General features: G+C 48.5%; 59 protein-coding genes (1 of these 59 cut by a window edge). 51 read left to right on the forward strand and 8 right to left on the reverse strand.

Going from position 1 to position 57,187, the window contains the following annotated elements; all coding sequences use genetic code 11:
- Window positions 1-395: 395 nt before the first annotated feature.
- From ABEW34_RS21900 to ABEW34_RS21955, 12 genes are all read left to right on the forward strand, one after another.
- Window positions 396-1,787 (forward strand): MATE family efflux transporter, encoded by a 1,392-nt coding sequence (locus ABEW34_RS21900; protein ID WP_430161419.1) that lies wholly within the window; start codon window positions 396-398, stop codon window positions 1,785-1,787.
- 50 nt (window positions 1,788-1,837) lie between these two features.
- Window positions 1,838-2,623, forward strand: a complete 786-nt coding sequence (locus ABEW34_RS21905; protein ID WP_430161420.1) for a DeoR/GlpR family DNA-binding transcription regulator — start codon at window positions 1,838-1,840, stop codon at window positions 2,621-2,623.
- A gap of 317 nt (window positions 2,624-2,940) precedes the next feature.
- On the forward strand, window positions 2,941-3,915 hold the full coding sequence (locus tag ABEW34_RS21910) for a CehA/McbA family metallohydrolase (protein ID WP_430161421.1): 975 nt from the start codon (window positions 2,941-2,943) through the stop codon (window positions 3,913-3,915).
- Between the two features lie 2 nt (window positions 3,916-3,917).
- Window positions 3,918-4,880: a CehA/McbA family metallohydrolase gene (locus tag ABEW34_RS21915; protein ID WP_430161422.1), complete on the forward strand. Its 963-nt coding sequence runs from the start codon at window positions 3,918-3,920 to the stop codon at window positions 4,878-4,880.
- Between the two features lie 8 nt (window positions 4,881-4,888).
- Window positions 4,889-5,998 (forward strand): 2-aminoethylphosphonate--pyruvate transaminase, encoded by a 1,110-nt coding sequence (phnW, locus tag ABEW34_RS21920; RefSeq protein WP_430161423.1) that lies wholly within the window; start codon window positions 4,889-4,891, stop codon window positions 5,996-5,998.
- Complete coding sequence (gene phnX, locus ABEW34_RS21925) at window positions 5,988-6,812, forward strand: phosphonoacetaldehyde hydrolase (protein WP_430161424.1); 825 nt, start codon at window positions 5,988-5,990, stop codon at window positions 6,810-6,812. Before phnW ends, phnX begins: the two co-directional genes overlap by 11 nt.
- Window positions 6,790-8,151, forward strand: a complete 1,362-nt coding sequence (locus tag ABEW34_RS21930) for an aspartate aminotransferase family protein (protein ID WP_430161425.1) — start codon at window positions 6,790-6,792, stop codon at window positions 8,149-8,151. Before phnX ends, ABEW34_RS21930 begins: the two co-directional genes overlap by 23 nt.
- A 148-nt stretch (window positions 8,152-8,299) precedes the next feature.
- Window positions 8,300-9,679 (forward strand): extracellular solute-binding protein, encoded by a 1,380-nt coding sequence (locus ABEW34_RS21935; protein WP_430161426.1) that lies wholly within the window; start codon window positions 8,300-8,302, stop codon window positions 9,677-9,679.
- 82 nt (window positions 9,680-9,761) lie between these two features.
- Window positions 9,762-10,700, forward strand: coding sequence for a carbohydrate ABC transporter permease (locus ABEW34_RS21940; protein WP_430161427.1), 939 nt, complete (start codon window positions 9,762-9,764; stop codon window positions 10,698-10,700).
- Between the two features lie 9 nt (window positions 10,701-10,709).
- Window positions 10,710-11,540, forward strand: coding sequence for a carbohydrate ABC transporter permease (locus tag ABEW34_RS21945; RefSeq protein ID WP_430161428.1), 831 nt, complete (start codon window positions 10,710-10,712; stop codon window positions 11,538-11,540).
- Window positions 11,537-12,652 (forward strand): ABC transporter ATP-binding protein, encoded by a 1,116-nt coding sequence (locus tag ABEW34_RS21950; RefSeq protein ID WP_430161429.1) that lies wholly within the window; start codon window positions 11,537-11,539, stop codon window positions 12,650-12,652. The genes ABEW34_RS21945 and ABEW34_RS21950 overlap by 4 nt, the downstream gene beginning before the upstream one ends.
- A gap of 30 nt (window positions 12,653-12,682) precedes the next feature.
- Entirely contained in the window at window positions 12,683-13,486 is an 804-nt protein-coding gene (locus ABEW34_RS21955) for a histidinol-phosphatase HisJ family protein (RefSeq protein ID WP_430161430.1), read from the forward strand.
- Between the two features lie 102 nt (window positions 13,487-13,588).
- Here the strand turns inward: ABEW34_RS21955 and ABEW34_RS21960 are convergent, their stop codons facing one another.
- Window positions 13,589-14,641, reverse strand: coding sequence for a Gfo/Idh/MocA family protein (locus ABEW34_RS21960; RefSeq protein ID WP_430161431.1), 1,053 nt, complete (start codon window positions 14,639-14,641; stop codon window positions 13,589-13,591).
- Between the two features lie 168 nt (window positions 14,642-14,809).
- Between ABEW34_RS21960 and ABEW34_RS21965 the strand changes: the two genes are divergently transcribed.
- Entirely contained in the window at window positions 14,810-15,007 is a 198-nt protein-coding gene (locus ABEW34_RS21965; protein WP_099521617.1) for a hypothetical protein, read from the forward strand.
- An 89-nt stretch (window positions 15,008-15,096) separates the two neighbouring features.
- On the opposite strand, the gene ABEW34_RS21970 is transcribed toward ABEW34_RS21965, so the two are convergent.
- Together ABEW34_RS21970 and ABEW34_RS21975 are read right to left on the reverse strand one after the other, a co-directional pair.
- Complete coding sequence (locus tag ABEW34_RS21970) at window positions 15,097-15,414, reverse strand: hypothetical protein (protein WP_430161432.1); 318 nt, start codon at window positions 15,412-15,414, stop codon at window positions 15,097-15,099.
- Between the two features lie 309 nt (window positions 15,415-15,723).
- Window positions 15,724-16,962 carry an MFS transporter gene (locus ABEW34_RS21975; protein WP_430161433.1) on the reverse strand — a complete coding sequence of 413 codons (1,239 nt, stop codon included), beginning with the start codon at window positions 16,960-16,962 and terminating at the stop codon, window positions 15,724-15,726.
- Window positions 16,963-17,220: 258 nt separating this feature from the next.
- On the opposite strand from ABEW34_RS21975, the gene ABEW34_RS21980 reads away from it, so the two are divergent.
- The 4 genes from ABEW34_RS21980 (at window position 17,221) to ABEW34_RS21995 (ending at window position 21,910) form a co-directional block, all read left to right on the forward strand.
- Window positions 17,221-18,648, forward strand: a complete 1,428-nt coding sequence (locus ABEW34_RS21980; protein ID WP_430161434.1) for an aldehyde dehydrogenase family protein — start codon at window positions 17,221-17,223, stop codon at window positions 18,646-18,648.
- Between the two features lie 138 nt (window positions 18,649-18,786).
- Complete coding sequence (locus tag ABEW34_RS21985) at window positions 18,787-19,917, forward strand: stalk domain-containing protein (protein WP_430161435.1); 1,131 nt, start codon at window positions 18,787-18,789, stop codon at window positions 19,915-19,917.
- A 214-nt stretch (window positions 19,918-20,131) separates the two neighbouring features.
- On the forward strand, window positions 20,132-21,427 hold the full coding sequence (locus ABEW34_RS21990; protein WP_430161436.1) for a homocysteine synthase: 1,296 nt from the start codon (window positions 20,132-20,134) through the stop codon (window positions 21,425-21,427).
- 3 nt (window positions 21,428-21,430) lie between these two features.
- A complete protein-coding gene (locus ABEW34_RS21995) occupies window positions 21,431-21,910 on the forward strand; it encodes a GAF domain-containing protein (RefSeq protein WP_430161437.1) in 480 nt (159 codons plus the stop codon).
- An 85-nt stretch (window positions 21,911-21,995) separates the two neighbouring features.
- Here the strand turns inward: ABEW34_RS21995 and ABEW34_RS22000 are convergent, their stop codons facing one another.
- Together ABEW34_RS22000 and ABEW34_RS22005 are read right to left on the reverse strand one after the other, a co-directional pair.
- A complete protein-coding gene (locus tag ABEW34_RS22000; RefSeq protein ID WP_056043730.1) occupies window positions 21,996-22,406 on the reverse strand; it encodes an ImmA/IrrE family metallo-endopeptidase in 411 nt (136 codons plus the stop codon).
- Window positions 22,407-22,414: 8 nt separating this feature from the next.
- Window positions 22,415-22,843, reverse strand: coding sequence for a helix-turn-helix domain-containing protein (locus ABEW34_RS22005; RefSeq protein WP_430161438.1), 429 nt, complete (start codon window positions 22,841-22,843; stop codon window positions 22,415-22,417).
- 303 nt (window positions 22,844-23,146) lie between these two features.
- Here ABEW34_RS22005 and ABEW34_RS22010 point away from each other — a divergent pair, with 303 nt between their 5' ends.
- From ABEW34_RS22010 to ABEW34_RS22095, 18 genes are all read left to right on the forward strand, one after another.
- Window positions 23,147-23,761, forward strand: coding sequence for an RNA polymerase subunit sigma-24 (locus ABEW34_RS22010; RefSeq protein ID WP_430161439.1), 615 nt, complete (start codon window positions 23,147-23,149; stop codon window positions 23,759-23,761).
- A 270-nt stretch (window positions 23,762-24,031) separates the two neighbouring features.
- Entirely contained in the window at window positions 24,032-24,220 is a 189-nt protein-coding gene (locus ABEW34_RS22015) for a hypothetical protein (RefSeq protein ID WP_430161440.1), read from the forward strand.
- 3 nt (window positions 24,221-24,223) lie between these two features.
- Window positions 24,224-25,540: a phage tail sheath family protein gene (locus tag ABEW34_RS22020; RefSeq protein ID WP_430161441.1), complete on the forward strand. Its 1,317-nt coding sequence runs from the start codon at window positions 24,224-24,226 to the stop codon at window positions 25,538-25,540.
- Window position 25,541: 1 nt separating this feature from the next.
- Complete coding sequence (locus ABEW34_RS22025) at window positions 25,542-26,006, forward strand: phage tail tube protein (protein WP_046229141.1); 465 nt, start codon at window positions 25,542-25,544, stop codon at window positions 26,004-26,006.
- A gap of 42 nt (window positions 26,007-26,048) precedes the next feature.
- Window positions 26,049-26,471 carry a phage tail assembly chaperone gene (locus ABEW34_RS22030; RefSeq protein WP_430161442.1) on the forward strand — a complete coding sequence of 141 codons (423 nt, stop codon included), beginning with the start codon at window positions 26,049-26,051 and terminating at the stop codon, window positions 26,469-26,471.
- A 236-nt stretch (window positions 26,472-26,707) separates the two neighbouring features.
- Window positions 26,708-29,293, forward strand: a complete 2,586-nt coding sequence (locus ABEW34_RS22035; RefSeq protein WP_430161443.1) for a hypothetical protein — start codon at window positions 26,708-26,710, stop codon at window positions 29,291-29,293.
- Window positions 29,293-29,976 carry a LysM peptidoglycan-binding domain-containing protein gene (locus ABEW34_RS22040; protein ID WP_430161444.1) on the forward strand — a complete coding sequence of 228 codons (684 nt, stop codon included), beginning with the start codon at window positions 29,293-29,295 and terminating at the stop codon, window positions 29,974-29,976. Before ABEW34_RS22035 ends, ABEW34_RS22040 begins: the two co-directional genes overlap by 1 nt.
- 4 nt (window positions 29,977-29,980) lie before the next feature.
- The gene (locus tag ABEW34_RS22045) at window positions 29,981-30,949 is read left to right on the forward strand and encodes an XkdQ/YqbQ family protein (protein ID WP_430161445.1); all 969 of its coding nucleotides are present in this window, start codon (window positions 29,981-29,983) and stop codon (window positions 30,947-30,949) included.
- The gene (locus ABEW34_RS22050; RefSeq protein WP_430161446.1) at window positions 30,949-31,221 is read left to right on the forward strand and encodes a DUF2577 domain-containing protein; all 273 of its coding nucleotides are present in this window, start codon (window positions 30,949-30,951) and stop codon (window positions 31,219-31,221) included. The genes ABEW34_RS22045 and ABEW34_RS22050 overlap by 1 nt, the downstream gene beginning before the upstream one ends.
- Window positions 31,218-31,619: a DUF2634 domain-containing protein gene (locus tag ABEW34_RS22055; RefSeq protein ID WP_430161447.1), complete on the forward strand. Its 402-nt coding sequence runs from the start codon at window positions 31,218-31,220 to the stop codon at window positions 31,617-31,619. Before ABEW34_RS22050 ends, ABEW34_RS22055 begins: the two co-directional genes overlap by 4 nt.
- A complete protein-coding gene (locus ABEW34_RS22060) occupies window positions 31,612-32,691 on the forward strand; it encodes a baseplate J/gp47 family protein (protein WP_430161448.1) in 1,080 nt (359 codons plus the stop codon). Before ABEW34_RS22055 ends, ABEW34_RS22060 begins: the two co-directional genes overlap by 8 nt.
- Entirely contained in the window at window positions 32,684-33,268 is a 585-nt protein-coding gene (locus ABEW34_RS22065; protein ID WP_430161449.1) for a putative phage tail protein, read from the forward strand. Before ABEW34_RS22060 ends, ABEW34_RS22065 begins: the two co-directional genes overlap by 8 nt.
- Window positions 33,265-33,546 carry a ketopantoate hydroxymethyltransferase gene (locus ABEW34_RS22070; protein WP_430161450.1) on the forward strand — a complete coding sequence of 94 codons (282 nt, stop codon included), beginning with the start codon at window positions 33,265-33,267 and terminating at the stop codon, window positions 33,544-33,546. Before ABEW34_RS22065 ends, ABEW34_RS22070 begins: the two co-directional genes overlap by 4 nt.
- A gap of 7 nt (window positions 33,547-33,553) precedes the next feature.
- Window positions 33,554-35,068 (forward strand): hypothetical protein, encoded by a 1,515-nt coding sequence (locus ABEW34_RS22075; protein ID WP_430161451.1) that lies wholly within the window; start codon window positions 33,554-33,556, stop codon window positions 35,066-35,068.
- Window position 35,069: 1 nt separating this feature from the next.
- Entirely contained in the window at window positions 35,070-35,468 is a 399-nt protein-coding gene (locus ABEW34_RS22080; protein ID WP_430161452.1) for a hypothetical protein, read from the forward strand.
- A gap of 53 nt (window positions 35,469-35,521) precedes the next feature.
- Window positions 35,522-35,659, forward strand: a complete 138-nt coding sequence (locus tag ABEW34_RS22085; RefSeq protein ID WP_430161453.1) for a CD1375 family protein — start codon at window positions 35,522-35,524, stop codon at window positions 35,657-35,659.
- A gap of 48 nt (window positions 35,660-35,707) precedes the next feature.
- Complete coding sequence (locus ABEW34_RS22090) at window positions 35,708-36,145, forward strand: phage holin family protein (protein WP_430161566.1); 438 nt, start codon at window positions 35,708-35,710, stop codon at window positions 36,143-36,145.
- On the forward strand, window positions 36,117-36,788 hold the full coding sequence (locus ABEW34_RS22095) for a M15 family metallopeptidase (RefSeq protein ID WP_430161454.1): 672 nt from the start codon (window positions 36,117-36,119) through the stop codon (window positions 36,786-36,788). Before ABEW34_RS22090 ends, ABEW34_RS22095 begins: the two co-directional genes overlap by 29 nt.
- 92 nt (window positions 36,789-36,880) lie before the next feature.
- Here the strand turns inward: ABEW34_RS22095 and ABEW34_RS22100 are convergent, their stop codons facing one another.
- Window positions 36,881-37,477, reverse strand: coding sequence for a hypothetical protein (locus tag ABEW34_RS22100; protein WP_430161455.1), 597 nt, complete (start codon window positions 37,475-37,477; stop codon window positions 36,881-36,883).
- A 300-nt stretch (window positions 37,478-37,777) separates the two neighbouring features.
- Between ABEW34_RS22100 and ABEW34_RS22105 the strand changes: the two genes are divergently transcribed.
- The 10 genes from ABEW34_RS22105 (at window position 37,778) to ABEW34_RS22150 (ending at window position 49,532) form a co-directional block, all read left to right on the forward strand.
- The gene (locus ABEW34_RS22105) at window positions 37,778-38,680 is read left to right on the forward strand and encodes a helix-turn-helix domain-containing protein (protein ID WP_430161456.1); all 903 of its coding nucleotides are present in this window, start codon (window positions 37,778-37,780) and stop codon (window positions 38,678-38,680) included.
- A 32-nt stretch (window positions 38,681-38,712) separates the two neighbouring features.
- A complete protein-coding gene (locus ABEW34_RS22110) occupies window positions 38,713-39,732 on the forward strand; it encodes a zinc-dependent alcohol dehydrogenase (RefSeq protein WP_430161457.1) in 1,020 nt (339 codons plus the stop codon).
- A gap of 4 nt (window positions 39,733-39,736) precedes the next feature.
- Window positions 39,737-40,558, forward strand: coding sequence for a sugar phosphate isomerase/epimerase family protein (locus ABEW34_RS22115; RefSeq protein WP_430161458.1), 822 nt, complete (start codon window positions 39,737-39,739; stop codon window positions 40,556-40,558).
- Window positions 40,559-40,681: 123 nt separating this feature from the next.
- Entirely contained in the window at window positions 40,682-40,813 is a 132-nt protein-coding gene (locus ABEW34_RS22120; RefSeq protein ID WP_235533354.1) for a YjcZ family sporulation protein, read from the forward strand.
- Between the two features lie 83 nt (window positions 40,814-40,896).
- Window positions 40,897-41,007 (forward strand): YjcZ family sporulation protein, encoded by a 111-nt coding sequence (locus ABEW34_RS22125; protein WP_430161459.1) that lies wholly within the window; start codon window positions 40,897-40,899, stop codon window positions 41,005-41,007.
- 252 nt (window positions 41,008-41,259) lie between these two features.
- Window positions 41,260-42,333 (forward strand): CobW family GTP-binding protein, encoded by a 1,074-nt coding sequence (locus ABEW34_RS22130; protein ID WP_430161460.1) that lies wholly within the window; start codon window positions 41,260-41,262, stop codon window positions 42,331-42,333.
- A 274-nt stretch (window positions 42,334-42,607) separates the two neighbouring features.
- A complete protein-coding gene (locus ABEW34_RS22135; RefSeq protein WP_430161461.1) occupies window positions 42,608-43,087 on the forward strand; it encodes a hypothetical protein in 480 nt (159 codons plus the stop codon).
- Between the two features lie 546 nt (window positions 43,088-43,633).
- The gene (locus tag ABEW34_RS22140) at window positions 43,634-46,105 is read left to right on the forward strand and encodes an EAL domain-containing protein (RefSeq protein WP_430161568.1); all 2,472 of its coding nucleotides are present in this window, start codon (window positions 43,634-43,636) and stop codon (window positions 46,103-46,105) included.
- A 218-nt stretch (window positions 46,106-46,323) separates the two neighbouring features.
- On the forward strand, window positions 46,324-47,337 hold the full coding sequence (locus ABEW34_RS22145; protein ID WP_430161462.1) for a LacI family DNA-binding transcriptional regulator: 1,014 nt from the start codon (window positions 46,324-46,326) through the stop codon (window positions 47,335-47,337).
- Complete coding sequence (locus ABEW34_RS22150; protein ID WP_430161463.1) at window positions 47,337-49,532, forward strand: alpha-galactosidase; 2,196 nt, start codon at window positions 47,337-47,339, stop codon at window positions 49,530-49,532. Before ABEW34_RS22145 ends, ABEW34_RS22150 begins: the two co-directional genes overlap by 1 nt.
- A gap of 184 nt (window positions 49,533-49,716) precedes the next feature.
- Here ABEW34_RS22150 and ABEW34_RS22155 read toward each other — a convergent pair whose 3' ends face one another.
- Both ABEW34_RS22155 and ABEW34_RS22160 read right to left on the reverse strand, forming a co-directional pair.
- Entirely contained in the window at window positions 49,717-50,691 is a 975-nt protein-coding gene (locus ABEW34_RS22155; protein WP_430161464.1) for an aldo/keto reductase, read from the reverse strand.
- A 582-nt stretch (window positions 50,692-51,273) separates the two neighbouring features.
- Window positions 51,274-52,059 carry a helix-turn-helix domain-containing protein gene (locus ABEW34_RS22160; protein WP_430161465.1) on the reverse strand — a complete coding sequence of 262 codons (786 nt, stop codon included), beginning with the start codon at window positions 52,057-52,059 and terminating at the stop codon, window positions 51,274-51,276.
- Window positions 52,060-52,181: 122 nt separating this feature from the next.
- Between ABEW34_RS22160 and pyk the strand changes: the two genes are divergently transcribed.
- The 6 genes from pyk to ABEW34_RS22190 form a co-directional block, all read left to right on the forward strand.
- Window positions 52,182-53,603 carry a pyruvate kinase gene (pyk, locus tag ABEW34_RS22165; protein WP_430161466.1) on the forward strand — a complete coding sequence of 474 codons (1,422 nt, stop codon included), beginning with the start codon at window positions 52,182-52,184 and terminating at the stop codon, window positions 53,601-53,603.
- Between the two features lie 248 nt (window positions 53,604-53,851).
- Window positions 53,852-55,183 (forward strand): SPFH domain-containing protein, encoded by a 1,332-nt coding sequence (locus tag ABEW34_RS22170; protein WP_430161467.1) that lies wholly within the window; start codon window positions 53,852-53,854, stop codon window positions 55,181-55,183.
- Window positions 55,184-55,305: 122 nt separating this feature from the next.
- Window positions 55,306-55,755 (forward strand): hypothetical protein, encoded by a 450-nt coding sequence (locus tag ABEW34_RS22175; RefSeq protein ID WP_430161468.1) that lies wholly within the window; start codon window positions 55,306-55,308, stop codon window positions 55,753-55,755.
- A gap of 48 nt (window positions 55,756-55,803) precedes the next feature.
- Entirely contained in the window at window positions 55,804-56,361 is a 558-nt protein-coding gene (locus ABEW34_RS22180) for a hypothetical protein (RefSeq protein WP_430161469.1), read from the forward strand.
- A gap of 143 nt (window positions 56,362-56,504) precedes the next feature.
- Entirely contained in the window at window positions 56,505-56,804 is a 300-nt protein-coding gene (locus tag ABEW34_RS22185) for a hypothetical protein (protein WP_430161470.1), read from the forward strand.
- Window positions 56,805-57,072: 268 nt separating this feature from the next.
- Window positions 57,073-57,187, forward strand: the start of a protein-coding gene (locus ABEW34_RS22190) for a hypothetical protein (protein WP_430161471.1). The gene runs 128 nt beyond the window's last position; 115 of the gene's 243 nt are visible here — the first part of the coding sequence; the start codon lies at window positions 57,073-57,075; its stop codon lies beyond the right edge, outside the window.

Raw genomic sequence — 57,187 nt, forward strand, 5'->3', positions numbered from 1 at the left:
ATAAGCATGAGTGCTTCAAATACTGTCACAAGGCATCACCTCCCTTCTGGGAGACTAGCCGACCGCCCATAAAGCCATTTCTATTGCCTACTGATTATAGCACAGAAATATCCATTTGAAGTGAAATCATCTTCTTATATGCTCTTGTTATGATAATAGTTTTAAGGAGGTGGGCTTTTTTATTTAATTGCTCAGCTTTTAACGATAAAAACTAAAGTATTTGTAAATCCTTATTTCTCTCGCGATCTTGCATTGATTAATCAACAAACAATAGGTATGATAAATGAGGCAACAAAAAAGCAATTAAAACAACATGAAAGCTACGACGTTTTAATCGAAACGAAGTGAAAAACATGCAAGATATCGTACAATTTGAATGTGGATGAGGGATAGGCTTGAGGAAGCGTACGATCGGAAAGTCTGAATTTACTCGCGAGATGAAAGGATTAGTCGTTCCATCTGTGCTGCAAATGCTAGTAGCTAATTCATTCTCGCTAGTTAATATGCTGATGGTGACCAGCTTGGGGGATGGAGCCGTCGCGATTACGGCCGCAGCGGGCAGGATCAGCTTCATTTTATCAATGATTCTTACCGCCGTTTATGGAATGACCGCTTATATGACCCAGTACTATGGAAAACAGCAGTATACGCTTTTGCGTGCGACATTCGGCTTTATGCTGCTGACGGGTATCGGCATCAGTCTTCTGGCATTTGTTGCTGTGTCGATTTGGAAGGAGCCGATGCTCTCTCTATTTATTAAGGATGCTGAACTCATGCCCCTTGGTATTCAATACGTGACGATTATGGCGTTTGTTTTTCTAATCAGTGCAATTAGGGATGCTTATGCCCAGGCGCTTGGATCTATAGGGAAGGTTAAGATCACTTTGTATGTCGGTCTATGTGCGATGGCCGTCAATATTACACTGGACTATGGCCTAATCTACGGAAGGCTGGGCTTGCCCAAGCTTGGGGTTGCAGGAGCCGCATGGGGAACGTTAATCGCTTCTGGTGCGAGTCTGTTGGTTTTGTTCGTTTTCATTTATAGTAAATCCTATTATGTAAACATTCGCGTCCGCGAGTTATTTAGCTTGCCTCTGCAGCTGCGCAAACAGGTATTGAAAACGATCACGCCGCTCATGTTCCACGAAGGAATGTGGTCGATTGGCAATATGCTGTATGCGGTAGCTTTTGGAGCATTGGGCATCGCAGCATTGACTACATTTCAGCTGGGGAATACGCTGCAGGGATATTTTATGATGGGGATTCACGGATTTGCTTATGCAGCAAAGGTCATGATTGGACAAAAGCTGGGCCAGGATGAGCCGGAGCAGGCGATGGATTATGCGCGCAGATTTACTCGCATTTCGGTCATTGCTGGTATAATCATAAGTGTTGTCATTATTATAGTTTCGCCGTTTGCAGCCTTGATTTTTCCTCACCTAAGCGCGGAGGTTCATGCATCATTAGGGAATGTGCTTCTGCTGCAAGCACTGGCTATGACAGCATTTTTCTTGAATAATGTTTGGATTGTCGGTATGTTTAGAGCAGGCGGAGATAATTTGTTTACGATGAACATGATTTTAATTACAACATGGGCCATTGCCTTGCCGGCAGTATTTGTTGGCGTGTACGTGCTCCATCTGCCGCTTGAATGGGTGTATGCTTTATTTTTATGTGAAGAGATTTGCAAGGCTTTGATCGGGTATAAACGTTATCGTTCCCAGAAATGGATGCGGAATTTAGCTGGGCCTAGTCCGGAAGCGCCATCAGCGGCAGCATCTATGTAGGGCACTCTGGGTGCGTGAGTATAGTAAAGAAGTAGAATGGAGGGTTTGTGATGTCTCTCGCAGGCGAAGAAAGAAAGCTAAGCATTATGAACTTGCTGAATGAGCATGGGAAGGTCATTGCAGGCGACCTGGCGCGCATGTTCGAGGTTACAACGGAAACGATTCGCAGAGATCTCGATGAGCTGGAGAAGGAAAATAAGCTTAAGAAGGTGTATGGAGGCGCAATCAAGCTGAAGGTAGAAATAGAGCCTACATTGTTTGAAAGAGCCTGCATTAATCAAGAGGCGAAGGAGAAAATTGGCTATCTTGCTTTTTCACTAATCGACGATTATGACGTGATCTTTATAGATGAAGGCACGACACCGCTGCAGATTATCCCGTTTCTATCCCAAAAGCAGCAGGTTACCGTACTAACGAGCTCGATATCTGCCATGATGGCCTTGATTGAGCTCAAAAAAAGAGAGCAATTCGATGGCCGGATTATTATGCTTGGCGGCGAGGTGAATGTGAAGCATTCCCGTGTCACGGGCGCTATTGCGGAAGCTAATATGTCGGATATTTTTGTAAATAAAGCCTTTGTAACCGTAGATGCCTTATCGATCGAGCACGGATTTACGAGCTATGATTATGAGAAAGCAACGTTGACCCGCAAATGGATTCAGCAGTCGGAAACGTCGATCATTTTGGCGGATTCATCGAAATGGAACAAGCGATCCATGGTGAAAATATGCGATTTTGAAAATGTCGATATCGTGATTTCGGAACTGGAGCCTCCGGCCGAGTGGAAGACGCAGCTGGAAGAGACGAATACGAGATGGATGATGCCAACTGAATAGCAATGCATGAGTAAAGCATGAGAAAAGTATAAGGTTTGAATCAAACGATCGAATGAAATGATCGAATCATATGGTCCAATCAGATGGTTCAATCCGTTGTAAAAGCCAGTAGAGAAGCACTTCTTCTCTGCTGGCTTTTTTAGATGTTGTTTGTTGTTGTGTCAAAATTGTAATCGCTATGTTAAATCTTTCGAATCGCATTGTATTGGTCATTTTTTCGCAGTAGAATGTTTGAAACAACATAAATAAAAATAAAAGCAATAAAAAGCAATTATTTGCTAAGCGAATGGATAACTAGGAAAACAGGAGTGATGACGATGAAGGACGCCGTGTATTTAGACAAAAGCAAGAGGAAGTACAAAGGGAATTTGCATACGCATACGACATGGTCAGATGGATCACAGGAGGCGCTGGATGTTGTGGCTGCTTTCAAGGCTAAAGGCTATGACTTCATCAGCATAACCGATCATGATATTTTCGCTCGAACGGCTGATTATGACACCGAATCCTTCATTGTGCTGCCAGGCATGGAAAGAGGCGGCTTGAATTTAGTACTGGATGAAGACCCAGGCTACCACTTTGGCGTGCTGGATGATCCGACAATGCAATCGGAGAAAGAGAGATTTCATCATTTGCAAGCATTCGAGGTTCCCATTCCTTGGGAGGGGCCGCAATCCCCACAGAAGCTGATTGATGAAATGAAGGCGCATGGCAATCTCGTTATTTTCAATCACCCCGAATGGCATTTGACACGCTTTGAGGATATGGTGCAGTACGATGGATTTTTTGCAGTCGAAATCTATAATCATGCAACGGAATGGACACCCAGCTCTTCTTATGGGGCGGCCTACTGGGATCATGCGCTTCAAAATGGCAAGCGCATGTTTGGTATCGCTGCTGATGACTCGCATGAGCATGACCAGGGCAGCAAAATTGCTGAGTATGGTGGAGGCTGGGTATGTGTCGAGGCGGAGGAGCTTACGCAGCAAGGGATTATCACGGCACTGAAGAACGGACAATTTTATTCCAGCTCGGGTCCCGAAATTTTTGATTATCGTGTGGAAAATGGGGTTGTCCATGTGGAGTGCTCGCCCTGCCAGTATATGATGTTTAAAGCATTTCCGCTGCGCGGACCCTTTCTCGTGGAACGTGTGACGGGCGAGCTGATGTCCTCTGGAAGTATGAAGATTAAGCAGGGCATGCAATATATTCGGGTTGAATGTGTGGACGAGAAAGGCAGAATAGCGTGGTCTAATCCGATCTTTGTGGCAGATTTGGCGGAGGGGGAATAGCGATGAGAGATGCTGTTATTTTAAATGCTGAGCGGCAAAAGTATAAAGGAAACATTCATGCGCACTCCATTCGCAGTGACGGTGAATATACGATAGAGCAAATGAGAGAGGCTTATCGCTCCAAAGGCTATCATTTTATGTGTTTAAGCGACCATGAAATTTATTTTCACAGCGATGCGTATGACACCGGGGATTTTATTATGCTGGACGGCTATGAAATGGCATGCGAGATGGATCGTGAAACGACTGGCCAGCAGTATCATTTGCATGGACTATTGGACCGTTCGCTGCTGGCGGAGAAGCCCTTTCAGCATGATGAGGTGCATGCGAAGCCTGATTACGAGAACCTGGATACGATTCAGCAATTGATTGACGAAATGAGGAGCAAAGGCAATCTCGTCATTATGAACCATCCAGAATGGTCGAAAAATCGGGAAGAGGATTTGCTTCAGCTGGAGGGCTATGCAGCGATTGAAATCTATAATCATCAGTCGGAAATTCAAGAGGCGGTAGGCTACGGCATATCCTACTGGGACTATGTCTTAAAACGAGGCAAGCAGGTAAATGCCATTGCGGCAGACGATGCCCACGGCGGTCCGACGGATATGGCCGTTTCCGAATTTTATGGCGGCTGGATTGTCGTAGAGACCGAGCGATTAGAGCAGCAGGCGATTATTGAGGCGATGAAAGCAGGTCGTTATTACAGCTCCAATGGTCCGACCATTTATGATCTTCGCATGGAGAACGATAGGCTTAAGGTCAAATGCTCTCCTGTGCAGAGTATTCGCTTTATTACCTTTCCCCACAATGGCTTGGCTGAAATGGACCCCACTGGCGAATCCATCACCGAAGCGGAATATTTCATTCAAAATGATGAGCAATATGTGCGAGTGGAATGTGTAGATGCATGGGGAAAAGTCGCGTGGAGCAATCCGATCTATCCCAAATCCGAGTGGCAGGTATAGGAGGAGCTATGAGCAATCCATATGTGTTATTGACGCCGGGTCCCTTATCCACAACATTAACGGTCAAAGAGGCGATGTTAAAGGATTGGTGCACGTGGGATCATGACTATAAAGCCATTGTCCAGCAGATTCGTCGGCAGCTGCTAGAGATTGGCCGCGCATCTCAGGAGCACTATACAGCTCTGTTCATGCAGGGCAGCGGCACCTTTGGGGTTGAAGCGACGCTTGGCTCGGTCATTCCGAATGATGGCAAGCTGCTTATTTTGCAAAATGGCGCCTACGGGAAGCGCATGGAGGATATAGCAAAGGTGCTCCATATTCCACATGCATCCCTTGAGTTTAAAGCGAATGAGCAGATAGATCCTCAAGTCGTTGAGAGGAAGCTTATTGAGGATTCATCAATTACGCATGTCGCTATGGTCCATTGCGAGACGACGACCGGCATTTTGAATCCGCTGGAGGCGGTCATGGAGGTCATTAAGCGAAATCATCGAATCGCAATCATCGATGCCATGAGCAGCTTTGGCGGCATTCCGATTGGGGTAGAGGAGCTGCAAATCGACTTTATCATTAGCAGCGCAAATAAATGCATTCAAGGTGTTCCAGGCTTCAGCTTTATGCTTTGCAAAAGGGAGGAGCTTATGAAATGCAAAGGGAGAGCGCGCTCGTTATCGCTCGATCTGTATGACCAGTGGGAGACGATGGAGAACGGATCTGGCAAATGGCGCTTTACTTCGCCAACGCATGTCGTGCACGCATTTGCTCAGGCGCTGAAGGAGCTGGCTGAAGAGGGCGGCGTGGAAGCGCGTCATGCGCGATACCGTACCAATCAGCAAATCGTCGTGGAAGGGCTGAGGCAAGCTGGCTTTACGGCTTACTTACCGAGAGAGCTGCAATCTCCGATTATTACAACCTTCTTGTATCCGACCCATATCCCTTTTGAGTTTGAGCATTTTTATACCTTTTTGAAGCTCGCTGGCTTTGTTATTTACCCTGGCAAGCTGACAGACGCTCGTGTATTTCGAATCGGAAACATTGGGGACGTGCATGCAAGGGATATGGAGAGGTTAAGTGAGCAACTATTACGTTATGTTGGAGAGGTCAACTATGAAAATTGAAGGCGTTATTTTAGATTGGGCAGGGACGACCATTGATTATGGCTGCTTTGCGCCAGTACAGGTATTTATGGATGTTTTCGAGGAAACAGGCATTCCGGTAACGGTGGAAGAGGTTCGCGCTCCTATGGGGCAGCTCAAGCGGGATCATATTCAAGCGCTGCTGCAAATGCCAAGAATAGAAGCTGCTTTTCAGGCCGCATTTGGCCGCAGCTATACGGAGATGGATATCGATGAGCTGCATGAGAAGTTTGAGCCCAGACTGCTGGGCATCCTCCCGCAATACGGTAAGCCAAATCCTTATGTTATAGACACTATACAGCAGCTAAGACAGCAAGGACTGAAAATTGGAGCGACAACAGGCTATACGTCCACCATGCTGTCTATCGTAGCGAAAGCAGCTAAGGAATATGGCTACGAGCCTGATCATTGGGTAACACCTGATCTTGTTATGGATAGGGGCAGGCCTTATCCTTATATGATTTATGAGAATATGAAGCAGCTTGGCCTTCGCCATCATGCACAAGTTATAAAGGTTGGCGATACGATTTCTGACATACAAGAAGCGAATAATGCTGGCGTATGGGCGATTGGCATAGTTAAAGGCAGCTCCATGCTTGGCCTTACGGAGGCAGAGGCACAGCAGCTGACACCAGAGGAGGAACGACATATCATTGCTGCTGTGAGCAAGAGCTATATGGAAGCAGGAGCCGATGCCGTTATTGAGGACATGTCCGAGCTGCCAGCAATGATTGAGCAAATCAATGAACGTCTGAGGAAGGAGGAGCTGCCTTATGGCAAACCGCAGCATCAATAGCCGCATAGAAGGAGATATCAATGGAACGGATGCCCGTCAAGCATGGCAGGACGAGCATTTAAGCGAAGAAACGCTTGCTGTACTCGAACAGGACGGCAAGCTTTTTCTTCATCAGTCTATGTCTACGCCATGCTTGAATGTCATTGTAAATGCAGAGGGCATATACATTGAGGATCAGGATGGACGCAAGGTGATCGATTTTCATGGAAACAGCGTTCATCAGGTTGGCTACAAAAATGAGTATGTGATGAATGCCATCATGAAACAGATGCAGCAGCTGCCGTTTCTGCCGCGCCGATATACGAGTCAGGTCGCTATTCAGCTGGCTCAGAAGCTGGCCCTGCTCGCGCCGGGGGATTTGAACAAGGTGCTGTTTACGCCAGGCGGCACTAGCGCAATTGGAATTGCGCTGAAGCTGGCGCGCAGGGCAACCGGCAAGCACAAAACGATTTCCACCTGGGATTCCTTTCATGGCGCAAGCCTGGATGCGATATCCATTGGCGGCGAAGCTGTATTCAGAAGTGGGATTGGGCCGCTAATGCCGGGAACGGAGCATATGATGCCCTATAACAGCTATCGTTCAATCTTTGGGGAAGGAGAAGCTGCAGCTGCCAAAAATCTCGATTACTTATGTTATATGCTGGAGCGGGAGGATGACGTGTGCGCGGTCATTTTAGAGCCGATTCGCAGCACGGATGTACAGATTCCTACGGTTGCTTATATGCAGCGGCTGCGTCAAATTTGCGATGATTATGGCGTGCTGCTCATCCTGGACGAAATACCGACGGCATTAGGCCGTACGGGCAAAATGTTCGTTCACGAGCATTATGATATTGTCCCGGATATCGTCGTTATTGGGAAAGGCTTAGGCGGCGGTATTTTTCCAATGGCAGGCATTATTGCGAGAGCGCATCTGGATATTGCCGGCGATATTTCACTCGGACATTATACGCATGAGAAAAGCGCGGTAGGCTGTGCGGCAGCTTTGGCTACCATTGAATACATCGAACAGGAAAACCTGCTTGAGCACGCGCAAAAGATAGAGCAGTGGCTGACGCTGCAGCTTCAGGAGCTGCAGAGAAAGTATACCGTAATCGGAGATGTGCGGGTGAAGGGCATGCTGGCGGCAATTGAGCTTGTATCTGATCGCGAGACGAAAGAGAAGGAGGTTGCAGGTGCTGAAAAGGTTCTCTATGAATGCTTGTCCCGCGGACTAAGCTTCAAGGTGTCCGGCGGAAATGTCATTACGCTTGTTCCTCCATTAATTACAACCCTTCCACAAATGGAAGAAGCAATCGCGATTTTGGATCAGGCACTTGAGCAAGTATTCACAAAATAAAACAGATCATTTTTTATGAAAACAACATCATAGCAAATGAAAGAATAAAAAAACAATTTATTAATGTGTAATTGACACAGTTTTTACAATTCTCCGTTATAGTTGAGTTAAGCCAGTGATAACTGGACAACGAGGAGGGTTTAAAAGCATGAAGAGGTTTGCTTTTGGATTAGTTAGTGGAGTTACGAGTCTAGCCTTGTTAGCAGGATGTGGTACAGGCTCAAATTCTGGCGCTTCTACGAATGGTGGTGCACAGTCTTCTAGCAACGGGGAGAAAATGAAAGAAGTTGTGATTTCCGTTCGCGAGAACACATGGGGAGCGCGGAAGGACAACTTCATAGAAGCAGAAAAGCGTTTGAACGAACAATTAAAGCCGGAAAACGTCCAGGTAAAAATAGATTGGTGGCCTGGCATTGGCGATGATGAGCTGATTTTGCAGGCACAGGCGAATAAGGTAGCGGATGTATTTATTAACTCCAGTGTGGATATTGGCTGGCAGCTGAATGCCGGACTCATCCGTGATGTGGACTGGGTTGGAAATTCAGACGTGTTCAAAAATATGCCGGAGTCCTACAACAATATTATGAAATACGAAAACCACTACTATGGTGTCATTCAAGATATGGATGCTTCTCCCGTGTTCATTAGCCGCAAAGCGCTGAAAGGCTTGGGCTGGACAGCGACGCAAATGGATGAGCTGAAGGCTCGCGTCGATGCCGGAACCTTCACATTCAGTGAGCTTGTAGATCTTGCAGATGCGGCTGTGAAGCAAAAGCTGGTTAAGGTAGGGTTTGGAGTTGAGGATACAAGGTTTGAAGGCTGGAATTATACATTCGGCAACTTCAATTATAATGCGGAGCAGAACAAGATGGTACTGTCGAAAAATACACAGAAGGTTTATGAGTTTTGGCAGGACGCGAAGCAGCGCGGCGTAGTGACAGAGGGTATTGCTGAGATTGATACGGACAAGGCGGCAGAGCTGTTCATTAAAGGTGAATTATTTGCTGAATTTGCCCGCACTGAATTTTATCAAGTGATGCGTACACAACTTGGCATGGAAGAGGACTTGGCTGGCTATGAAGCATGGTTTAAGGAAAATGCGATCTGGATCCCCGTTCCATCGGTTGAGCAGGGAGGAAAGCCTGTATCCTACAGCAACCCTGCGATGATCTATGTGGGACCTACTGTAGATGATGAGAAGATGCCTTATGTTCAAAAATTGATCGAGCATGTGCTGGATGCAGACCTGCAGGTTAATCATACGCTTAAGAGCGGCAAGCTGCCTGTAACAGCGGCAGCACAGGAGGATGCCCGCTTCCAAGAAATGAGCTTTTACAAAGATCATGCTTATTTAATTGAATTTACGAAAACGCGCCCAGCCCAAATGGATTATGCGGTCTATATGAAATCCTTTACGCTTGGCATTGATGCGATTCTGACGAAAGGCCAAACAGCAGCAGAGGCCTTCGAGCTTTTCCAAAAGGATGTAAAGCAAAACGTGCCAGCGGACAGTCTCATTGTAGAATAACGATGATACAAGGAAGGGTGCTCTGATGACAAGAGCACCTTTCCATCTATTTTGCTTATAGGAAGCAGGTGCAGATCTCATTATGGAGATCCCGGTAACTTCAGTCAAGACAGCTTACAAGAAACCTTTTGCCAAGAAAATGTACCCCTATTTATTCATTATGCCCTTTGCTCTTCTGGTGCTAGTCTTTTTTATTCTTCCGGCTATTGCGACCATTATAATGTCATTTACCGATTTAAATGCATCCATGAAAATCAACTTTGTTGGTTTTGATAACTTCAAGCGAATATTTTCCGATTACAGCATGCCGCAAATTTTATGGAACACCGTTATATTTGCCGTAATTACGCTTGTATTCTCTTTGTTTTTTGGTTTGTTTATATCGATCGCAACCCAATATTTCTTAAAGGGCAAATTGACGGCAGTCATTTATCGTGTCCTATGGTTAATTCCGAGCATCATTCCGGCAGTTGTATATGTGACGTTTTGGAAATATTTATTTGATCCCACGGAGGGTGGGCTGATCAATAAATTTCTGCTCTTATTCCAGCCAGACAGCGATCCTGTCTCATGGTTTACGAAAATCGCTATGGCTATTGTAATCATTGCTACGATTGTATCTACCACTTCAGGAGGCATGATTTTGTTATCTGCTGCAATCAGCTCGATACCTGAAGATTTGTATAAGGCTGCAAAAGTAGATGGAGCAAGTGAAAAATCGGTCATCACTAAAATCATCCTTCCATCCTTAAAATGGCCGTTAATGTATATTACGATATCCGATCTTATTGGCTTTGTGTCCTCCTATTTCTTCATCCTGCTGCTGACGAATGGCGGACCTATGCGAGACACGACGACGTTATCTTTATATGCGTATCAGCAGGCCTTTCATCTAAAATATTATGGTTATGGCGCCGCTCTTTCGCTTATGGTTGTGCTGATCTCGCTTGTTTTGACCTTATGGCTGCTGCGGCTGTTTGATTTCGATGAAATGATAAAGCCATCACGGATTGAAGATTAGGAGGCAAATATGTCGACAACGATAGTAAAAAAGCTGCTCGTACACACGTATATGCTGCTCTTCACCATGCCTATTATTGGCATGATTTTATGGTATTTTCTTACAGCTACCTTTAATGGCGCGACGGGTCAATTTTCGCTTGAAAACTTCCATTTCGTTAAGGAGCCTGTTGAGTATGCGGGCGTTCGTCTGCCAGCGATTTGGCCCATTGTTCTAAATACATTAGTGTATTCTTTTCTTATTGTATTAATTGAAATTGGCATTGCTGTGCCGGCTGCGTATGCGTTCTCTCGGCTCGATTTCAAAGGAAAGCTGGCCGCGATGAAGTTTCTGTTCCTTATGCGCTCCTTTCCAGGCATTACGCTTATTATTGCTACGTTCTTCATTTTAGTGCAAATGGACCTAGTGAATACCTACTTAGGCGTTATCCTCGTTGCTATAACAGGCTCCTTGCCGGGCCGAGTATATATTATGAAAGGGTTCTTCGACGAGGTGCCGTGGGATTTGGAATGGGCAGCGATGGTAGATGGATGCTCGAGATTTCGCGCACTCATGAAGGTGCTCGTTCCCTATGTGCTGCCGGGCATCGGGGCCATTGCCGTGTTCTCCTTCTTAGGCGCCTACGGCGAATGGTTTCTGTTCAAGCTGTTTATATTCGATGACAATATGCTGACGCTCGCCGGCTATCTGTCGCGGCTTGTAACGAAGGAAAATGTCATTATGAACTATGGATTAATTACAGCGATAGGTTTGTTTTATACGATTCCGCTCATCGTGTTTTATATTTTTACCCAAAAAATATTCCTGAAGGTTAATTTGGGAGGAGCAAAACAGGTATGATTTCTCTTGTGAATATTGTGAAAGATTATGATGGCAAGCAAAATGGAGGCCGTGCGGTTGACGGATTGAATCTCGAAATCGCAAAGGGTGAATTTGTCGCACTGCTAGGCCCTTCGGGCTGTGGAAAGACGACTACGCTAATGATGCTGGCGGGGCTTCTGAAGCCAACCTCCGGCGAAATTTATTTTAAGGATAAGCTGGTTAATCATGTGGAGCCGAAGGATCGGAATATCGGGATGGTGTTCCAGTCCTATGCGCTGTATCCTCATTTGACAGTTCGTGACAATATTGCTTTTCCGCTTCGCGAGCGAAAGATGGCCAAGAAGGACGCCTACGAGCGTGCTTTGCAAACGAGTAAAATATTGCAAATCGATCATTTGCTCGATCGCAAGCCGTCGCAGCTGTCAGGCGGTCAGCAGCAGCGTGTCGCCATGGCGCGCGCGTTGTCCAAGGACCCGGAAATACTGCTGCTGGATGAGCCAATGTCCAATTTGGATGCCCGATTAAAGCTGGATGTACGGGATGAAATTCGAAAAATCCAACGCAAATTAGGTGTAACGACTATCATTGTTACACATGACCAAGAGGAAGCCCTGGCCATCTCTGATCGAGTAGCGATTCTTAACGGCGGGAAAATTCAGCAATATGCCCCTCCCAGTGAGCTATTCAATCATCCATATAACCTGTTCGTCGCAAGCTTTTTAGGCAATCCGCCGATGAATTTGATTGATGGCATAGTGGAGCAAAGAGAGGATCGGCAGTGGGTTAAGACGAAGCTGTTCGAGCTGGAAATCCCTCAGTCGCGCAGACTGGAGGCGCAGCATATAGGCAAGGCGGTCAAGCTGGGCATACGTCCGCATGATCTGTTCATTTCAGAGCAGCCAAGTGAATCATCGATTAGGCTGGAGATCGATCTGATTGAACATCTAGGCAGTGGGCAGCTCGTTAAGATGACGGATCGGGCTGGACAGTCCGATATGATGATTCGTCTGCTGACCGATAACGAGAAGCGGTTAAAGGAGCGCGAGACGGTCTCGATTGATATAAGGCCGGATAAAATCCATTTGTTCGATATGACAGATGAAGGGCGCAATTTATTGCAGTTTCAGTAGAATGAGAATGAGAATGAGAAGGAGAAAAGGATGACAACACCTAATTTTTTAATCGATCAGCATGTGCATTCCTCCTATTCGCCTGACTCCAGCTCAACGCTGGAGGAGCTAGTCCAACATGCGCTTGCGCTGGGGAAGCCGGCTGTCGTTACGACAGACCATTTAGAGTATGATTGCAAATATTTTAAACAGAATGTTCTCATTGATTGGAAGAGCTACAAGCAAGAAGCGGAGGAGCTGGCGCGGCGTTATAACATAGAGATTCGTAAAGGCATTGAGGTCGGCTATCGGAGCGATTATAAAGCTGTCATAAACGAATATTTGGCTCAGCAACCGTTTGACGTTATTTTGCTGTCGGCGCACAATGACGGCAATCTTGATTTTTCTGAAAAAGCCTATCATGATCTGCCGATTCAGCATAGGCTTAAGCATTATTTTAGGCATGTAAGAGAGGCTGTCGACCAGATGGACAATTTTGATATCGTGGCCCATTTGGATTATGTAACGCGATATACGACCTATCCGGTTGAGGATGAGGATATAGCGGCTTGCAAGCCTATTTTGTACGATATCTTAACTCTAATCATCGAAAAACAAAAGGTGCTGGAGCTGAACACAACCGGACTTTACCGACAAGGCTGGATTCATCCGCATCCGTATATTCTGGGTATGTATGTGGATTTGGGAGGCAGAGCAGTGTCCATTGGCTCGGATGCCCATCAGGTGGGACATTTAGAGCAAGGCTTTGCAGAAGCGATAGAGCTGCTGTACAGCAAGGGTATTCGGGAGGTTGTGCAATTTAAGGGCAGAGTGCCATATTCGGTGTCTATTTAGTCATTAGTAATTAGTAATGACAACCACTGTCCATGTTGATGGCAGTGGTTGTTGGATGTACTGAAGAAAATGGAGTATTGCCATGCCTTCTCCTCAAGCTGACTACAGCACTTTCACCTCATTGCCGGTAGCAATCGATTCATCTATAGCCAGGGATAGACGAACATCGATTAAAGCCTCCGCTAGCGAATAAAAGCTTTCCCCACCTGCTGCATAAGCCGTCATGCGAGTCAAAACCTCGGCCATCGCGATTTCCTCATCGGATAACTGTGCAGGATGGTAAGGATTGCGATAGAGGCATTCTGATCCTGCCCGCAATTCTCGGAGAGAAAGGGGCGCAAGGCTTCCCTCCAAGCCGTCTTGCATTCTTCTAATTGATAGATCCTCATAGTTATTGGCATCTAAATAGCGTGTCACCTCATTATCCCGGATTTCTCCCTTAGAGCCGCGTATTAGAATGCGATTATGTCGTATTGGTGAAAAATATTGAGAACGTGCGAAGTCAAGGACGGCACTTTTCCCATCTCCGAAAGTTATAATAGAAATATCTTGTATTTCGGTTTCCAATCGGTCTTGCGCAGCCCGTCCTCGATGGGGCACTTCCTGAATCGGGAGTTCCAAATGTCGCGACACAATGTGGCAATTGGAATCGGTGACCGAAAGCCACTGTCTAATTAAACTGATTCCGTGATAGCCATGTGCCGCCGATACCTGAACGTGTCGAACTTCTCCTAGGCTTCCCGATTGAATGATGGTGGTTCTAGCTTGATGATGAGGCTGCAAAAGGTATTGCTCGGCGATTTGGATACGAGCGTCTGCTTGGATAAGCGAGGAGACGAGCTGATAGCCTTCGTCGTTAAAAGCTGGAGGCGTTTCGGCCAGCAGCGGAATGTCCAATAATGCTGCTTCCTTCAGGACGTGGGGCATGGAGGCTTTCGAGACGGCTGCAACAAGAAATTCACAATGCTGTGCCAGCTCCTGCGGCGTTGAATAAAGGGGCACGCCCCATTGATCAGCAGCATGCTGGTATTTAGCCGTATCTCTAACCACGATACCGACTATTTTAAATAAATGCGGCAATTGCTTGGAAATTCGCAAATATGCTTCCGCTCTCCAGCCAAATCCGATGATGCCGAAAGGTATAGGTTTTAGCATAATTTCTCTCCTTTAAAACAATACCTATAAGTCTAATGAGAATAGTAATTAATAAATATAACACAGTATGCAACTAGAAATCAACTAAAAAAGCTTGTTTTTTTATCTTTTATAGATTATAGTAAGGGAGAAAAATAGATGGTGAATTTGAAAGTGGAGGTGAAAACAATGACAACAAACATGATGATGATGATGTGTATGGAAGAAATGATGTGCAAAATGAAATGCATGAAGATGATGATGGATTCCATGGACAGCAAAGAAATGATGGACAGCGATATGATGATGTCCAAGATGCAAGAGTGCGACGAAATGATGACGGGTATGATGGCTATGATGCGCGACAAAAAGGAAATGATGGCCTAAGCCTCACTGGTCAATCCTTATAAAAGTTAGCGGCATAGCAGACAACTGCTTGCCTTTTTTATTTTCAGCTCAAATAATTGTTGTAATCGCTAGACTTGCTTGATTTGTTTTGCTAGATTAACTCTTCTAAGCTTTAGGCTCCACAGCTGTTTCTCTATATTTAAATCCCCTTTAAATGCGCTATTTCGCAGCTGCTCGTAGATAGCCAGCATTTGCCTGAGCACCTCATCATACTGATGCCATAATTGCTCCTTAATGACTTCTTCCGAAGGATAGCTCGGTACATTCATTTCCTGCAAAGCAGCCACAAGCTCAGCCTGCCATTCCTGATCTCCGATTTGTACAGCATAATTGATTAAATCCAAATGATCATTGATCCAAATTTGAGTGTGCGCTTCTACTGTCATGTCCGTTATCTCCCCGCTCAGATTATATACCAAGTATTATACTCGGTTTTGTTGGTTAATCAATCTTTTTTTTGAGAAACACGAAAAATAGGCTTCTGCTCAGCAAATTGTAAGGGGAGAAACAACTGGTCCTTGGTGCTGGATGAGCAGTACAAGCCAAAGTCTGCCCTTTGGAAAATAGCAGATTGGTAAAAGGAAAGCGGCCTGACTGATTCACGGAGCTTAAACTTGCGCCACGTAAATCGGTCAGGCCGTTTGATTAGGATAGATTGGATTGACTGAAACAGCTTTACGCAGGCGGACAAGCTGCTAGATCAGCTCTTTGCGCGCCGCTAAATAACGGTAGAGGATGATGCCGGTTATCGCGCATAAGAGCAGGCAGAGGCCGATGAAGCCATAGCCGGCTTGAAGTCCGCGCAGCAAGCCGGTTTGCGTCTCGGCACCGTACGTATTTTTCACCAGCTGGGTAACTGCGCCAATCAAATAGTTGAAAATAACGCTGCCGATGCCCATGATTGTGACCGTAAAAGTAATGGCGGATTCGCTGCCGCGCGGATAGCGCCTCGCGATGAACGCCATAACGGTCGGATAAATCGGGGCGATGCCAATGCCGGCAGCGGCGAATAGAAACGCCAGCGATTCGCCGCCCCACACCGCGATAAACGTACAGATCGACGATACACCGGCGAAGAGCAGCAGCGACAGATTGAAGCCGATTTTGTCCGTAAGCGGACCAAGCAGCAGCCGCGCGCCGGAGAAGCAGAGGAAGAAGGCGGAGAGCATGCCGGCAGCGGACACATTTTGCCAAGCGTAAGCCTTCTCCAAAAAGTTGACGAGCCAGCCTCCCACCGCCAGCTCTGCCACGACGCCGAAGGTGAGAATGAGCGCGATCAGCCATAAGGCCGGATCACGCATCAGCTCCCGAAAGCCGGAGCGCGGCCCATCTGCTGGATCATCGCCGGGAAATTTGCTCAGCAGCGTCGGTATCATCGGAATGAGACAGAGCGACAGCATAATAAGATACATGCCGCGCCAATCCAGCATATGGCCGTAGACGCTCACGGTAATGAGTCCTGAGGCAATCATCGGGGCCACGGTTGAGCTGAGCCCATAGAAAAAATGGGATAAATTCATCATCGTTCCGACATTTCGCACAAAGATGCGCGCCCCGATGACCGCAAGCGCAATTTCCAGCATGCCGTTGCCAATATACATGAGGAAATAGGATGCCCCGAAGAAGGAATAGCTTTTGGAAAAGAAAATAAGTACGCCTGAGAGAACCATCGAGCCGAATGCAACCAGCGTGACCAGCTTGACGCCGAACCTGCGTGTCAGAAAAGCAGTGAATGAACAGGCGAGCATATAGCCGAGCGCGTTTAGCGACAGCAAGGAGCCAAGCTGCTGCTCATCGAGGGCGAAATCGTATTGGATCCGGGGAATCGCGGGTCCTTTTACATTTTCAGAAATACCGAACACAATAAAGCCGATGAAAATAGCTGCGAGCTGCAGCGCATAATTTTTGTTAACGGTACGAAGTCGGTTGAACATTTGCAATAGCCACCTTTAAGAAAGTGAAAGAAGTAATTTGGTACCTGATAATTGTAAAGACTCGCCCGCTTGAATTCAATATAAGCTTTTTCAACGGCCATTGCGAAAGTATAAGGATATGAATGTAAATGAAGCTTGAACCAAGCGTGCTAGAAGGGATTTCGCTTCAATTGCCCGAATTATGGTTATAAATAGTTACATAGGGCTAGTGAATGGGGAATGGTTTGAACGGGTTTGATAGAGAAAGGACGGGCTCCAATGAAACAAAATTTATATGTGAATGGTCAAGAAGCTAGTGCACAGCAGTACGATTCATTACGCTCGCCATATTCGGGAGAGGTGATTGCAGAGGTTGCGAGTGCAACAATCGAGCAGGTTGATCAAGCGATTGAGGCGGCGCTGGAAGCTGGAGCCGTTATGCGCAAGCTGCCCGCCTATCGCCGGGCGGAGATTTTGGCCAAGGTGGCCTCGCTCTTGCGGGAACGCAAGGAAGAAGCGGCGCGGATCGTAGCTATGGAGGCGGCAAAGCCGATTAAGACGGCACGCGCCGAGGTGGACCGCACCGTGCAAACGTACCAATTTGCCGCGGAAGAAGCGAAGCGGATTCATGGCGAGATGGTGCCGCTTGACGCAGCGCCCGGCGGTGAAGGGCGTCTTGCCTATACGCTGCGCGAGCCGCTCGGCGTCATTGGCGCGATTACGCCGTTTAATTTTCCGCTGAACTTAGTTGCCCATAAAGTGGGACCCGCGCTTGCGGCAGGCAACACCGTCGTGCTGAAGCCCGCTCCGCAGACGCCGTTATCCGCTTATTTTATTGCCAAGCTGTTCGAGGAGGCCGGCCTGCCGCCGGGAGCGCTCAATGTCATTAGTGGAGACGGCAAGCTGCTTGGCGAGAGGCTGGTGCAGGATTCCCGTGTGAAGATGATTACGTTCACCGGCAGCCCGGAGGTTGGAATAGGCATTCGCAAGCAGGCGGGGCTGAAGCGGGTGACACTGGAGCTGGGCTCCAATTCCGCAGTCATTATTGATCATGATAGTGATGTCGATGCTGTTGCTGCACGTTGTGTAACCGGAGCCTATTCGTATCAGGGACAAATTTGCATTTCGCTGCAGCGGATTTTTGTCGTGGAGAACCTGTATGAGGCTTTCGTGGATAGATTTGTGGCTTTGGCAGCAGCGCTGCGGACAGGCGATCCGCTGAGTGAGCATACGGATGTATCCTCGCTCATCTCGGAGACAGCGACGAAGCGGGCGATGGATTGGGTGGAGGAAGCAGTCCAGCTTGGTGCCGGGCTGGCTATTGGGGGCCGAGTCGACGAGCAAGGGGTTATGCAGCCGACCGTGCTGCTTCAGGTGCCAGCAGGGGCGAAGGTTTCCTGCAAGGAGGTGTTTGCACCGATCGTGCTGATCAATAAAATTAGCAGCATCGAGGAAGGCATTCAGCAGGTGAACGCCTCCGATTACGGCCTGCAAGCAGGCATTTTTACGCAAAATATGGGCAAAGCGCTTGATGCGGCGGATGCGCTGCATGTGGGCGGCGTACTGATCAACGATATTCCTACGTTCCGCGTTGATCAAATGCCCTATGGCGGCGTGAAGCTCAGCGGCACAGGACGCGAGGGCATTAAATATGCGGTGGAAGAAATGCTGGAGATGAAGCTCGTTATTGTGAATCGGAATAAGTAGCTTGGAACAAGTGGATCGGAACAAGTAGCGGAGCGTTTCGTCGCTCCGGGCCTAAGCCCTATTTTTAAAAGCCAGTTTGTAACTTATAGGGTGGTTTATGCGTCTACAATGATAATGAACTCACGGAGAGGAAGATGGATGATGAATATGAATATGAATCCTTTTAAAAATATGACCTACAAACGTACCCTTGCTTCGATTTTGGCAGCGAGTCTTATAGTAGGCGCCTCGCCTGCCGCATTTGGTTTTCCCGCAATGGAGAAGGCAGCAGCGGCAACGGCAACGGCTGTACAAACCTACCGCGTCGTTCCACAACCGTTTATCATTGACGATTACAAATATTCCATCCCGACGATTAACATTAACGGCAGCACCTATATTGGCATTCGCTCGCTCAATGAGAAGCTGGGCCTGGATATTACATGGAATGTGAATAGCCGTACGATTACACTTGATGGAAGAGGCCGCAAGCTAACGGCAAATCCGGAGGATGGCAGCTATGTTATCAATGGTCAGAAGACATACGGCGACCCAGCGCTTATTTATAAAGGCTCGGCTTATGTGCCGCTGCGTTTTTTGCTGGAGCGGATGGGCTACGGCATTTCCTATGAGAAAGGCAGCAAGACCGTCGTCATTAACACGATTGAGGAAAATGAGCTTACGGTTGCGCTGGGCACGATTCAGGATAATAACGACAAGCAAACACTGCTCGTTAATTATCCGGTCATCGATGACCTTAAGGATAAAACAGTTGAGGAGAAAATTAATACCTTCTTGAAGCAGGAAGCAGAGTCTTACGCAGCAGCGGGTCAGAAGGACCTTACTAAAGCAACGGCCACAAATGCAGCGTACATCAAGAAAAATCCGGGCACAACGTTTCCCAAGGCGACCTTCGAGGGCGTTTTTAACGTGACCTATAATGAACAGGGGCGCCTCAGCCTGTATGTGGATTATTACTCCTACCTGGGCGGAGCGCATGGGATGACCTTCCGCGTGCCTTATACATTTGATCTGGGTAACGGCGAGCTGCTGACGTTGAAGGAAGCTGCCGATTACAATTCGAAATACTTATCCATTATTAATGCTTCGATCAACAAGCAAATTAAAGAACGCAAGCTGCCGCTAATTGCACCGTTCGATGGCATTAAATCGAATCGTTCCTTCTACTTGAAGCATGAGGGAATCGCCATTGCTTTCGAGCAGTATGAGTATACGTCTTATGCCGAAGGTATGCCGGAGTTTGTAACGCCATTTGAGGCGTTTGAGTAAGAGTAGAATTTGGGTTGCTTAATCTGTGTTCCGCCAGTTCTGTCAAGGGCTGGCGGAATATTTTTTTGTAGGAAAGCTTGTCTCCCTACTGTATAATTTTGCATAGATCTGCTATAATCGTTTTTAATTCCTACTTTAATGGTAGGATTAGTGATGACGCAGGGTGTTATATTCGTAAGCTTGGAAAAACTAACGTTCTGGGAGGTTTTTTATAATGGCTAAGCAAGAAAGACAATATTCACCTGAAACTTTAGCGGTACACGCAGGTCAGCAAATTGATCCCGCTACACAATCGCGTGCGGTACCGATTTATCAGACGACTTCCTATGGCTTTAAAGATACAGATCATGCGGCAAGATTGTTTGGACTTGAGGAATTTGGCAATATCTATACACGCATTATGAACCCAACAACAGATGTGTTCGAGAAGCGGATCACTGAGCTTGAAGGAGGAGTTGGCGCTCTTGGCGTGGCATCCGGTTCAGCGGCGATCACCTACTCTATTCTGAACATTGCATCCGCAGGCGATGAAATTGTTTCCTCGTCCAGCCTGTACGGCGGTACGTACAATCTGTTCGCTCATACGCTGCCGAAGCTCGGCATTAAGGTGCATTTTGTTGATTCCTCCGATCCGGAAAACTTCCGCAAGGCTATTAATGCTAATACGAAGGCGGTCTTCGCTGAAACGATTGGCAACCCGCGCGGCGATGTGCTCGATATTGAAGCGGTTGCTGCGGTTGCCCATGAGAATGGCATTCCGCTCATCGTGGACAATACGTTCCCAAGCCCGTATTTGCTTCGTCCAATTGAACATGGAGCAGACATTGTTGTACACTCGGCGACGAAGTTTATTGGCGGTCATGGAACATCCATTGGAGGCGTTATTGTAGACGGAGGCAAATTCGACTGGGCGCAAAATGATAAATTCCCAGGCCTGACTGAGCCGGACCCAAGCTACCATGGTCTTGTATATACGCAAGCTGTTGGTGCGATTGCTTATATTATTAAAGCGCGTGTGCAGCTGCTTCGCGATATGGGAGCTTCGCTGTCGCCATTCAACTCGTTCCTGCTGCTGCAAGGACTTGAAACGCTGCATTTGCGGATGGAACGCCACAGCTCTAATGCGCTTGCCGTTGCCAATTATTTGGAACAGCACGAATCAGTGGAATGGGTGAGCTATCCAGGTCTCGCAAGCCACGCATCGCATGCGCTGGCGCAAAAATATTTGTCGAAGGGCCAAGGCGCGATTATCAGCTTCGGCATTAAAGGCGGCGTAGAAGCAGGCAAAAAGCTGATTCATGGCGTGGAACTATTTTCCCATCTTGCTAACGTCGGCGATTCGAAGTCGCTCATTATCCATCCGGCAAGCACAACGCACCAGCAGCTGGATGAGCAAAGCCAGCTGGCATCCGGCGTTACGCCAGGACTCATTCGTTTATCTGTCGGCACCGAAGGCATTGACGATATTATTTATGATTTGGAGCAAGCGATCAAAATCAGTCAGGAGTAAGTCATGTTTACAGAACAACTTTATACAGGAACAAAAGAAGAGAACGAGCGCCTGCTGCTGAAGCAATTGGAGGGGCTTATCGAAGATGAGCCCAGCCAGCTGGCTAATTTGGCCAATGCTTCGGCGCTGCTCCAGCAATTTTTGAGCGATATTAACTGGGTCGGCTTTTATTTGCTGGATGGGGAGGAGCTCGTGCTCGGGCCCTTCCAAGGCAAGCCGGCATGTACGCGCATCAAAGTGGGCAGAGGTGTCTGTGGAACGGCGGTTAGCCGCGGCGAGGCGGTATTAGTAGCGGATGTGCATCAATTTCCCGGCCATATTGCCTGCGACAGCGCATCGAATTCCGAGCTGGTCATTCCATTGAAGCGGGATGGAGCGGTTATTGGCGTGCTCGACATCGACAGTCCGCTGTTCTCGCGGTTTGATGAGACGGATTTGGCGACGTTAACGGCTTTCGTGAATATTTTGGAGAAGTATTTATAAAAAGATTGCAGCACAAAGAGCTCCAGGCCGCCGATTGGCGTTCTGGAGCTCTTTGTTGTTCCACCTCTGATGGACGGGGCCGCAGCTAAAAATAAAACTTATCCATTTCCTTCGGCACGCCGTTGCGCTGCAGCAGCTCGCCGATGGATTCCGAGCGGCCGATCGTGTCGCCCGAGGTCAGCAGGCGGACGGCGAATTTATTCGCTTGGCGCTCATATTTTCCAACATTGATAAAGGACTGCTCGTCCAGCCAAAAACGGCTAAAGCCGGGATGCAGGCGGTCATGTCCCAGCTCATGCGCGCAAACAAAACGCTGCCAGTCATCCGGCAGACGCTCGTGTATGACGATAAACCGACGGCGCAGCTTCTTATAATAAAAGCCTCGCGTTTCATTCCCCAGATCGGCATAACGAATATGGATACCCAAACCGTTTGCGATCACAAAAGGATCTCTTGTCTGGAATTTTCGTACAAGGCGCAGTATTAGTTTGTCCATGGCAGCACCTACCCTTCGGTATGATCTGTTGTTTTGTCCGTTATCTCTGGTTTGGGAGCACGTTTGTTCATCTGCTTAGCTTCCCAGAATAGTCCGGTCAGCACGTCCATGACACGCTGGCGGTCGCCTTGGCTCATCGGAACGCCGTCAAACATGACTTCTCCGTCTTCCTCCAGCATTTTTTTGAAATCCCGTTTGTCCTTGGCAGTTGCCCACTCCGGCACATGCTCCGCAAACGCATCGCGGCGTCCGAGCAAATAGTCGGCAGTCGTATGCAAAATGTCTGCAATTTTCTGCAAATCCTCACTAGTTGGAACGACACGATCGTTTTCGATATGTCCAAAATTTGAACGTCCCATGCCAAGCTGTTCAGCAATTTCCTGCTGCGTTAGCCCTCGTTGTGTGCGCAATTGCTTGATCCTTGCTCCCATCGCCATGGTAATACCCTCCGTCTCTCGAAAAGGTATTTATAATACTTGACGGTATTATAAATATCAATTATAATAAGATTCACAGTCGTTACAGCGGCTGTGAAATGATTCCGCAAATGCTAATGAAAATAGCAAGTGAACCGTTTGAAAGCGAATATATAAGCCATTTAAGTGGCTAAAACGTATTTTTAATACTATAACTATATTTTACCTTTTAACAATGGTATTGTCAATATCGCGGTTGTGCTATTATTTTTTTAAAATGCAGGGTATTAAAAATACTTTATTAAATAGGAAGAGGGTATTTTAATGGACGTAGAAAAAATGACAATTGAGCAATTAAAGTCGTACAAGCGTCTTGTCGCCAGAAAAAAACTGATTGAGAAGCAAAAGGTTGGAAGCGGTCTGACGGTGAGCACGGTATATGAGGATGACAAGCTTCAGGAGCTTCATCGCCAGCTGCGCGGACTTCCTTCCTATATGTATTTAGACAAGCAGGAGCAGCAATTAGAGAAGCTGGCACATACGCATTTGACGAGGTACCCCGCTGGAACGAAAGCGCAGCTTAGGGAAGTAAAGCAAATTCAGCCGGGCAATGCCGATGAAGAACAGCTGGTACAGGAGCTCAGCCGAAAAATCGCTAAAGTTATTGAGGCGAGGGCAGGCGCAGCGCCGGAAGGTTATGAGGGTGTCATTGAACGTTTGAGCGAGCTGCAGGACTTGGAGCGTCAGCTGCAAACGATCGATGAGTCGCTGGAAGCGCTGGAAGCTTGTTTCCCTGAATATGCGACACTGCTTAGGCTTCGTTATATTGAAGGAAAGCCAGCAGATTTCGTCGCATCGGAGCTCGGAATTGTCGATCGTACCTTCCGCAGATGGCGTCAAAAAGCGGTTACCGAGATTGTCCGGTTTATGTCCGTATAGTGTCCGCCCAGTGTCCGAAACGGCCTCCAAAACCGTGTTATTATGATATTGTCACCAAATGAGCAACGGCAACAAACGATGCTTGTGAGGTATTTTAAATCCTCTTTTCATAATTATAAGTAATTTAAATATCTTAATATGAAAGGGGGTGAGGACATGTAGCTCCGGGTGAAGGCAGCTTTACAGCAGCAGAGTCAAGGCCGGTAATCGCCGATTGAGGCGGGGACAGCGCCGCAAGGCTAGCTTGGAGGAAACAGGAGGGAAGCAGCAGTGAACGAACAGGAAAATCGGCAAGGCACGCTGGAAGCAAAGCACAGCAAGCAGAAGCTGCTGGCAGCAGCAAGGTATTCCGCAGGAGAGAAGGATGTGCTGAGCGTCATTTTGGACGAGCAGAGCACTTACTCCCACGAGCAGGTCAAACAGCAATTACAAGCATATTCACAAAAGGAGGTCATGTAGATCATGGCAGGAGGAACTTGGACAACGCAAACGAAAGCAAGACCAGGGGTATACATTAATTTTGCGGCTGAGCCGCAATCGGCAGCAAACGTAGGGGAACGCGGCATCGTATCAACGGCGCTAGCGCTGAACTGGGGTGCGCCGCAAACGATGATTTCCATTAAAGCAGGCGACGACCTGCGCAGCGTGCTCGGTTATGATGTAACCGCGCCGGAAGTGCTGCTCGTTCGTGAGGCTTTGAAGCGGGCACAAACGTTGCTGCTCTACCGCTTGAACGCAGGAACGAAAGCGACTGCAACGATTGGCGGCCTGATTGCAACAGCCAAATATGGCGGTACTCGGGGGAACGATATTACAGTAGCGGTTCAGAGCAATGTGGATGATGAAGATCAATTCGACGTGGTTACTTATTTGGCAGGTGTTGAGGTGGATTCGCAGACGGTTGCTGCGATTGCTGCTCTTGAATCCAATCGCTTCGTCGATTTCAGCGGCACGGGCTCGCTTGTTGCAACAGCTGGCACCGTACTTGCTGGAGGTGCGAACGGCACGGTGACGAATCAAAATCATCTGGATTATTTGGCAGCTGTTGAGCTGCAAGAATTTAATACGGTGGCGCTTGTGTCTGGTGATAGCTCGCTGAAGTCGGTTTACGCCGCTTTTGCCCGCAGACTGCGCGAAAATGATGGCAAGAAAATTCAGGTCGTGCTGGCGAATGCTCCACTATCGGATTATGAAGGCATCATCAGCGTGAAAAACGGCGTCAAGCTTGAAGACGGCACAGCTGTAAATGCCGAGCAGGCAACCGTATGGGTGGCAGCAGCTACTTCCGGGGCAAGCATGAGTGAGTCGCTTACTTACAGCGTGTATGAAGGTGCGGTGGATGCCGACGTTCGTTATTTGAATTCGCAAATCGAGCAGGCTTTGCGTGCGGGTGAGTTTTTGTTCACACCGAACGGCGGCCGCGTCATCGTTGAGCAGGATATTAACTCTCTGGTTACCTATGTGCCGGGAAAAAATCCTTCTTTTGCGAAAAACCGCGTTATCCGCGTGCTGGACGGCATTGCGACCGACATGAAAAAACTGTTCGAGACGCAATACATTGGCAAAATCGATAACAACCCGGATGGCCGCAGCCTATTCCGCAGCGAATGCGTGAAATATTTGACGCTGCTCCAGGATGGCAATGCGATTCAAAACTTTAATTCCCAAACCGACCTGACGGTTGAAGCGGGCGAGGCTTCCGACAGCATCGTCATTAACGTCTACATCCAGCCGGTTGACAGCATTGAAAAAGTATACATGAAAGTGACGGTGAAGTAATATGGCATTTTTGCATGCAGGAGATACGATTTCGGGGCAAGAGGGACGCGCTTATGCGAAAATCAACGGCCAAAACGAGGAAATGTTCTATATTAAAACGCTTGAAGCGAGCGTGGAGAAGACGAAAGCGGAAATTAAGACGCTGGGTCATCGCGCATTGCAGCATAAAGCAACGGGCTGGTCGGGTACCGGCAGCATGACGGTGTATTATGTGACGTCGAAATTCCGCCAAATGATGCTCGATTACGTGAAAACGGGTATTGATACGAACTTTGATGTCCACATCATCAACGAAGATCCGACTTCGACGATCGGCCGCCAGGAGGTTGTGCTGTACAACGTCAACCTGAACAAGGTCATTATCGGCAAGCTCGATACAGAGAGTGAAGCGCTTGAGGAAGAGCTGGAGTTTACCTTCGACGGCGTCGACATTGCTGAAAGCTTCAAAGCGCCAGCACGCGTATAAAATAGCATTATGTAAAATAAACCCAATCCATGGAGGTAGCAAATGAGTGACTTAAGCTTGTTTTTTGCGCAAAATACAGCTGCGGAGGCGACGGAGCAATTCGTCGTGTCCGAGCGATTCAAGGATGCAGACGGCAACCCGGTAGCCTGGGAGCTTCGCAGCATGACGGAGGCGGAGAACGAGGAATGCCGCAAATCCGCAACCCGCAAAGTGAAAGGTAAAAACGGCACCTTCGTGCCGGAGACGAACACGGATGAATATTTGGCTAAGCTGGTCGTCAGCAGCATTCAATATCCGAGCTTGAAGGATGCCGAGCTGCAAAAATCGTACGGCACGATGGGCGCTGAGCATCTGCTCCGCAAAATGCTGCGTCCGGGCGAATATGCTTCGCTTGTACAGCGTGTGCAGGAAATCAATGGCTTCAATCAAAGCCTGAATGAGCTGGCCGATGAAGTAAAAAACTAATTAAAGAGGGCGACGGGGAAGCGAATTACGCTTACTACGCCCTCCACGAGCTTCGCATTTTGCCCCATGAGCTGATGAGCATGTCCCGCCGCGAGCGGGCGGCGATTTACGCGATGATAGATGTCCGCATCGACAGCGAGAAAAAACAGCGGGCCAAGATGAAGAAGAAATAATGAAGGTAACGGGACGGCGCTTCTCTATTAGAGGGCGCTTTTGTTCTGTAAGGAGGTGGAAGGATGGCCGATATGGTAAAATTGGATGCTAGTGCTGCTGCCAGTGCTGTTAAAATGCTGGATCAGTTGAAAAATACGCTGTTGTTCATGGTGCAGACCGGCGCCGCTTCAACCCAGCAAACGTTTGCTGCAGCCTCGGAATTCAATAAGCTGAACAAAACGATGAACGAGATGAACCGTGTAGTTTCAACACTGGGTAAAACGCTAAGCAGCTTCAATGCGACTGCTGCCAAGAGCAGCGGTTCAGGTATGTCGGGGCTAGGTGGTATGCTAAAGGGAGCAAGTGGACCGAAATTGTCTTTGGATGAATTATTACTAGCTCCACTAAGAGATGCTGGTAATGCTGTAGATTTGAAATTGCAAAATATGGCCCAGAGTGTTGAAAAAGTATTTCAAAATTCGTTCCAGGATATGTTAAAAACTCCTCTGAAAGAAGCTGGCAGTGTAGCAAAAGTACCGTTGAAGGATATGTACACTGTACCACTGCAAGGTGCTAGTAATCTATTCAAAAAATCGTTCCAGGATATGCTAACTGCGCCTCTAAAAGAAGCTGGCAGTGTAGTAAAAGCGCCGTTGAAGGATATGTTCACTTTACCACTACAAGGCGCTAGTAGTCTAATTAAAAAGTCGTTCCAGGATATGCTAACTACGCCTCTAAAAGAATCCGGCAGTGTAGTAAAAGCACCGTTGAAGCAAACGTTACCTGCACCATTAACAAAATTTGGTAATATGTTAAAAATACCGTTGGAGGATATGATTCTTAAGCCATTTCAAGATATGAAACTGGCACTTAAATTACCAGTGGATGATTCGTTTCTTACTCCTTTTAGTGCTATTAAAACGCAGCTTTTGAAATTAGCTTCTGAGCTAGCAGCAATATCCCTGAAAGGTGCATTAAGCGAACGTACTCAAAAGGACATGTTAATTGCACGTACTGGGAGTACGGAAAAAGGCACAGCCGTTTTCGAGGCGGTAAGGCAGCAGGCGATTTCAGCAGGGATAGACCCTAGTGAGGCGATTAAAAATACAATGAATCTGCTCCCAATGGCAGAGAACACCGAGCAATTTACGAAGATGACTTCTATGGCTATGCAGCTTGCTGCATTCGATCCAAATGGAGGAGGTACTGCCAGGTCGAGTGAGGCCATAAAAGCTGCGATGAACGGCGATACAACCTTATTAACGAGACAATATGGTATTTCATCGGAAGCAGCACAGGGCTTCGATCCGCAAACATACATTAATAATGGCGATGTGGACGGCTTTTTGACTGGCCTTAATCAAGTTTTTGAAAATGCAAATCTCGGAAAAGCTGGATTGGATATTGTGTATAGCAGTCCACAAAGTCAAATGGATACAATTGCAAATAGTTTGAAAACATCTTTGGCTGGAGCAGGAATGGGGGCATTAGATGTCCTTACCCCATTAATTGGAAGAATTATGGAGGCTTTTAATAGCGGGCAGCTTCAAGGCTTTTTTGACATCCTCAGTGCCGGATTAAGCTTGGCAGCAGAACTATTTGTCATGCTGGGGGATGCAGCATTATGGGTAGTAACGAATATAATAACTTACTGGCCGGCAATTGCTGCTATGTTACTAACAGCGGCAGTCTTTTTGCTTCCTACTATGATCCTAGGATTATATAATATGCTGCTTCCTCTTTATATGCAGATAGCCGGATGGTTAATGTTGAATTTGCCGATACTAGCCGTTATTTTAGTAGTGGGATTATTAGTAGCCGCGGTCATTGCCTTTGGAGGGACAGTTGCGGATATAGTTGGATTTGTAGTAGGTATCTTTTATGCCATGTTCGCAAATATTCATAATATTATTGCACTTTTTTGGAACGCTATTGTTTCTTTCATGGAGTTTATAGCTAATCTTCTCATTGATCCGTGGTATGCAATTAAAAATTTGGTTTACAATATTCTCGTGGGGTTAATGGGGTACTTCAATACTTTTATTAATGGTTTTATAGATGGGGTTAACTGGATTATAGAAAAGGTTAATAGTATAACTGGAACTGAATGGGACATAATAGCAAAGCTTGACAGTGATTCTCTTGAAAAATTCAAGCCAACGTCTGATGAAGATGTTAAGGATTTTTCTAACAATCGGATGAAAAATATGGATTTAGGAGAATCGTTTGAAAAAGGCTTTAATGTGGGAACAAATATGACTACAAAGATGACTGATAAGTTGGGTGATTTTAGCACTGATCTAGGTGGAGGTTTTACGCAGCCTAAAACTGTTGAAACGCCAGGTGGCACAGATATGCCGGGTGGAAACAACGGCGCAGGAGCAGCAGCCGGCATGGGAGCTGGCATGACACCTGACATTGCCAATGTAAACAAAGTCGATGAAGTCGGCAAGGTCAATGACACCGTCGACATTGCCAGCGAGGATCTTAAGACGATGCGAGAGCTTGCGGAGATGAAAAATATTCAAAACTTCGTATCGCTCCAGCCGACTGTGAGCGTACAAACCGGCGACATCAACAATGGTACAGATATTGACACCATTATTAGCCGAATTGAGCGTTCCTTGAACGAGCAAATCGCTTCGTCGGCGGAAGGGGTGTATGCTTAATGATTACGAACAAGCATCATGAGTACGGCATCTGGCTCAGCTATGACAATCAGAAAAGCGGCTTTCGACTGCCGGTTAATCCAGCGGAGCTGCAAATTAGCGACGCAACTAGCGGCAAGTCTTACGACGTGTCCGGTCTTGGCGAAATTAATGTAATACAAAGCCCAAAGCTGACGGAGATTTCCTTCGACAGCTTTTTTCCTGCGTCCGGAGCGAATTATTCGTTTGTCGCCAGCGACACGCTGTTTGAGCCTTATGTTTATTTGACCTTGATCCAGGACTGGATGAAAAAGAAGCGTCCGATCCGCTTTATTTTCACAGGTGCCTCCTTCGATCTGAATCTTGCCGTCAGCATTGAGAAGTTTGAATGGCGGGAAGCGGCGGGCTCTGGTGATATTGAATACAGCCTGGGGCTGAAAAAGTATGTGTTCTACAAGGCAAGGCCTGTCAAAATTTATAAAAAACATGAGAAGAGTGGCGGTAAAGAACGCGATACAAAAGGGCGCCTGACCAAGGAAACCCCAAAAACCTACACGCTCGTAAGCGGCGATACGCTCATTGGGGTAGCCAAAAAGCAGCTCGGTGACGAGTCGCGTTGGAAGGAAATACAGAAGCTGAATGGCATCGCCGATTCTGAGCTGCGCAAGCTGCAAATCGGTAGGGTGCTGAAGCTGCCGGGGTGATGAGATGCTGGAAATTTTAATTGATAACCGAAATGGAAAAGTGTGGAATGTGACAAATCTCGTTCCTTCCCTAACGTATAAAACGAAGCGGATAGGCTCCGCATCGAGCTTGGATTTTACGCTTATTAAGGGCGCTCCGTACCAGCATCAAGCGTTTGCGATCAACAATGGCGACGTCGTTCGATTGTCGAAGGATGGGCAGGTCATATTTTACGGCTATGTGTTTGAGTACAATTTTGGCAGGGACGAGAGTGTTACGATCAAGGCGTATGACCAGCTGCGTTATTTGCTGATGAGCGATACGTATGTGTTCAACAACAAAACCGCCACCCAAATGATTAAGCAAATTGCTGAGGATACAGGCTTGAAAATAGGAACGCTGGCGGAGACGGAATATGTCATTCCTTCCATGGTTGAGGACAACAAAAAGCTGCTCGACATCATGTGCAAGGCGCTCGACTATACGCTGATTAATGATAAGGGCAACTTTGTATTGTTCGATGAGGCAGGTGCTTTGACGCTTCGCAATATCGAGGACATGAAGACGGATTCTATCATTGGGGATTGGAGCCTGATGACGGATTTTGGCTATAAAAACTCAATCGACAGCGAATCGTACAATAAAATCAAAATCGTGCAAAACAATAAGGAAACCGGGAAGCGCGACGTCTACATTGGACAGGACAGCGCGAATATCGCCAAATGGGGCCTGCTGCAATTTTATCAGGTAGCCGACGAGCAAATGAACAGTGCGCAAATTAATGAATTGCTGGATCAATTGCTGAAGCTGAAAAATCGGGAGCAGCGCAGCCTCAGCATTGAAGCGATTGGCGATTTGCGTGTGCGTGCCGGCTCTTATGTTCCGATTGTCATTGAGGAACTGGACATTGGACACTATTTTCTGGTCGATGAATGCTCCCACAAGCTTGAAGCGGACGCGCATACGATGACATTAGAATTGAAGGTGATATGATGGCACTGCTTGATGCAATTAAAAAAGCGGGCGCTGCCGCCCATGCGTCGGGCAACCCCGTGGCTGTTTTAATCGGCCGGGTCACCGGCACGAATCCTCTGGAAGTGAACGTTGACCAACGTTTCACGCTTTCGGAGGATTTTTTAATTATTCCGGAAGGCGTGAGCGATGTGCAGCGGATTCGCCGCGCTTTGGAAGTGGATGATATTGTACTGCTGCTTCGGATTCAGGGCGGACAACAGTTCGTCGTGCTGGATCGGGTGAGCGCATGATACCACAAGGTGCAGTGATCGACGAGTTGGAGGTCGAACCGACAATTGAGCCTAGCCACACGTATTATATTGATTTTGCCAATAAGCGTATGTCCGGCATGACGGATGGCCTCAGTGCGATTAAGCAGGCGGTGTTCAAAATTTTGCAAACGGAGCGATATCGCTATTTTATCTATAGCTTTGATTATGGCTCCGAGCTGGATTTATGGAATGAATCCTCCCATCTCTATGTACGCTCTGAACTCAAGCGGCGCGTTACTGAAGCGCTGCTGGCGGATGATCGAATAGCGGATGTGACAGATTTTGAACTGACGGTTGAGGGGGACAAGGCAGCGGTGAGTTTTACAGTGGTGACCGATGAAGGAAGCTTTAAAGAGGAGGTGATGGCCCGTGTATGAGGCATTTACGTACAGCTTTATTTTACAGCGTATGCTGGACCGGGTTTCAGATGATGTAGATAAGCGGGAGGGCAGCGTTATTTATGATGCCCTGGCGCCGGCGGCTGCTGAGCTGTCTGAGATGTATGCGCAGCTTGATGTGAATCAGGCGCTTTTGTTCGCGGATACGGCCACGGGCGAGTGGCTGGAGCGGCGGACGGCCGAGTTTGGTGTGGAAAGGCAGCCAGCGACCTTCGCCCAGCGGCAAGGGGAGTTTTTTGGCAGCAATGGGCAGCTTGTAGATGTTCCTTTGCAGAGCCGATTTGCCCTCGATGATTTGAGGTATACGGTGACAGGGAAAATCGGAACGGGACTTTTCACGTTGACCTGTGAGACAGCGGGTATCGTTGGCAATCAGAAATATGGAGCGCTGCTGCCGCTTGCTTATGTTGATGGGCTGGCTCGTGCAGAGCTTGCGCAAATTTTGGTGCCTGGCGAAGAAGCGGAAACGGATGAGGCTTTGCGGGCAAGGTATTACAGCGTCGTGAACGAGCCGGCGTTTGGCGGCAATATTGCCGATTACAAGCAAATGATCAGCTCGATTGATGGCGTAGGCGGGGCGAAAATTTTCCCGGTCTGGAATGGCGGCGGCACCGTCAAATGCACGGTGATTGCTGCGGATTGGACAAAGCCAGCGGAAACGCTCATTGAGCTAGTTCAGACAGCCGTTGATCCAACCATCAACAGTGGACTAGGTCTTGGTATGGCGCCTATTGGTCATGAGGTAACGGTAACGGGTGTCGACGCGGTGCAGGTGGCCGTGGAAACAACGGTTATGCTTGCGGAAGGTAGGACGATAGGACAAGTTCAAAGTGATATTGAGGATAAAATTTCCGCTTATTTGCTAGAGCTGCGCCAAGAATGGATGAATCAGCAGGAGCTTACCGTTCGCATTGCTCAAATCGAGGCACGTATTTTGACTGTTTCGGGAGTGGTGGATGTACTTGGCACAACGCTAAACGGAGCCGCTGCCAATTTAGCTTTGGCTGAGGATGAAATCCCGTTATTGGGGACGGTGGTTGTGCATGACTAAGCCGGTTTCATCCTATTGGCCGGAGCTGTATGCGGACATTAAGGAATTCATCAAGCTCGCAGCGACGGAAGATGTGGAGCTGGCTCTGCTGGAACAGGCGGAGCTGCAGCAGTTGGATGACGGGTTTGTCATGACGGCGAGCTTGCCTGCTATTAAACGCAGGGAGCGCATGCTGGGCATCCAAGCAGATCCGAATGCGGAAAGCGTGGATTTTCGCCGGAGACGGATCGTCAATCGATATTCGACCAAGCCTCCTTTTACGATGAGATATTTGCAGGAGCGGCTGGACTTTCTTGTCGGCACAGGGCGAGGCGTCGCTACCGTTGATGTGCAGAACTTCATATTGACGGTAACGGCGGCGATTGACGATGCTAATATTTTTAAAGAGGTCGAGCGTACGGTTTCGGCGATTAAACCTGCCAATATCGTGTATCGGCAGCAGACGGCGATTATGGATGGCGTTGTTTTGGAAGAACGAATTATTGGAGTTCCGCTAGTACGGAATACTAAACTCGGCAGCTGGCAGCTCGGTGTTACGCCATTAACGAATAGTGAAGCAGAGGTGATTGTGAAGTGATTACGTCAATGTTTAAGCAGGAGGTCGCGGAGTTTATTGATTCAAAAATTACGAAGGTTGTGCTCAATAGCGGTGCTTATGAAATTACGGATTTTATTGTGAAATCGGCCAGCGATGGCGTGCTAAGCCTGAATTATTTGATTCCGGAGGGCACGGTCGATACCGTCACTCGCATTGAGCTTAAAAATGCATCCGGTACCGTCAGCGACAACACCGTAAACCTGCCCATCGCATCAGACACGCTTTTGATTCAAACGATTTTTGTGAAGGAGGAGTAACATAAACATGGCTAAAACAGATTGGAAATTTAACGATATTGTGACCGAGACGGATATGAATGAGCTGGGTCAGGAAGTGAACGACGCAAAGGCCGAGCTTGGAGATATGTCAATAGTACCGACGGTGGCAAAGGATGCGGCTGGGGCAATAGGGGAACTTAATACGCAGAAATTGAGTAAAGCTGGCGATAAAATGACAGGGGCCTTGATTGTAGAAGCTGCAGCGCGCGAAATAAGCGCGGGCACTTGGGCGGATATGAGTGCGAATAGCACGGGCTTCGCTCTGTTCGCCCAGAACTGCTACACCGCTCACAATAACGAATACCGCTACAGCAACACACACGCCTCGTTAGGAGCGCGGGGCATTCGTTTTAATCACACGAATGCTTCGGTAGAATATTTTGATACCGGGGCGGTAGCTACAACGGCCGATCTCGAATTTACGCCGAATTGGATTAGTATGAGGCCCGATACGGCGGCGACAGCCAATCGTGCAATTTTGCGGGATGCGAATGGCCGGGCAAAGGTAACTGCTCCAGCCGCGGCAGATGATGTTGCAAGGCTGGATACGGTTCAAACTTTTGGATATGGTGCAACAAGCGGCACAGGATCAGCGTATGCAGCAGCTATTGGGCTAGTTTCGGCGCTAACGGAAGGCTTGCGTGTCACTATTAAGCTGCATGCAGCTAGTGGCGCAAATCCAACACTTAATATTAACGGATTAGGTGCAAAAGCAATTCTCAAGTCTTCCGGCAGTGCCCCGGCAGCAGGCTTGCTTAAAGCAGGCTCAATCTACACGCTCGTTTATAATGGCACGGCTTTTACATTACAGGGTGAAGGGGGTGAGTATGGAACGGCACTGGCTGCTGATGTGCTAGCTGGAAAAACGATAGGGACGGAAGCGGGATTAGTGACTGGAACAATGCCCTTGCGCGGTGGCGAGGAATATGCTGGGTGGGTAAGGGCAGAGATGGGACCCACAGGCCCAACGGCAGGAAGAATGCACTTACGTACTCCGTTAGGAGCTTATCTTAATGGCGGCGGTAATGGCGTGGGCTACATGGGCATATTTGCTGACGACCCGGATTTTATAGCCGAGAATTTTCTGGCGGGCAAAGAGGCTTTCGGTTTGATGGGTACTCTTATTCAAGGTAAACGAGTTGTAACGGGCAGTGTTGTAAGCTCGTCAAGCACCTCCTTATTCCAATCATTGTCTGGAAACAGTTCCGTGCAGTACATCGAAATTACAGGACACGGTTTTGTGCCAGGGCTAATCATTTGCGATGCCGTTATATCGCCTGACAACTTCCGGCGTCGCGTATCCTACATCTATACTGGAGCGTATGGCCCGAGCAATACCTATCCTATTATTGACGAAACCATAATGACCGGATCAATAGGGCAGACATCAACAGGCGATTACTATAGTACGGCGGCAAGCGTTTCGCTGACTGCAGCCCTGATAAGATTGCCAACACGACTCGCATCATATACGTTCAATTATTATATAGCGGAGGCCTAACATGAACGAATTTGGAAAACGAATCTATTACGACAGCAGCGGGACGGTTATCCTTTGCACCAACGACATGCAGGGGGATGGCGTTGTAAGGCCTACGCCGGAGGAAGATGCAGAGCGTTATATCGCCTTGCAGGAGCGCGTTCCAGGCAGCTATGCGTATATGGAGCTTGATTATGGGCAATACGCACAGGACTTCGCGGAGTGCAGTAGCTTCCGGGTTGATGTCACTGGCGAGCCGACTCTGCTATTTTCCTACCCCGACCCTTCACAGCCGGGAACGAGCATCAAGCAGCCTAAAGCATTAGCGGAGCAAGTCGCGGAGCTGCGGGAGTCAAACCTAACCTTAATGGAGGTTGTTGCCGATCTATACGAGACATTTCTAGGAGCTGGGCAAACGTGATTATTAACACGTTGCTTCAGCTCTTTTTATTATGGGCAGGAGGTGATTACAGGATGGCAATTGTGACGGTATACGTGACGCTTATTATCGCAGGAAGGCGGACGTTTCCACAGATTCCGGCAAAGCTGCAGCCAGCAGTTGAGAGCGAGCTGACAGAGCTCGGCTTGGACACTGACAGAAAGCCTGTTTAATATTCTAATGCCCTGCTGCGGCGGGGCTATTTTATGAATAAAGAGAGGATGAGGATTTTGGATAAATTTGATTTGATTAAGTGGGTGGTGGCTACCGGAACGAGCACTGCCACATACTTGTATGGCGGTTGGTCTGGCGTTCTCGGGGCGCTGCTAGTATTTGTAGTTATTGATTTTATATCAGGATTGGCAGCAGCAAGCGTAGCTGGGGAGCTTAAGAGCAAGATCGGGCTTATCGGTATCACACGGAAGGTATTTATATTTGCTATGGTCGCAGCAGGCCATTTGATTGACGGCGTACTGGGAGACGGACACATGTTCCGCGATGCGATCGCCTATTTTTATATTGCAAATGAACTATTGAGCATCATCGAAAACGGCGGGAAGCTCGGTGCGCCAATTCCTCCGGTTATTAAGCAGGCGGTTGAAGTATTAAAAGGCAAAGGGGGCGGCAACGTTGCTGACACTGACGCAAGTAAAAAATAAATCAGCGGCGCGGCTGACAGGCTTATTGCCCGTCGTTGCTGCGGCAGCTGAGCGACTGACCGAGCGCACCTATAAACGCGGTGTGCCCATCGTCATTACGCAAGGGCTGCGTACAATTGCTGAGCAAGACAAGCTCTACGCGCAAGGCCGAACGACGGCGGGCAGCATTGTCACTAACGCCAAAGGAGGCTACAGCTACCATAATTTTGGCGTAGCAATAGATTTTGCGCTGCTATCCGCTGATGGGAAGGAGGTTTACTGGGATACGAAGCGCGATGGCAATGCCAATAAAGTCGCAGATTGGGCAGAGGTAGTAGATGAAGCGAAGCGGCTTGGTTTTGCGTGGGGAGGAGACTGGACTTCATTTAAGGATTATCCCCATTTTGAAATGACGTTCGGCCTGACGACGGCACAGCTTCGGGCTGGCATTCGGCCAACAGCGGCACAGATTGCGGCTGCGATGGCCCATATAACGAAGGAGGACTCGTATATCGTGAAAGCCGAGGATGCTAATGATCTTATTAAACGTTACTTGCAGCCCGCCTGGGCAGCATGCAAGCAGAAAGGCGATGCAGCAGGCATGCAAGAAGCGCATCGACTTGCAAATGAGCTTCGCAAAGCAAGCGGACAAAAAGAACAATAAACCGCCTGCTGCCATCTATTTTGCCGACTTGCAAATAGAATCTGAACAAAGAAATGGAGAGAAATTACGATTTCGACGCACTTTTGCATTACTCACCAGACGCTCTCCATTTCGGCGCTTGCCGCAAGCTTACTTTTTGACCACGATGTACTGCTGCCTCCTCCATTCGAACTCTCTGCTTGAAGCAGCTCAGATATTTCTAGCGTCAGATCAGGCTCCAGCTTGGCGGCTTCCCTAAAGCGCTCCATTCCATCCGCCCAGCAGGAAAATAGCTCGATTTCCTCACCGATTTCCAGATTGCGGTCGAGGTAATGGAACAGCTCCGTTAAGCATTTTTTGCTGCATGGATAGGCAGTGGGATACAAGCGCTTTATTTCCTCATTCATTTGGAAGGAGCCGCCATCCGGGTGTACTTCATATACATAGGGGAGGCGGAAAATATGCGAGGCATCTTGATCTTCCATAGGCCCGCTTACAAATAACCCCGCAGCATCCTCTTCGGTTTCATAAATTTCTATCCGTTTGTCCCCTTTCGGATATTTCTCCAATAAAGTTTTCATATGTCCATGATTTTTAGCCTCTGGATTCACATAAGTGACGTAATCCATTAGTGTCATCGTCTTATTTTTCATCCCGAACGAGCCCGTTGGAAGCTCATGGCTAGCGGCCATATAATAAAAAAGTGACATGGGCAGGGTCACCTTCCTTTCATTTGAATATAAAAGCACGATGTCCTCAGTTGAACTATATTCTCCAGCAAAGTCTATTTTCCTACCCCATCCTTGTGAAAAATGTATCGTAGTTTTTGTTAAATAGTCATGCTTTCCCCTAAAGAAATGGAAGCGTTATTACGTTAAAATAAAATGGTAGAAAGCAACCTAATCGGCGAACAAGTCCATTATCGCTAGTTTGTCTCTCACTCCAACGTTTGTCTCTTCCATGTTAAAATAAAGCTTATAAGCTATTTTCGCAGGAGGAGGGGCTAGCGGATGGCATTTTCGGCAGCAGCATTAAAAGATATTTCCCCATTCGTGCGTTTTGTTAAAATCACCAAATCCGCCGAGCTATCGGGCGAGTGGTTGGATTATGACCATGTGTTTACATTTATCGAGCAGGGAAAGGCCGATTTTATTTTAAATGGCGTGCGCTATCAACTCGGGGAAGGGGATGCGATAGTTATGCCGCCGCTGATGACGCATTTCATTCGCTCCACGTCGAGCGAGCCGCTGATTCAGTATATTTTTCACTTTGATTTATACCATGATGATACACGCAGCCGTTGGCAGTCGATTGGCATTGTGACAGGCGAGCAGCAAGTCATTCCAGAGCGTGAGCAATTACTGCAAAGCCTGCATCCGGTTTCCGCCATCAGCGGGCCCGACCGCATGGAGCTGAAGAGGCTGTTTCTCATCATGCGAAAAAGATTCATAGAAGGCGGCGCTACTAGCGAGCTGGAGCTTAAGGCAATCGCACTGCAGCTGCTTGTGCTTTTTCTGCGCAATCAAAGCGGGCATGAGCGTCAAGAAGGCACACAGGCGAAAGCGTGGGCGCCGATCCAGCAATGCATTGACTATATTCAGCAGCATTACGCCGATCCTGAACTGGATAATGATCGCATAAGTGAGCAGTCGGGGCTGTCGGCTGGCTATTTATCCAACTTGTTTAAAGAGCAGACGGGTGTCACGCTTCATAAGTATTTGACGTATGTGCGCATTGAGCATGCCAAAAAACGGATTATGGCGGGCAAAGAGACGTTGACCGCGATATCGGCGGGCAGCGGATTTTCGAGCATTCATCATTTTAGCCGCATATTTAAACGCGAGGCGGGCTTGACGCCTAGCCAATTCAAGGCTGAAGCCTCCGGTCCTATCCGGAGCCTCATAAGCGGATAGTCCAACCATTATATAACGGGAGAGTGCGTCTCATGAAAAACACACAGATTGAGTTTACAGCCCCATGGAAAGTGGAAGTAAAGCAGGAGGAGCTGCAAGCCCAGGTTCCAGAGCTTACAGGCAATCAGGTACTGGTGAAAAAGCATTATACGCTCATTAGCCCTGGCACAGAGCTCGCCTGTCTTTCCGGAGGCGAAAGCTGGTTCCCTATGCCTTCTGTGCCTGGTTATGCGGCAGCAAGTGAAATTGTGGCATTGGGGCCAGAGGCGGCTGAAGGCTTCCAGATTGGCGATATGGTGTTCCATTACGGCAAGCATTCCCATTATGAGCTGACGACGACAAGCGGGGTGTTTCTTAAAGTGCCGGACAGCTTGCCGCTGGCTTGGGCTCCTTTTACACGAATGGCTACGGTAGCGATGACAAGCACGCGAGTATCGTCGATTGAACTGGGCGATTATGTAGCGGTGACGGGCCTTGGCCTAATTGGCAATATGGCCGCGCAGCTGGCCGGACTTCAAGGCGCTTCGGTTATTGGCATTGATTTAGCTGCAAAACGCAGAGATCTCGCGAAAAATTGCGGCATCCAGCATGCCATTGAAGCAGGCGCGGATACGCATAAGCAGGTTATGGAGTTGACGGGCGGCAAAGGCGTATCTACACTTATCGAAGCGACCGGAGTACCGCAAGTTATTTTGGACAATGTAGCGCTTGTCGGCCAATATGGAGAAGCGATTCTGCTCGGCAGTCCAAGGGGAGAACTGCAAAGCAATGTAACCGATTTGCTGAACAGCATTCATTTGAATGGTCGCGGCTGTGTGACGTTCAAGGGAGCGCATGAATGGCGTTATCCGCTAACGCCGGAAGCTTTCGTCAAGCATTCCCTTGTACGCAATTCTGAGGTCGTATTCCGCCTCATGCAATATGGCAAGCTGCAGATCGAGCCGCTCATTAGCCACATCATGAGTCCTGCTGATGCACCTGCTGCCTATGAAGGATTACGCAGTAAAAAAGATGAATATTTAGGTGTGCTATTTAACTGGGAAGAGGTGTAGGGGAATGATTAGAGGATTAAGCAAGTCGGGATTAGGCTCCATAACAGATGAACAGCTGATTGCAAAAGCTTCAGAGTATGGATTTGGCGTCGTGGATATCGATGCCAAAGCGCTTGTAGAAAAGCATGGGGAGCAAGGAGCAGTGAGGCTGCTGTCTGACCATCAGGTGACTTTAGGCTCCATAGGGCTGAATGTTGAATGGCGCGGCACGGATGAGCAGTTTCGGGAGGGCCTGAAGCAGCTTCCGCTGCATGCGGCAGCTGCGGCAAAACTGGGATGTACAGCCTGCTGTACGTACATTTTGCCTTCGACGGACTACAAATCAGCCCTATTTACAGCGCTTGCGGTATCTCGCTTGCGCCTAATCGCCGACGTTTTGGACGCGTATGGCATTCGGTTTGCGCTGGAGTTTGTCGGGCCGCATCATTTGCGGACGGCATGGGCGAACCCTTTTATATGGACGGTTGAGGAGACGCTTGCTCTTATCTCGGCGATTAATCGGCCAAATGTCGGCTTGCTGGTGGACGCCTATCATTGCCATACGACGGGCTTTACGCCGGAGCATTTGCGGAGCCTCAGAGCTGATCAGGTCGTTCACGTTCATATTAATGATGCCCGCGATCTGCCTGTCGATGAGCTGCTCGATAATGACCGTCTATACCCTGGTGAAGGGATTATTGACCTGAAAGGCTTTCTTGCCGCGCTCGCAGACATCGGCTACAAGGGGCCAGTTGTACAGGAGATATTGACCCAGACTGCTCCTGAAGGAACAGCAGATGAGCTGCTAAGCCGCTCCAAAGCCGGATTCGACAAGGTTTTTGCATAAAAGGCTTCTTAAGCCAGCAGGTCGCCTGCGAACAAGGCAAAAGCACATTTCTTGCAAGCGCCTATACCGTTTCCCCTTTTTGTCCATAGGATACTGTGTACTTTAACCAAAGGAGATGGACAAATGAGCTACAATGTGGCGAACGCTGGAATTGGCTGTGCCCCTTGCGGTGTAGGCGGAGCATTCACAAGCGTAGGATCGATTCTTGTACTTTTCATCCTGCTTGTTATTATTACTCGCGCTTGCTGGCTATAGTACAGTTATAGGATCAGGCGGCTCGGCGCCGTTTAGGAGCCAAGCTGCAGGAACGTATATCTGAACAAAAAGGAGTTGAACAAATGAGCTACAATTTAGCAGGTGCAGGCTACGGCTGCAGCCCCTTTACTAACGTAGGAGCGATCCTTGTCCTTTTCATTCTACTTGTTATCATCACTCGCGCTTTCATCTAATGAATAAATGTTGATGTCTGCGGACATGGCTCATAACTTTATTAGGTTTTGCATAATCGCTGCAAGCTATTTCGTTCAGACCGCTAGCTTTCCTGAGCGTGCAAAATCATGAAATAGGCTTAATCGTCCCGGAGCATCCCGCGCTCCGGGCTTTTACATAGCTGGGGCCGTTTTTAAGGTGCGAAAACGTAACTATTTCGATATAATAATGCTTATGTAGAAGGACAATAATGGGATACGGGAGTTTTGGAGATGGAAAATAGCAAACCACCAGTACCGGTTTATTTGCTGACCGGGTTTCTCGGAAGCGGCAAGACGACACTGTTGAAACGCATGCTCGATTATTGGCAGGCTGAGGGCAAGAAAGCAGCTGTCATTATGAATGAGCTGGGCGATATTAATTTGGATGGACAAGAAGTCGGAGATGAAGTACCGATGGCCGAGCTGCTGGGCGGCTGTATTTGCTGTACGATTCGCGGCGATCTGAGCATGGAGATGAAGCTGCTGATGGATGAGCATCAGCCTGATATCATCGTCATTGAATCAACGGGCGCTGCGAATCCGATGGAGATTTTGGACGGCGTAACCGAAGCGGCCATGTATATGCGCATTGATCTGCGAGCGGTTATTACAGTTGTAGATGGCCCCGAGCTGTTAAAGCGTACACGTGCCGGCAAAGGACGGACGCTTAAGCTGATGCAGGACCAAATTCGCTGCGCGAGCTTTTTGCTGCTCAATAAGGTGGACAAGCTGGAGCCGGAGCAGTTGGTTGAAACGCAGCAGGCGCTGCGGGAGCTGAACGCCCACGCCCAAATCGTTGCAACGATGCGCTGCATTATAGACGAGTGGTCCTGGCTGGATGCTCAGCAACCGGTAATTGCAAGCTCCGCCGCCTTGCTGCCGCCTGCGAAGCAGGAGAGCGCTGAAGCTGTCCATACCTGTGGCCCCGGTTGCTCCCATGAGCATGATGAGGATCATCACCATCATACTCACGAGCATGAAGAGCAGCATGCGCACCACCACCATTCCCATGATCATGTCATGGTGCTGACCCATTATTTGCAGGGGCCCTTAGACAGCGTTCAGTTTGAAGCGCTGCTGAGAAGTTTGCCCGAGCATGTTTATCGGGCGAAGGGCATCGTGACCTTTACGGATACGGCGAGCCGCTTCTTGTTCCAATATGCCTATGGGGAAAGCGATTTTATGAAAATAACTCCGCAAGGCAAAGTTAATGATGTAGCTGTGTTTATAGGCGAGCATTTTTCCCGGGAAGAATTGATTACACAGCTTCAGCAGTTGGAATACGGCGCTTCATCTGAAGCATAAAGTGAGCCAGCAGTAAGAACGGGGCAAATGGGCGTTCTCCATACACATACAGCTAAATTTGCAGCAGCAGACGTCAGAGCAGAAGCTCTGGCGTTTTTTATGTTTATTCCGCTTTCCTCATGATTATGTTAAATCGTTGATGGACAAAATAACCAAGTAAAGGGGCTGAAGCGATTCTCCCTCTTGCATCAAGAACTCAGGCATGGCGATGAAGGATTCTAAAAATAGCCATTCCTTTCTTCGCTTTTGCTCAGCAGAAAGGTTGTGTCCAAGGATGAATAAGTCAAAAATAGTAAGGTCAGCAGCGGCATGCCTGCTCGCAGCAGCCATAGCGGTACCCGCGGCCTATGCCGCCGAGCCCGCCCAACAGCCTCAGGCGGAGGGACAGCCTGGCAAGCTGCCAACTGCCAAGGGCCATTTTCACGAGGAGCATAAAAAGCATCATCGTGAGCACGCGCTGGGCCACGAGCAGTATCGTCTTGCCAAGCTCCGATATATAGCTGAATATTTCGGCATTGCGGTAGAAGGCAAGACACCCGAGCAATTAAAAAGCGAGCTGAAGGAAGCGAAGGAAAAAGACCCAGCGAAGTGGGAAGCCTTTAAAGCGGAGCATCGGGCCAAGCGTTTGGAAATGCTGCGCGATGCAGCGAAGGAGTATGGTCTTGATACAGAAGGGAAAACCGCTGAGCAGCTACGCGGGGATATTCGCAAGTTTCAACGCTCCAAGGACACGGCAGACGACAGCAGGCGTTAAATTGGCCGTATTTTCTTGAAGCGTAGCCGCGCCGCCAAAAGATAGCAACAGCCGTTTCACCTTGAAATATAGGAAAGGATATTCAAACGTAATCCTTTCACTATATTTCTCGGACTGAAACGCGCTGTGCCGCCAAAAGATAGCAACAGCCGTTTCACCTTGATTATGTGTAAATATATAGCCGGTTTACTGTCGGATACAGGTTCAATATGCCTTCAAAAGCATAGCCGGAAAGCGCGAAAGCTCCCATCACATGTAGGGGAGCTTTCGGCTATAACAGGCAACGAGGCAGAGGGAATACAGATTTTTGAACGTCAGTAGCCAAGCGGAAATGGCGGGAAAACAGCTTTTTTTCAACAGATAGAGCAGTTAAATTGAGATTCGACAATAATTGTCGCAATTTGTCGTGGTAATTTAAAATATTAAATTAATTTGGCGTTGTGTTTGGATTAATGCGTCAAGTATACTAGAACTATATCATAATTTGGCAAAATTCGTCGATTCAATAAGCAGCTTCATTTGGAGGAGGATAGGCACTTGAAAACAATGAGGGTTGGTATTGCACATAAATTAATTTTCACTTTGGGAGCCCTCATGATCCTGTCTTTCACTTTGCTTGCTTCCATTCAATTAATGAAGCTTTACGACGTCAGCTTGCGTCAAGGTGAACTGGTTGCGCAAAATCAGTCCAATGCCTACACAACCAAGATGTCCATTGAAACGAACGATGCCTTGATTAGACTTGAAGGACTGCAGCAATCGTTGCAGCAAATGAAGGAATATAACAGGACTGACCGCTCGGAGGCAGTTAGGCTCATTGAAAATTTTGTGCGGGAACAGCCTTATATACTCGGTGTTTTTACGGTTTGGGAGCCTAATGCGTTCGATAATCAGGATGGGAATTTTCGCAACAAAAGCAGCTACGATGATGACACGGGACGTTTTGTCCCCTATATTGTGCGTCAAGGCGACAAGCTCGTAGCCTATCCTAATAAAAACTATGAGAAAATTGGCGAGGGAGACTATTACCAAATCCCCAAGCGAACAAAGAAATTCGCTTTAATGGAGCCTTATTATTATGAAATAAATGGCGAGCGGATTTTAATTTCATCATTTGTTTATCCGATTTTGAATGAGCAGGGCGAGTTTCTAGGTGTCGTTGGAGCGGATATATCCCTCGACATGGTGCAGCAGGAAGTGGAGAAAATCCGTCCTATGGGCGGCTACGCGACGATGATTACGGCTGGTGACAGCTACCTTGCTAATGGACTTGATCGCGCGCTGGTATCCAAGCCTTATTTGCCTTTGCCGAAGGGCGAATCGTTGGAGAAACTGAAGGAGCAGGCCATGACCATTATGTATACTTCCGACCCTAGGTTGGGCGGAACTGTAATGAGGCTGCTCAACCCGATACATATAAAGGATCAAACATGGTATTTTGAAACGATTATTCCGAAGAGCAACATGCTCAAGGACTATTATAAAGGCTTAAGCAATACCATTATCATTTCGCTGGTTGCTTTTATTTTCACAACGATGCTGATGATTTGGCTCATTCGCAAAATTGTGCTCCAAAACATCCGCAAAGTAGTCCATGTGTCCTCGGCGCTGGTGGAGGGCGATACCGACCAGAAGCTGGACATTGACACGAAGGACGAGTTTGAATTTATGGCGCAGCAGTTCAATCGCATGATTGATCACCGCAAGGCAAGCGAGGAATTAATCGAATTTCAAGCGACTCATGATTTGCTGACGGGCTTGCCCAATCGTTACGGCTATACGCGTCATATTGAGCAAATACATACTGTGCCTTACAGCAACAAGCAGGCAGCACTGCTGTATATCGATTTGGATCGCTTTAAAGTCATTAACGATACGCTCGATTATGCGATGGGCGACCAATTGCTAAAGCAGTTCGCGGACCGTCTCAAACAGACCGTTGGTTCTAATGGGCGGGTGTTCCGTTTTGGCGGAGATGAATTTGTTGTGCTGCTGAATGACGTCAATCATATGAATCCGCTGCTGCTGGTAGCTGATGATATTTTGTTTGCAATTGCCGAGCCTATACAATTGAATGACCGGCTTTTTTACATTACCGCTAGCATTGGCATTAGTTTGCAGCATGAGCTGACGGAGGAAACCGGCGACCGTATGGTCAAGGAGGCAGACACCGCGCTTTTTGTCGCCAAGAAGCAGCGCAATACAAGCAGGCTGTATTCCCCGTCGATGAAGGATGTTTCGAAGCGGGAGCAGGAGCTGGAAAATGGGCTGTTTCCTGCGCTTGAGGGCGAGCAGTTCGTGTTGTATTACCAGCCGAAGGTGGATTTGAAATCCGGACAAATATACGGAGCCGAAGCTTTGATCCGCTGGCGCCATCCTGAGTTTGGCATGATCTCGCCGCTTGACTTCATCCCGCTTGCCGAGAAGACGGGCTTCATTATTCCGCTGGGGGAATGGGTGCTTCGAGAAGCATGTAAACAAATCAAGATGTGGGAGCAGCAAGGCGTCACAGCGCTGACGGTCAGCGTCAATATGTCGATGCTGCAATTTCAGCAAAAGCATATCGTGGAGACGATCCAGTCCATTATTACAGAAGCTTCTGTCAGACCCGAGCAAATCGAGCTTGAGCTGACGGAGACGATTTTTATGGACAATCCCGATCACACGCTGAAAATATTGCGCGAGCTGCAGCAGCTTGGCATTCGTCTTTCTCTGGATGATTTTGGAACGGGTTATTCGTCCCTTAGCTACTTGCAAAACATTCCGCTGCATTATCTGAAGCTGGATAAATCATTTATCCATGACATTGTCTCGGATTTCAAGAAGCAAATGATTTTTAAATCGCTGGTCGTAATCGCACATAACTTGAATATGAAGGTTGTAACAGAAGGCGTCGAAACCGACGAGGAGCTGCAAATTATTCGCCAGCATAAATGCGATCTGGTGCAAGGCTATATTTATAGTCCGCCAGTTACGGCTGAGTGTTTCATCGAGCTTTACCACAAGCATGTATCTTAGAGCTTGTATGCCTTAGAGCTTGTATGCCTTAGAGTAGGTTAAAGAGTAGGATAAGCCAGTCATGTGTAAAATAAGGAAAGACTAGCAGGAGCTTCCCGTACGAGGGCAGGCTCTTTTTTCGTTCATGGAGGCAAAGCTTGTTGTGCGCCAAAAAATTTGCTAAAATAAAGCGAGAGTTATTTAGTAAATTTATTAACTAAACGAATGTGGTGGGTGAAATGGCAACGATTAAAGAAATTGCGGCTATGGCGGAGGTGTCTGCCGCGACGGTGTCACGTGTGCTTAACAACGATATGACGCTCGCTGTCGGCGAAGAGACGCGTGCGCGCATATTCGCGATAGCGGAAAAGTTGCAGTATAAGCCATCGCGTCTAAAACGGCTCAAGCAAGAAAGCCAGCGTTCACAGCTGCAAGTGGGCTTATTGCTGAGCTTTACGCTTGAACATGAGGATATAGATCCTTATTTCCTGTCCATTCGCAGAGGGATCGAGCGCCGTTGTGAGGAGCTCGGCATCGCCATCGTTAAAGTATGGCGCATTGGCGGAGCTATGGAGCCTCATCCGCAGCTGGATGGCCTCATTGTCGTTGGCGGGGTTGCAGAGCGTGACGTTCGGATGCTGTATGAGGGCGACAAAGTCGTCATGATTGACCATCTGGGCAAGCTGCGGCATTATGACACGGTCAACTTGAATTTTGAGCAGGCGGTTGAGGATGTTATGGAGCATCTGCTGGAGCTTGGACATACCCGCATTGGCTACATTGGTGGTGGAGTAGACCAAGCCGCCGACGAGCCGCGGCGCAAGCATATGCTGCGCCTGCTGGAGTCCCACGGTATTTTGCGTAAGGATTGGGTGCTTGCCGGGGAATGGACAACAGGCAGCGGTTATGAGCTGATGAATGGGCTGCTCGGCCTGGAAGAACGCCCTACCGCATGCTTTGTCGGCAGCGACCCCATGGCAATCGGTGCGCTTCACGCGCTGCATGAGCACGGTGTAGAGGTGCCGGAGCAAATGGCGATTGTCGGTTTCGATGACATTGAGGTATCGGCTTTCGTACAGCCGCCGCTAACGAGCGTCAAGGCGTATACGGAGCAAATGGGCAAGACAGCAGTACAACTGCTTTTGGAACGGATTGAAGGCCGCGAGGTTCCGCTGCATGTCATGATGAATACGACGCTAATGGCGCGTGAAAGCAGCGGGACAGCCGGTCATAATAAGGAGGCTAATGAATAATGGCTATTATTTTTGACGAACAAAATCAGCTTTTTCATCTGCAATCGAAAGAAACCAGCTATGTGATCGCGTTGGTGAAAGGCGCTTACCCGGCACATGTGTATTGGGGCAAGCGGGTACGCGGCAGCCAGCTCGGAAGACTGCTTGAGCTGAAGGAGCGCTGCTCGTTCAGTCCTTCAACAGAAGCGGATGATTTAAGAGTGTCGCTTGATACGCTTCCACAGGAATATCCGGCATTCGGCAACTCGGATTTCCGTTATCCGGCTTATCAAGTACAGCTTGCTGACGGAACGACGGTAACGGACCTGCGTTACGATTCCCACCGGATCGTACAAGGCAAGCCGGCGCTTGAAGGATTGCCATCTGTCTATGTAGAAGGCGAAGACGAGGCACAGACGCTTGAAATTACACTTGCCGACAGTTACTCTGGTCTTCGTGTCGTACTGCTCTATACCGTATTTGAATCGTATAACGCGATTACTCGCTCGGCTCGTGTCATAAATGGCGGCGAGAATACGCTGCAATTGCTTCGGGCGCTTAGTATGAGTCTGGACCTTCCGCATGACCATTACGATATGCTGCAGCTGTCTGGCGCATGGGCACGCGAGCGTTACATTCATCGGCGCCATCTCGAGCCGGGACTGCAATCGGTGGAAAGCCGCCGCGGCGCAAGCAGCCATGCACAAAATCCATTTATCGCGCTGCTGTCTGAAGGAGCAACAGAGGATTATGGCGATGTGTACGGTGTAAACCTTGTCTACAGCGGCAACTTTGTGGGCGGCGTTGAAGTTGACCAATACCATGCTGCAAGATTGTTTATTGGGATTAATCCGTTTGATTTCAATTGGAGACTGGAGCCGGGCGAGCAATTCCAGACGCCTGAGGCGGTACTTGTGCATTCCTCGGAAGGGCTGGGCGGCATGTCCCGCAGCTTCCATGATCTCTATCGTTCGCGTCTATGCCGCGGAAGCTTCCGTGACGAGAGCAGACCGATTTTGATCAACAACTGGGAAGCGACTTACTTTAACTTTACAGCGGATAAAATTGAGGATATTGCTAAGGTTGGCAAGGAACTGGGCATGGAGCTGTTCGTGCTCGACGATGGCTGGTTTGGACAGCGCAATAGCGACAATTCATCGCTTGGAGACTGGTTCGTTGACAAAAACAAGCTGCCGGGCGGTCTTGAGGATCTAGTAGCGCGCATTCGCAAGCTGGATATGCAGTTCGGCCTTTGGTTTGAACCGGAGATGGTATCGCCTAACAGCGAGCTGTATCGTGCTCATCCCGAGTGGTGTCTGCATGTCGAAGGAAGACGTCGTACAGAGGCTCGCAATCAGCTGATTTTGGATATGTCTCGTGCCGACGTTCGCGAATATATTGTTAAAACGATTTCGGATGTTCTCGCTAGCGCGCCGATTACGTACGTAAAATGGGACATGAACCGCAATATGTCCGAGATCGGCTCTGCACGGCTTCCAGCCGAACGCCAGCGTGAGACGGCTCATCGTTACATGCTTGGTCTTTATGAAGTGCTGGAGCGCATTACGTCAGCTTTCCCGCATATTTTGTTTGAAAGCTGCTCCGGCGGCGGCGGACGCTTTGATCCGGGCATGCTGTATTATATGCCGCAAACTTGGACGAGCGATAATACCGATGCCGTATCGAGGCTGAAAATCCAATATGGCACGAGCCTCGTTTATCCGATTAGCTCGATGGGCTCTCACGTATCGGCTGTTCCTAACCATCAGGTTGGCCGCAGTACGCCGCTTGAGACGCGTGGTAATGTGGCGCTTTCCGGCAACTTTGGTTATGAGCTGGATTTGACGAAGTTCACCGACGATGAGAAGGAAACGGTGAAAGACCAGATTGCGCTCTATAAAGAAGTCCGCCATCTCGTACAGTTTGGCGATTTCTATCGTCTGTCCAGCCCATTTGAAGGCAATATTGCCGCATGGATGTTCGTTTCGAAAGACAAGAGCGAGGCGTTTGCTGTCTACACCTCCGTCTTGCAGGAGCCGAATCCGCCGCTGAGCCGTTTTGTGCTGAAAGGGCTTGATCCAAGCCGCGATTATGTATGGCAAGAAAATGGCGAGACGTATGGCGGCGATGAGCTGCTGTATGCTGGACTTGCGACGCCGCAATTCCATAAGGATTATGCAAGCAAGGTTTATCGGTTCCGCGCTGTTGGCGTTTAAGCTGATGCACAGTCGCTCGTTGTCGTTTCGAGATAATGAATTATGAATGAGAAAAAAAGCTTCCGCCGCCACGAAAAGTGGTGCTGGAAGCTTTTTTGCGTGCAATTGGAGAAAGCGAGGTTTTCACGCATTTTTAATGATGAGCTATTTCTAAAATATATAAGTACCGTTGTTCTTATAATCCTTAAGGCAGCGCTTTGCCGCGCGAGCAGTTATACAGCCTGTACCATTCTTCGCGCGTTAAACGAAGCGTATTGGCATCTTTGCAGGCGAGGATACGCTTCGGATTGATTGAGCCGATAACAGGCTGAATGTTAGCGGGATGTCTCATCAGCCATGCGAGTACGATCGCTTCCCGCGTCGTATCTTTACGCTCCGCGAATTCAGCGACGAGCGCAGCCGTTGCAGCAACCGATTCAGGGCTGTCGCCCAGCGGCGCGCCGGAATAGATGCCTTGAGCGAGCGGGCCCCACGATTGCAGCTGAATATTTTCCATTCGGCAATACTCCAGCGTCCCTTCCGGGAAGACATTATCGCGTGCTGCGAGCTGGTTGACATGCAAACCTGTATCAATAAAACCATGCTTGAGCAAGCTAAGCTCCAGTTGATTCACGATAAACGGCTCATCCGTATAAGCGCGAAGCAGCTTAATTTGCCCTTGGCTCATATTGGAAACGCCGAATGCGCGAACTTTACCGGAAGCCTTGAGTTTCGAAATCGCGCTGGCTACTTCCTCTGGCTCAACAAGCGCATCTGGGCGATGCAGCAGCAAAATGTCGAGATAATCGGTTTGCAGCCGCTTCAAAATGCCGTCGACACTGCTTAATATATGGCTTTCTGAAAAATCAAAGCGCTGCGGATCATCATCACCGCCTTGCAGGCGAATCCCGCATTTGGACTGCAAAATCATTTGCTCACGCAGGCCCGGACGGTCCTTCAGCACTTGGCCGAAAACTTGCTCGGCTTTGCCGAACGTATAAATATCGGCATGATCGTACATATTGATGCCTATCTCCAGCGCCGCGTCCACGGCTTCATGGCCCTCTTTAAAGTGCTCGGCCTCAATCGGATTACGGTTCCAGCCGCCGCCAAAGCGCATGCAGCCTAGAACAAGCTGGCTCGCTTCAATGCCGCGTTTATGCAAAGGAATCGAACTCATACGTTTATCAACCTCCATGTAAGTGATTACATCACTTCCTATTATAATGCTAAATGGACAAGCGTACAGTGCTTATTGTTGAAAAAAGGAAAAGCAAAACGCCATTCTCCATGAGTCGAAGCCCATTTTTAAAAAAACGCCGTACCTCCTCGTCCAGCAAGGACGATCATACAGCGTGCTCTAATGTAAGCGGCTTATTAAATGCTTATTTCACCATAGCTTTCAGCACATCGTCAATGATTTGCCCATTGGCGATTTTGCCTTTGTACAGCCAGCTGCTGGACGAATCGAGCTCAATGACATTGCCTGCTTTGACTGCCTGAAGGCCTCGGGGTTCCAGTTGCCGCAGCTTTCTACGGGCACTTCGGCAACCAGATTCGGAGCTTTGAGGCCCAGATCCTGATAAAGAACAGCTCCGCTTGATACGACTTCATCTACCATATAGAAGTTTTTTTGTGTCAGCCAAAAGACAGCTGCGGATTTCTCGCCGACTGCCGCTTGAATTTTAGCTTTGGCATCGGCTGATTTTTAGAATGATAATCTTTATCGAAATCATTGTCAATGTTTGATTTATTGGGAGATTCAAGGCTGAGTTTTGGCGCGCTCTTTCATATAAAAGGACGGCGTCCTTCCCGTAAAACGCTTGAACAGTCGTTGAAAATAAGAAACGTCGCGATAGCCGACAAATTCAGCAACCTCACCAACGCTCAGCAGGGAATCGACGAGCATATAGATCGCTTTTTTCATCCGCGTGTCATGAACGAAGGTGCTGATCGTTTGGCCCGTAACACGGCGGAACAGGGTAGCTGCATAGTTGGGGCTTTTCTGAATGTAGCTGCCGAGCTCTTCCTTCGTAATTTTTTCACGATAATGGTTGAAAATAAAATGCTTCATGCGCTCTACCTGCTGATTCGTATCGGCCATTGCAGGGCCTTTATTCCATTCGCGGTTCCAGACCGCCAGCCATTCCGTTACGACAGCCTGGGCGATAATAGGCGCATACTCGGCTTGCTCCAGCCATTCCGCATGGAGATGCTTCATTCGGGCCAGCAGCATGTCGTACATGCCAATGCGGGATTTCACCCACGTCTGGCGCTGAAGCAGCGGCAATACGGGAGCAGAAGACAGCGTTAAGGCAACAACAAACTTCTCATGAAAAACAGTAGGCACACATTTGCCATAATACGCTTGATTGGGCGGAATATAGAGCAGGTCGCCTTTCTCGGCGATCACCTTCTCGCTTTCAATCCAATAGACGACGGTTCCGTAGCTCACCAGTATCAACGCGGCTTCGTTCGTATGTTTTGTATTTTTTTCGTAAAACCAATCCATTCCCCGGTCCTGCCGAACCGCTGTTACCTGCAGCATTTGGGCCATAGGCCTCCTCATCAAAAAAGTACTATATTACATTTAGAATACTATATTTCGTAGTCGGTTGAAATGGCTAGGTTTATAATAGGGGTATAAATGTTCAGGAGGAATGAGACTTCATGCGTAAAACCAAAATTGTTTGTACGATGGGACCTGCTTGTGATTCGGTTGATATTTTAAGGGAAATGATTCGATCGGGGATGAATGTGGCGCGGCTGAATATGGCGCACGGGGAACTGGAGGATCATGCCGGGCGGATTGAGCGGATTCGCGAAGCGGCTGCTGCTGAAAATGCAATCGTGCCGATTTTGCTGGATATTAAAGGACCAGAGGTGCGGATTGGCAAGCTGGAGGAAGCTTCTTACCTGCTGGTGGCTGGCGAGACGCTGACACTGACGACGGAAGAAGTGCTCGGCAATGGCCGCCGCATTCATGTTAACTATAGCGAGCTTCCGCTTGTCGTGAAGCCTGGCAATACGATTTTGCTTGATGATGGCCTGATTGATCTTGAGGTGGCATCGGTGGAAGCGACGGAAGTGCACTGCACGATTGTAAACGGCGGTCTGATCAAGCCGCGCAAAGGCGTTAACCTGCCGGGCATCCGCACGACGCTGCCAGGCGTAACAGAGCGCGATATTCGCCATATCCACTTTGGCATCCAGCAAAACATCGACATTATTGCACCTTCCTTCGTAAGAAGAGCGGAAGATATTTTGGAAATTCGCGAGCTGCTGCAAGCACACGGTGCTGGCCACGTTCAAATCATTTCGAAAATTGAAAATGAAGAGGGCGTCGTAAACCTGGATTCCATCATTGCAGCTTCAGATGGCATTATGGTTGCCCGCGGCGACCTCGGCGTTGAGATTCCTGTTCAGGATGTGCCTTCGATGCAGCGCGACATGATTAATAAGTGTAACGTAGCAGGCAAGCCGGTTATTGTTGCGACCCATATGCTGGATTCCATGCAAGTAAACCCGCGTCCTTCACGCGCAGAAGTGAGCGACGTTGCAGGTGCGGTTATGCAAGGAACAGATGCGATCATGCTGTCCGGCGAGACGGCTGCGGGCAAATACCCGGTTCAATCGGTTGCAACAATGGCTGCTATTGCGCTTAAGGCGGAGTCCCAGTTGGACTATTATGCAGGCTTCCAGGAGCGCCGTCAGCTTGCTTCAACGACAATTACAGAAGTCATTAGCCAAGCGGTTGTCAGCTCTTCCCTTGAGCTGAAAGCGAAAGCGATTCTTACTCGTACAGAAAGCGGCTTTACGGCGCGGATGGTATCCAAATATCGCCCGCAATCGCCTGTTATCGCGATTACTTCCGACGAGAAAATGTTGCCGCTATTAGCGCTGCTTTGGGGTGTTATTCCGGTGAAGGGCACGAAGACTGGCACGACGGACGAGCTGCTGCATGCGGCAATGGCGGATGCGGAGCAAACCGGGCTGCTTGCTGAGGGAGATTTTGTCGTCATTACGGCAGGAGCGCCTGTTGGTTTATCCGGTACGACGAATTTGATCAAAATCGAGCAATTCGGCGTATAGCCTCAAGCCTAAACGATAAGACATGGATGATAGACTGGCCTGGGAGGGGCAGGATTATCGATCCATGTCTTTTTTTTAGGTTAGGCTTGCTTAGTAAAGTCGAATGCTGGAGAAATTAGCTTAAATCTGTGGAATATGGATCATAATTTTGTTGAAAAACAGGAAAATTGTTCTTATTATTAAATAATAGAGATAGAAGTTTTGATAGTGCAGAGACAAAAAAGTCGACATGTTAGAGGTGAGAGGGAATGGCAATCGTAGAGGTGGTCAAATACGACGGTTCTCCGGACGTATACGCTTGGAAATATCCGAATGCGGAGCTAGGTACTTGGACGCAGTTAATCGTTAATGATACGCAAGAGGCACTGTTATTCAAGGGCGGTCAGGCGCTCGATTTATTCGGTCCTGGCAGGCATACGCTCAGTACGCTTAATATACCGATTTTAAACCAGTTGGTTAATATTCCTTTTGGCGGGAGATCGCCGTTCTCGGCCGAGGTGTGGTTTGTGAACAAGCAGGTATCTCTCGATGTGAAATGGGGAACGGCGTCGCCGATTCAATTGCAGGACCCGAAATATAATATTGTCATTCCGGTTCGGGCTTTCGGCCAGTTCGGCATTGCGATTGAGGATTCACGCCGGTTTTTGTCCAAGCTGGTTGGAACGCTACCGCTGTTCAATCAGGACACGCTGTCCAAACATTTGCGCGGCATGATTATGATGAATATTAATGAGCTGCTTTCTTCCTATCTCGTGTTCAAAAAAGTGAGTCTGCTTGAAATCAACGCCTACATCGGTGAAATTTCCAAGCATGTCGAGGAACGGGTTGGCGCTCTGATGCACCCATTCGGCATTCGACTCGTTAATTTCTTCATTGATTCCATCAGTACGCCAGAGGATGATGCCTCGCTGAAACGGCTGCGTGATGCGCTTGCCCGCAAAGCAGAGATGGATATTATCGGCTACAACTACCAGCAGGAGCGTACCTTCGACACCTTGGAGGGCGCAGCGAAAAACGAAGGCAGCTCGCAAGCTGGCGTGATGGGTGCAGCGCTCGGACTTAGTATGGGAGCGGGAATTGGCGGCATATTCGGCAGCCAATTTGGGCAGCTGGGCGAGCAGCTGTATGGAGCAGCCGGCGCAGCTCAGGTTTGTCCAAGCTGTCAGAGCCGCAACGATGGGCAGGCGAAGTTTTGCAACAGCTGCGGCAAAGGGCTTGCGGGCAGCTCCGCTGGCGGTCAGGCTGGAGCGCCAAGGCCGATTCATAATTGCGATAAATGCGGCATGCCGCATCGGGAAAACTCCAAGTTTTGCGCCAACTGCGGCGATGCGTATAATCCTTGTCCAAGCTGCGGCGCGGATTGTGCGGACGATGCAGTCAATTGCAGCGCTTGCGGCGAGACGCTGCCGCGTCCGTGTAGAAGCTGCGGGGAGCAAGTGGCCGCAAGCGCCAAGTTTTGTCCGCATTGCGGCACCAATAACAGCAGCGGCCGCCAGCAATGTCCGGGATGCCGTCATGAAGTGCAGGCAGGTCAGAAGTTTTGTCCGGAATGCGGGCATGGACTTGCTGGCAGAGTTTAGCGCCTTTGCTGCTCGAGTGCAGTGCATCGGGGACGCAAATATTGGGCCGTGACAGCTATCAAAAGCAGCGATGACGGGCATAAGCCGTAATCGTGCTGCTGCTGGGAGAGAGGGAATGCTTCATGAGTTTGACGTTTCGCATAATTGGCGTGGGATTTTTGCTAGTGGTAGGCTATATGCTAGGGGAATATGATAATAGGCCAAGCTCACTTTTATTTTCACAAAAAGTAGGGTTATATATTTTTGGAGCGATTCTACCTGCTCTGTTCTTTTTTATGCTGGCTTATTTTGCTGCCAAAGGAGAGAAGAAGAATGATGCCGCATGGGTTGCCAACATTCGGGCGAGCCATGCTACCATACAACAGAACACGCTAGAAGCTAAAAAAATGGCCGATGAAATGAGGCATGCGCGGCTGCAGAGGGAGCAGGCAAGGGAAGGAAGGTCTCCTGTGGGCAGCTCGGGGCAAGGGAGAAAGTCGGTTGCTTGTCCTAGCTGTGGAAACCATACGATGCTGTGGCCTAAACAAACGATCCTCTGTGAATATTGCCATGCAAATATTGAATACCGCTAGGTGTAAAGGCTCCAATGCCATATGGAGCGAAAGACGGGGTGAATGAAAATGACAGCTGGTTTTTGGCACAAGGCAATTGGGGTATTGTGGGCTGCTTTAGGTCTCATCATATATCCTAATACATTGCCCCAGTCAGGTTATGGAGTAGATGGTATCATAGCCTCTTGGATTGTCGTCTTTTTATTTCCTGGTGTTTCCCTTATTTGTGTCGGGGTAAGGAAGAACAGGCGTTTAAAATGGAAGCAAAAATATTTAGATGAACAAGAACCATATCTAGTCCAGTTTCGACTGGAGCTACAGAAGCTGGAGCATGAGCAGGAGCTTGGAAGAGAAGAGCGTGAACGAGCCGAAGAGGCGGAAGAAGCGGCTAGGCAAGAGGCTAAGAAGGAAGCAACGCTGGCGGCTATGCGCGCAGAAACGGAGGCAGCGGCAAGGCGTGAAGCGAAGAGCCGTACTTCACCGCCCCCGCCTCCACCGTCGTCTCCACCTCCACCACCCCTCATGCCCAAAAATATCAGCTGTGCGGGCTGTGGCGCGAGAAAGGTGCTGCAGCCTATGCAAAGCGCGGAATGCGACTATTGCGGCACGATGCTAGTGTACAGTTAATGTGAGCCTCACCTGCACAGCAGGAGCGAAGGGGATTAGAGCAGCAAGCGTTTAGCCTACGGCGAGGTTAACGGATGCTGCTCTTTTTATTAGGTAGCAGGGTGTCGTCTTTGTAACGAAAGGAAGAGGGGGAAGCGAGATGGGTGGTACTTAAAATCATTGCAATCGGATGCCTTGTGAATGGCATGCTGTTCACACCGCACTATTGGGGAGGAGAGAAGTCCTTCGCGGAGCAGGCTTTATTTTTCGGTAAATATTTCGGGATAACAGCGGTGGTCATATTTATATTAGGAGCAATGGTGGGGAAGGTAGATAGATTAAAACAAGAAGAATACTGGGAGTGGGCCGAGGAGGAAATATCCAGCATGGAGCAGCGTTTGCTTGAGGTGAATAACGAACTAAATGAGCTGAAGAGAGCAAGACTTGGGAGCGAACATCATTAAAATAGAAGAAAATGGATGAAGCTACAGAGGCGGGATGAGTTATGCTAGAGAGAAGCGAGAAAATCGGTGTGTATATAATTGGATCGAAAATTACTGCTGAATATACTTCTTTAATTCCGTGATTTTTATTTTCCCAGCGTGGATTTTAGTTCACCTTGTTTTACAGTTTGCAGAACGTGAACCAGTCCAAAAGCCGTTTAGGGAAGCAATAGAATCCCTGCGACTTGAATTGCAGAGCGCGGAGCAAGAGCTAGAGCTTGAGAGAAGTATGGCCGAGAATGAAGAGCAAGAGCGGAGAGCAGCGTGGGAGGCCGAGGAGCAAGCGGCAGCCGCTGCCCGTTTAGCGGAACGGATAGCGGTTCATAATGCTAGGCAAGGCTCTC

Source organism: Paenibacillus algorifonticola (genome assembly GCF_050481745.1).
GTDB classification, from domain to species: Bacteria; Bacillota; Bacilli; order Paenibacillales; family Paenibacillaceae; genus Pristimantibacillus; species Pristimantibacillus algorifonticola_A.

Excerpts from the sequence above, each read along its gene's own strand:
- ABEW34_RS21905 (WP_430161420.1), top strand. The coding sequence starts at position 1,838 with ATGTCTCTCGCAGGCGAAGAAAGAAAGCTAAGCATTATGAACTTGCTG.
- ABEW34_RS21910 (WP_430161421.1), top strand. The coding sequence starts at position 2,941 with ATGAAGGACGCCGTGTATTTAGACAAAAGCAAGAGGAAGTACAAAGGG.
- ABEW34_RS21915 (WP_430161422.1), top strand. The coding sequence starts at position 3,918 with ATGAGAGATGCTGTTATTTTAAATGCTGAGCGGCAAAAGTATAAAGGA.
- phnW (WP_430161423.1), top strand. The coding sequence starts at position 4,889 with ATGAGCAATCCATATGTGTTATTGACGCCGGGTCCCTTATCCACAACA.
- phnX (WP_430161424.1), top strand. The coding sequence starts at position 5,988 with ATGAAAATTGAAGGCGTTATTTTAGATTGGGCAGGGACGACCATTGAT.
- ABEW34_RS21930 (WP_430161425.1), top strand. The coding sequence starts at position 6,790 with ATGGCAAACCGCAGCATCAATAGCCGCATAGAAGGAGATATCAATGGA.
- ABEW34_RS21935 (WP_430161426.1), top strand. The coding sequence starts at position 8,300 with ATGAAGAGGTTTGCTTTTGGATTAGTTAGTGGAGTTACGAGTCTAGCC.
- ABEW34_RS21940 (WP_430161427.1), top strand. The coding sequence starts at position 9,762 with ATGGAGATCCCGGTAACTTCAGTCAAGACAGCTTACAAGAAACCTTTT.
- ABEW34_RS21945 (WP_430161428.1), top strand. The coding sequence starts at position 10,710 with ATGTCGACAACGATAGTAAAAAAGCTGCTCGTACACACGTATATGCTG.
- ABEW34_RS21950 (WP_430161429.1), top strand. The coding sequence starts at position 11,537 with ATGATTTCTCTTGTGAATATTGTGAAAGATTATGATGGCAAGCAAAAT.
- ABEW34_RS21955 (WP_430161430.1), top strand. The coding sequence starts at position 12,683 with ATGACAACACCTAATTTTTTAATCGATCAGCATGTGCATTCCTCCTAT.
- ABEW34_RS21960 (WP_430161431.1), bottom strand. The coding sequence starts at position 14,641 with ATGCTAAAACCTATACCTTTCGGCATCATCGGATTTGGCTGGAGAGCG.
- ABEW34_RS21965 (WP_099521617.1), top strand. The coding sequence starts at position 14,810 with ATGACAACAAACATGATGATGATGATGTGTATGGAAGAAATGATGTGC.
- ABEW34_RS21970 (WP_430161432.1), bottom strand. The coding sequence starts at position 15,414 with ATGACAGTAGAAGCGCACACTCAAATTTGGATCAATGATCATTTGGAT.
- ABEW34_RS21975 (WP_430161433.1), bottom strand. The coding sequence starts at position 16,962 with ATGTTCAACCGACTTCGTACCGTTAACAAAAATTATGCGCTGCAGCTC.
- ABEW34_RS21980 (WP_430161434.1), top strand. The coding sequence starts at position 17,221 with ATGAAACAAAATTTATATGTGAATGGTCAAGAAGCTAGTGCACAGCAG.
- ABEW34_RS21985 (WP_430161435.1), top strand. The coding sequence starts at position 18,787 with ATGATGAATATGAATATGAATCCTTTTAAAAATATGACCTACAAACGT.
- ABEW34_RS21990 (WP_430161436.1), top strand. The coding sequence starts at position 20,132 with ATGGCTAAGCAAGAAAGACAATATTCACCTGAAACTTTAGCGGTACAC.
- ABEW34_RS21995 (WP_430161437.1), top strand. The coding sequence starts at position 21,431 with ATGTTTACAGAACAACTTTATACAGGAACAAAAGAAGAGAACGAGCGC.
- ABEW34_RS22000 (WP_056043730.1), bottom strand. The coding sequence starts at position 22,406 with ATGGACAAACTAATACTGCGCCTTGTACGAAAATTCCAGACAAGAGAT.
- ABEW34_RS22005 (WP_430161438.1), bottom strand. The coding sequence starts at position 22,843 with ATGGCGATGGGAGCAAGGATCAAGCAATTGCGCACACAACGAGGGCTA.
- ABEW34_RS22010 (WP_430161439.1), top strand. The coding sequence starts at position 23,147 with ATGGACGTAGAAAAAATGACAATTGAGCAATTAAAGTCGTACAAGCGT.
- ABEW34_RS22020 (WP_430161441.1), top strand. The coding sequence starts at position 24,224 with ATGGCAGGAGGAACTTGGACAACGCAAACGAAAGCAAGACCAGGGGTA.
- ABEW34_RS22025 (WP_046229141.1), top strand. The coding sequence starts at position 25,542 with ATGGCATTTTTGCATGCAGGAGATACGATTTCGGGGCAAGAGGGACGC.
- ABEW34_RS22030 (WP_430161442.1), top strand. The coding sequence starts at position 26,049 with ATGAGTGACTTAAGCTTGTTTTTTGCGCAAAATACAGCTGCGGAGGCG.
- ABEW34_RS22035 (WP_430161443.1), top strand. The coding sequence starts at position 26,708 with ATGGCCGATATGGTAAAATTGGATGCTAGTGCTGCTGCCAGTGCTGTT.
- ABEW34_RS22040 (WP_430161444.1), top strand. The coding sequence starts at position 29,293 with ATGATTACGAACAAGCATCATGAGTACGGCATCTGGCTCAGCTATGAC.
- ABEW34_RS22045 (WP_430161445.1), top strand. The coding sequence starts at position 29,981 with ATGCTGGAAATTTTAATTGATAACCGAAATGGAAAAGTGTGGAATGTG.
- ABEW34_RS22050 (WP_430161446.1), top strand. The coding sequence starts at position 30,949 with ATGGCACTGCTTGATGCAATTAAAAAAGCGGGCGCTGCCGCCCATGCG.
- ABEW34_RS22055 (WP_430161447.1), top strand. The coding sequence starts at position 31,218 with ATGATACCACAAGGTGCAGTGATCGACGAGTTGGAGGTCGAACCGACA.
- ABEW34_RS22065 (WP_430161449.1), top strand. The coding sequence starts at position 32,684 with ATGACTAAGCCGGTTTCATCCTATTGGCCGGAGCTGTATGCGGACATT.
- ABEW34_RS22075 (WP_430161451.1), top strand. The coding sequence starts at position 33,554 with ATGGCTAAAACAGATTGGAAATTTAACGATATTGTGACCGAGACGGAT.
- ABEW34_RS22080 (WP_430161452.1), top strand. The coding sequence starts at position 35,070 with ATGAACGAATTTGGAAAACGAATCTATTACGACAGCAGCGGGACGGTT.
- ABEW34_RS22085 (WP_430161453.1), top strand. The coding sequence starts at position 35,522 with ATGGCAATTGTGACGGTATACGTGACGCTTATTATCGCAGGAAGGCGG.
- ABEW34_RS22090 (WP_430161566.1), top strand. The coding sequence starts at position 35,708 with ATGAGGATTTTGGATAAATTTGATTTGATTAAGTGGGTGGTGGCTACC.
- ABEW34_RS22100 (WP_430161455.1), bottom strand. The coding sequence starts at position 37,477 with ATGTCACTTTTTTATTATATGGCCGCTAGCCATGAGCTTCCAACGGGC.
- ABEW34_RS22105 (WP_430161456.1), top strand. The coding sequence starts at position 37,778 with ATGGCATTTTCGGCAGCAGCATTAAAAGATATTTCCCCATTCGTGCGT.
- ABEW34_RS22110 (WP_430161457.1), top strand. The coding sequence starts at position 38,713 with ATGAAAAACACACAGATTGAGTTTACAGCCCCATGGAAAGTGGAAGTA.
- ABEW34_RS22115 (WP_430161458.1), top strand. The coding sequence starts at position 39,737 with ATGATTAGAGGATTAAGCAAGTCGGGATTAGGCTCCATAACAGATGAA.
- ABEW34_RS22120 (WP_235533354.1), top strand. The coding sequence starts at position 40,682 with ATGAGCTACAATGTGGCGAACGCTGGAATTGGCTGTGCCCCTTGCGGT.
- ABEW34_RS22125 (WP_430161459.1), top strand. The coding sequence starts at position 40,897 with ATGAGCTACAATTTAGCAGGTGCAGGCTACGGCTGCAGCCCCTTTACT.
- ABEW34_RS22130 (WP_430161460.1), top strand. The coding sequence starts at position 41,260 with ATGGAAAATAGCAAACCACCAGTACCGGTTTATTTGCTGACCGGGTTT.
- ABEW34_RS22135 (WP_430161461.1), top strand. The coding sequence starts at position 42,608 with ATGAATAAGTCAAAAATAGTAAGGTCAGCAGCGGCATGCCTGCTCGCA.
- ABEW34_RS22140 (WP_430161568.1), top strand. The coding sequence starts at position 43,634 with ATGAGGGTTGGTATTGCACATAAATTAATTTTCACTTTGGGAGCCCTC.
- ABEW34_RS22145 (WP_430161462.1), top strand. The coding sequence starts at position 46,324 with ATGGCAACGATTAAAGAAATTGCGGCTATGGCGGAGGTGTCTGCCGCG.
- ABEW34_RS22150 (WP_430161463.1), top strand. The coding sequence starts at position 47,337 with ATGGCTATTATTTTTGACGAACAAAATCAGCTTTTTCATCTGCAATCG.
- ABEW34_RS22155 (WP_430161464.1), bottom strand. The coding sequence starts at position 50,691 with ATGAGTTCGATTCCTTTGCATAAACGCGGCATTGAAGCGAGCCAGCTT.
- ABEW34_RS22160 (WP_430161465.1), bottom strand. The coding sequence starts at position 52,059 with ATGCTGCAGGTAACAGCGGTTCGGCAGGACCGGGGAATGGATTGGTTT.
- pyk (WP_430161466.1), top strand. The coding sequence starts at position 52,182 with ATGCGTAAAACCAAAATTGTTTGTACGATGGGACCTGCTTGTGATTCG.
- ABEW34_RS22170 (WP_430161467.1), top strand. The coding sequence starts at position 53,852 with ATGGCAATCGTAGAGGTGGTCAAATACGACGGTTCTCCGGACGTATAC.
- ABEW34_RS22175 (WP_430161468.1), top strand. The coding sequence starts at position 55,306 with ATGAGTTTGACGTTTCGCATAATTGGCGTGGGATTTTTGCTAGTGGTA.
- ABEW34_RS22180 (WP_430161469.1), top strand. The coding sequence starts at position 55,804 with ATGACAGCTGGTTTTTGGCACAAGGCAATTGGGGTATTGTGGGCTGCT.